The organism is Methanoculleus horonobensis (assembly GCF_001602375.1).
Lineage (GTDB): Archaea > Halobacteriota > Methanomicrobia > Methanomicrobiales > Methanoculleaceae > Methanoculleus > Methanoculleus horonobensis.
In genome coordinates this window covers 54,453-109,413 of the sequence record NZ_BCNY01000011.1, presented here as the reverse complement: position 1 = coordinate 109,413, position 54,961 = coordinate 54,453, and the positions used below count along the sequence as shown (strand labels likewise).

The following is a 54,961-nucleotide window of genomic DNA, read 5'->3' as shown; positions in this document are numbered from 1 at the left end:
TCCCTGCACAAGAGTTACTATCCCGAGCTGCAGAGCCGGCTTGCCGAACTCGAGCGGTTCCGGGCGCTGCTCGACCAGACGTACGACGCGATATTCCTGATCCGTGCGGAGACCGGGAGGCTTACGGACGTCAACGCATCCGTGAGGGCGTATCTCGGCTACTCGAAGAAGGAACTGCTCAAAAAACTGTTCATCGATCTGATCTGCCCCTCAAAACAGGCTCAATTTTCCGAGTTCCTCATGGATTGCAGCAATCTGCCGTCCGAATTCCGGCAGGCCTTCACCGCGCCGCTCGTAGCGCGGGACGGAACGGAGATCCCGATGGAGATCACCGTCCGGTCGGTCACCTTCGGCGCCGAGCAGTATATCGTCGCGATTGCACGGGACATCACTGATCGGATCCACACCGAGAGGGAGCTCAGGATAAAGGAGAGCGCGCTCGAATCCTCGACGAACGGCATCCTCATCGCCGATCTCACCGGAGCGGTCATGTACGCCAACCGGAGTTTTACCGCGATGTTCGGCTACGAGCGGGAGGGGGCGATCGCGGGGAGGAACCTGGAGGCGTTCTTCGCGGACCCTACCGTCGGGGAGAGGGTCACCGCTCACCTCCTCGACAGCCATGCGATCGTGCAGGAGACGATCGGGCTGCGGAACAACGGGTCTCCGTTTCATGTCCAGATCTCGGGCAGCGTCGTGCAGAACGGTGCCGGGCAGCCGCTCTGCATCATGCTGATCGTGATGGACATCACCGAGCGCATCCTCACCGATCAGATGAGGCGGGAGACCTACGCGCAGCTCGGGAAGAATATCGAGCAGTTTGCCATCCTCGGGGACCATATCCGGAATCCCCTGCAGGTGATCGTCGGGTACGCGGAGATGATCGACGACCCGTTTGCAGAGAAGATCCTCGCAGAGTCGCGCCGGATCGACGGCTTCGTCACCGAACTCGACCGGGGATGGATCGAGTCGGCGAACGTCAGGCAGTTCCTGCGACGGCACGGGGACGGCACGGGGTCTCTTAAAGAGGCGCTCTTCCGGTTTTCGAAACGCAATAAGGAAGATCTCTGATACACACTTCCCGCTGTGACCGGTATAAACCGTTCGGAGAGCGATGTGCGTCCAGGACGAGGAATGTATGGACGGTGCAGCATCGGGAGACGGCTGGGAAGAGAGATGCTGACTACTCCGGCAATGGATTAAGCGCCGTCAGGGGATTATACGCGATACGCCTCTCCGTGCTCCTGTAGCGTCGTCAGTGCCGCGTCGGAGTGTTCCGGAGGTTCAATCCCCAGATACTCCCGATATATTCTCTCTTTATACTCTGCCCCAATCTCGTTGATGGCGGAGATGAATGCGGTATATGTTCCGGCCCCCCCGATTGTATCCCAGAACTCATCGCCGATGAGAACAACATCGTCGTGCTTCATGTCGAACCAGCGAGCCGGGAAACTCCAGGAGTAGTTCTCGCGCGAACCGTACGGGTTATACGGCAGCGCAAAATAGGCGTTATCGACCAGGGGAGGCTCCATGCAGTGCAGTTTCAAGATCTTCTCTTTACTTACCTTGGTCTGGTCGCTGTTCGGCAGCGGTGCCTTCAACTCAAATGCATACCGCCTGTTGCTGACCCTATCTTCGACGTAGAGATCGCAGATGACGGAGACCGGAATCAGTTCCCCTTTTCCTGCTGTGATGTATGCCAGTTCGGCCGCCCAGTCCGGCTTGATCCTGTCCTTGCGGTTTGGGGAGTGTTCCAGCCTGTTCAGGATCTCTGCAATTCTGTGAAGACGATCCTCCCGGACGCACCCGTCAATGCGGTGCCCCATCGTGCCGTATCCGAGCCCCTCCGTTGCTGCAACGACCGCCAGTTTCTCCCAGACTTTGCCGAAGGGCGTGACGAATCGTCGCTCAAAATGCGATCCCTTGAATATTTCATCCGGGATGAGTGCTGCGTAGAGAGGCTTTTTCGAGTGGTGTGCTTCCTTTACAAACGGATCTGAGACAAGGACTCTTTCCATGACACCGTCCATGAGTTCCTGAACTACCTGCTGGATGGCTGCTTTCATTCGTTTGGAGTCAGACATACTCTCAACACCGGTGTATCAGAGTTTCCGCCATATAAAGATCGATTCATAGAACTCGGTCGAACGCCTGCCGGTTCTCCGGTTCACGTGGCGCTGGATGATATTCTCAACCTCAACATCCAGTGAGTCCGCAATCTCATCGTAGAGATTTTCCCGGTCGTTTGCAACGACGATCAGACGGCCGTCGGGATGCATCGTCCGGAGAATTCGCTGGAAGACCTCTGCAATGTCCTTCTGATAGGCTTCTTTCGCGTTTTTGCTCTTTCCGTTCGCAGCAGGCCCTATCTCCTTTGCCCGTTTGTCTTCAAGTCCGAGGAGGTGATACGCGTAGGCGTGCTGCTCGTGGTAGTCGATCAACCCGACATAGGGAGGGCTGGTAACGACGCCGTGAGCCGCAGGGAAATCAACGGTGCGGCAGTCTTCGTGATGGACTTCTACACGTGCCCCGGTTCGCACGGCTGAAAACGCGGCGATCCGTTTGATCGTATCGTTGCTGTAGCGTTTGAGGAACTTGAACGCTTCCCGGGTCGGCTGGCAGGTTCTCCTATGCTTATAGCAGTAATACGGTTCAGTCACGGGTTCTCTGGGGAAGTCCAGATCAAAATGCGTCGTTAACCGTGCGGACCGTGCGGATCGGCAGAGGATGATCTGCAAGAGATCTGCGTATTCATACTCGCCGGCCTCGATGTAGTATCGGTAGGTGAGCAGTTCCTCGAGCGCCTGTGGTGCGAACCAACGCTCCAGGTATTCGTTGTTGTCAGCGGAGAGATACGGCCTTTTCGTGCATTCCATCCAGAGCCTCCGCTGCCCCGAGTCGATCTGCGTCGCCGCTTTCACCTTGTTCAGGATGTCCAGGATCTCTCTCTGCACCACGGGAAGATCGTACTCGGCGGTCTTTGCCTGCGAGAGAAGGACGTTGAAGGCAGAGATGTCGTAGCCGATAGCGTTGATGCCGAGCTCGTTGGCCTGAACCAGCGTAGTCCCGGAGCCGCAGAACGGATCGATGACTGTCTGGCCGGGAGAGAAGTATTTTCTCAGGAAGACCTCGACGAGTTGCGGAATATATTTGCCGAGGTACGGGTGAAGGCGGTGGACGTGTTTTGTGCGCTCCCGTTCGGGGAGATCTTTCTCGGTCCAGTTGAGATTGAGTTCGTCCAGCGGGGTGGAAGGCGTCACCTCATGCGATCGTGTTGGGACATTTCCCATCGAGTAAATCCTCACCCGTTCTTCTTCGTTCGTGAGCATGTGCTGTCCTGCAATATGGTTTCGTGGTTTGGTAGTATTGGCGACGACTTCACAAATACATAGTGATCCGGGACAGCGGATGGAGTACGGTGAGTGCCCGCTCAAGTATTGGTGTTCTTCTCCCCGCGACTATTTTCTGGAATCGGACGTCTGTTTATACCCGGAAAAAGCCGTTTTGGAAACAGGGGTTTCACAACTTGAACAAAAACAAGAAACGCCCCGGCCGGGATTCGAACCCGGGTCGAAAGCTCCGGAGGCTTTCAGGATATCCACTACCCTACCGAGACTGCCATATTATGTTGTCGTGTATGGTATAAAAGGCCAGCGGAGAGGAGGGTTTCATGCCCTCCGCGATTCGTAGAGATGCCAGATCTTGCACGCCCCTTCGTGGCTGACCATGCAGGGGCCCACAGGGGTGCGCGGGGTGCAGACCTTCCCGAAGAGCTTGCAGTCGGACGGCCGGGCGATGCCGCGCAGCACTTTGTCGCAGATACAGGCGGAATGCTTGTCCACGTGCCGGATCTCGATATCGAACTTCTTCTGCGCGTCGTAGCCCTCGAACTCCGGCTTCAGTCGGAGGCCGGAGGCCGGGATCACCGGGAATCCGCGCCACTCGACGTCGTACGGCTCGAAGACCTCGTACATCAGGCGTTTCGCCTTGACGTTCCCCTCCCGGGTGACCACGCGCGGGTAGGCGTTCTCGACCCGGTGCGCGCCTTCGCGAACCTGCCTGACCGCCATCAAGAGGGCGAGAAGGATGTCCTCGGGCTCGAACCCCGCGACGACCTGCGGGACGGGGAACCGCTCGTACTCCTCGTAGCCCATCACCGCGCAGACGTGCCCCGGGAGGAGGAACCCGTCGAGCGACGCCTCCCCCTGGCCGAGGAGCCATGCCATCGCGGGCGGGACGAGCCGGTGGCACGAGAGGATAGAGAAGTTCTCCGGCGGGCGGGAGAGGATCGTGGCGGCGACCGTCGGTGCGGTCGTCTCGAACCCGACCGATATGAAGACGACCTCCCGGTCGGGTTCCCTCCGGGCGATCTCCGCCGCCTTGTGGATGCCCTGCACCACCCGGACGTCCCCGCCGCTCGACTCGAGCGATCCCTTCGTCCCGGGAACCCGCAGCAGGTCGCCGTAGGTGGCGATGGTGCAGTCGCGCTCCACCAGGTCGAGCGCAGCGTCGATCTCGCCCTGGGGCGTGATGCAGACCGGGCATCCCGGCCCCATCACGATCTTGAGCCGCTCGGGAAGGACGCTCCTGAGCCCGGCGCGGGCTATTGCCGCCTCGTGGGTGCCGCAGATGTGCATGAGCGTGATATCCCTGTCCACGAGAGCGTGAAGCGTATCCAGGATCTCCTTACCTACCGCCATGAATTATCACACTTATATTCCACTGACAGCACATATTAGTACCGGAATGAACAGCATCATGTACGGAAGCGCGGTCGTCCTCTGCGGAATCATCGCAGCGTTCATCGTTCACGAGGTCTTCCGGTGGCTGCAAAAGCGGGCCGACCTCACGGAATCAAAACTCGACGACATCGTGCTCTATTCGCTCGACAAACCCCTGGCCATTGCCATAATCGCGGGTTCCGTCTGGATCTCCGTAACGTTCATCATCGACCCCGCGGCCCTTCTCGGGGAGTACGCATGGCTCGTTTCGGAGAAATACTTCGCCGCGGCGGCGATACTCATCGCGGCGTGGGTGATCTCTTCGTTCATCTACAACTTCATCAACCTCTACGGCAGGTGGATGGCGTCGCAGACCGAGACCGACCTCGACGACCGGATCATCCGGGTGCTCGAGGTCTCGGCACGCTACATCATCTGGTTCATCGCCATCCTCATGGTGCTCCAGATGCTCGAGGTGAACATCACGCCGCTCGTCGCCGGTGCCGGGCTCGCCGGCCTGGCGGTGGCGCTCGCTGCCCAGGACATCGTCTCCAACTTCTTCGGGGGCGCGGTCATCCTGGTGGACAAGCCGTTCGCGGTCGGCGACCGGATCAAGATCGACGAGTTCCTCGGAGACGTGATCAGCATCGGCCCCGGAGCACCAGGATCAAGACGCTGGACTACCAGATGGTCACCCTTCCGAACTCGAAGGTATCGAGCAGCGTCATCGTCAACTACGCCCTGCCGGACGTCAAGTTGAAGATCAAGATCCCGATCTCGGCTGCCTACGGCAGCGATATCAAGCGCGTGAAAGAGATCCTCATCGATATCGGGTGCGAGGCCGCGGCACGGTCGGAGTACGTCCTCTCCGACCCTGCGCCGTCCGCCTACTTCCTCGAGTTCGGAGCATCGAGCCTGGACTTCATGCTCGTCCTCTGGGCAAAAGCCTTCAACCTGACCTGGGACGTCCAGGACTACGTGAACACGCGCGTCTACGAGCGGTTTGCGGAAGAAGGGATCGAGATACCGTTCCCGCAGATGGACGTTCACCTGCGGGGCTGATCAGGTCGCCCGGTAAAATACCCCTCTTTTTTCCTGCACCGGCTCGATCTGCCCGCCGGACTCGAGAACCCTGAGGTGTTTCGCGACCTCGGCCGGTCTGATGCCGAGGAGTGCCGCGAGATCTGTGGGCGTGCAGGGCCTCCGCCGGATGGTCGCGAGGATCGTCTCTGCGACATCCTCGCTCTCCGGCGGCAGCGCTCTCTCCGTGCAGGCCGCCCCGATCACCTCCCCGCCGAGCATCGCTGCGATCCGCTCGAGCGCCCCGATGGAGGCCGGCCTCACCCGGATATCGGTGCCGGGGCGGTCGAGGGTGTTTATCTGGACGCGGTCGGGACGGATTGCCGCGACGGCTTCCTGGAGGAGCCGGAGTTCTTCCTCGGTGTCGTTGATGTCCGGGACAATGAAGATCTCGAGCCGGATCTCGCCGGAAAACTCCCGGGCGAAGTCGAGCAGCCCCTTAAGCACCCGCTCCGCGGTGATGCCGGGAGAGGGGCGGTTGATCTTTATAAAGACCTCTTCGGAGACGGCGTCGAGCGACGGCACCACGAGGTCGGCCCACATGAGGGCCGCCCGGACATCCGGGTCGGTGAAGAGCGCGCTGTTGGTCAGCACCGCGACCCGGTAGCGGGGATACCGGTCTTTGATGAAGGCGATGATCTCGCCGATGCCCGTGTGAAGCGTCGGCTCTCCCGACCCGGCGAACGTGATGTAGTCGAGGTCGGGCCCCTTCGCGAGGAAGTCGTCGAGCTCCGCGATGACCCGGCCGGTCGGGACGTATTCGCGCCGCTCGCAGGTAAGATCGGTCGTCCGCCCGCACTCGCAGTAGATGCAGTCGAAGGAGCAGGTCTTGTGCGGCACCAGGTCGATCCCGAGCGATATGCCCAGCCGCCGGGAGGGAACCGGGCCGAAGAGGTGACGGTATGCCATGATGTCCTCACTATTATCCGGCACGATCGACTATCAGGCTGCTCATCGCGGCACCCTCAGGCGTCGCCGATCTTGAGCATCTTCTTGCAGAAATGATCGACCGAGGTGAAGACCGCCGCGTTGACGCCCCGCTCGGTCGCGGGGACGTCGGCGGTGACGAACCGGAGCATATCGGAGTAGTAGTTCAACGAAGGGTATTTCCTGCGGAACTCGTCGAGGCAGAGGGACGCCTGCCCCCGCTTCCCCCGGAGGAAGGCGTAGGTGTAGTCGATGAGGCAGAGGACGTGGCCCGGCATCTTCACCTGTTCGGCTGCTTTGCGGAACCTGTTGAACTCTCCCTCCTGGGGGAGGTAAAGGGCTGTCCGGAGGCCGTAGTAGACCGGTTCGGGATCATCGGGGAACCTCTGCAGCAGGTCGCGGATGAGGCCCATGGCATCGGCGAGGTCGCCCTGCTCGAACTTGAGGTGGTAGGCTTCCCGGTAGAAGAACATCTCGTCGGGGAACCGGATGAGGCCGATCTGGAGCATCTTGACCAGGGCTACGTCGTTCTTCTCCTGTTTGCTCTGCGTGATCCCGATCTCCAGGAACCAGCGGTTGTCGGGGATCCATTCGGTCGCAAGGAAGAGCATCACCCAGAACGGCTCGGCAAGCCACCTGTCCTGCTCGAGTTCGCCCCGGACCAGCCGCTGCAGCCCCGGCCGCAACTGCCCGAGTTCCTCCATATACTGGCGCGCGGCCTTCAGGTAGTTCCACCGTTCGACGGCGGAGTAGCCGGGTTCGGCCGACCCCTCTTTATAGAGTACGTAGTAGCAGTAGGCGTACCAGCACCCGACGGCGGCGTCGTGCTTGCGGTAGGGCTGGAGGAAGACGGTCGCCGCAAGCGGCATCCCTATCTTCATCAGTTTGACGGCGGCGGCAAGGTGGACGCCTGCTTTGCGCTCCTTCTTGCGCTTCATCCCGCAGGCGATCTCGCAGGCACGGCTGAGGAACTTCACGTCCCCGGCCCGGTTGCTGACCTCGAAGACCCGGAAGACGATTGCGTCGATGAACTCGTCGTAGATCGCGTCGGTGATGGGGGCACCCGCACGGTCGAGGAGCGTGACGACGTTCCCGAAGAAGACGGGGAAGTTCTCGTCGATGGCTTTGGCATTGGAGTCTATGTAGGAGAAGATCTCGGCCTTTGCTTTTTCAAGCCGGTTCGAGACGACAACCTCCGGGACGAAGCCGTCAGCCATGATTATTCATATGTGGTGTTGATTGTATAAACCATGCGGATTGGTCTTTTTTGACGCCGGAAGGCTGCCCCGTGCCGGGCACGGACGGCGCGGCCGGACGGGGCGATCCGGTTCGATCAGGGGATGAGACGGTGGTCGACGGGAGGTTCCCTGTTCCGAACCTATTTATCGTCCCGGCCGGAACATTCTGTATGTTCGGCGTCTCCACCTACTGCCTTCATCACGAGCCGCTCTCTTGCGCGCTTGAGAAACTCGCTCCCATCACCGATTGCGTGGAGGTGATGGACGACGGGCTGCACTACCTGAAGAGCGCGGAACCGCTCGAGAGTTACTCGTACCGTTACTTCATTCACGCACCGGCCCGGGGGGTCAACATCGCAAGCCTCCTCGAGCCGATCCGGCGGGCAAGCGTCGAGGTTCTGACGCAGACCTTCGCCGTCGCCGCCGAGGCCGGGGCGGGCGTGGTCATCCACCCGGGCTACTATGCGTGGGTCGAGGAGCGGGAGCCGGCGGTGGAGCGGTTCCGCCGGTCGCTCTCGGAACTGACCCGGGCGGCCGATGACCTCTCGGTCACGTTCGTTGTCGAGAACATGGGGAACTGGGAGTACTTCTTCCTGCGCTCCTGCGACGACCTGCCGCTCATCGATGGGATCGGGTTCGCGCTCGATGTCGGCCACGCGAACCTGAACGGGTGCCTGGACTGCTTCCTCGCCCACCCGGCGGCGCACTTCCACCTGCACGACAACGACGGCACCGGAGATACGCATTCGCCGGTCGGGGACGGGACGATCGACTTTTCGGCCGTGATGAAGGCCGTGCGGAGGAGCGGCGCCACCCCCATCGTCGAGGTGGAGACCTTCGAAGGGGTGACCGCCAGCATATCCGCGCTGGAGACGATCGGCGCCGCCGACCAGGGCGAATAAGAGCGGTCCTGCCCGGTTCCTTCCCCGGTTTCGGCCGTAACCTTTTATAGGGTTGACTTCTAACATAATTGGTGCGTCACGCCTCAGTGGCTCAGCCGGTAGAGCGCGTCCTTGGTAAGGACGAGGTCGCGAGTTCGAATCTCGCCTGAGGCTTTTTGTTTTGCAGTACTGCACCTGTGCGATACTGTTAAGTGTAATCCCGGACGGTTACGCTCATAATCGATCTGATCTGTCATGGTGCCGGAGGATACCGGCCGTGTATCGAACGTGAAGCCTGATGCATAGCACTCACATTCTTGAGATGCTGCACGAACGGTGACGTACCTATGCCGGAACTCGTCTCGGAGAAGATGGGTGTTAAAGAAGGAATGAGGGCGTTCTTCCTGGATGCGCCACCGGAGGCGGTGGCGGCAATGAATCTGCCCCCGCTTGTTATAGCCGACACTCTGGAGGGCACGTTCGATTACATACACTACTTCGTAAAAAGCCGGGCGGAACTTGATGCGCACGTTGCGGAACTAAAAGCGCACCTCGCCCCTGGCGGCAGGTTATGGATATCGTGGCCGAGGGGCGGGCAGTTAGGCACAGACCTCAAGATCAAAACGGTGATCGCAATCGGCTACAGCCACGGGCTGGTCGAGAGCGTCAACCTGCGTATCGACGACGTATGGACCGGACTTAAGTTCACCCGGCCTAAGCCCGGCAAGACGTATCATAATCGTTACGGACGGCTGCTCGAATAGCCGAACACTCCGTGCCCGTAGTTATTGAGCGGTGCGTCGCATATCCCGATCCGGGATGGTCTATTGTCTGGTAAGCGTGGCGGAAGAAGGCCATGGGAGGTTCGTCTGCGCGTGAACCTTCCGGGAGCGATGCCCGGGATCCGCTGTATTCCCGATGAGTTAAAACCCCTGCCCGACAAACCGATCAGGCACCTATGGCACCCGCAACAGACGGCGATACCCTCCTCCTGCACTTCACCAGCACCCGCCCCGACGGCGAGGTCTTCGAGGATACCCGCTCGGGCGAACCGGCCCGGGTCACCCTCGGGGCGAACCAGATCAATCCCCTCTTCGAGGAGGCGCTGATCGGGAGAGAGCCGGGCGAGACGGTGACCGTGGTGCTGCCCCCGGAGAAGGCCTACGGGAAGTTCCGGAAGAAACTCGTGGTCACGATAAAGCGCACGAACCTGAGACTCGACCACGAACCGGTTGTCGGTGAGTTCGTCCGCGTCGAGGTGATGGGGAAACCCTGCCTGGTGACCGTCCTCGACGTGGACGAGAAATATATCACCGTCGACGCGAACCACCCGCTCGCCGGGGAGACGATCACCTACACGATCACCGTCGAGAAGATCCTCCCCCGGGACGGCTGAGCGGCCGCCTCGCCGGCACCCGCCGCGCCGGATCGGGTGTGATCCAATCCGGCGACATAACCGCCCTGTTTCTTCGTTCCCACCCGGGTTGGTTCCGGCTGGTATTTATGCCGCCCGGCAAGACCTCTTTTCATGACAGCCGGTTCGCCCACAAGCGCCGGATCGCCCCGGCGGCAGGCGATCATCGGGTTACTGGTTCTTCTCGCCGTCGCTCTCGCCCCCATCGCACTCTCGGGATACTTCTCGCCGGATCCCGAACCGGTGCATGTTCGGATCCTCGCGGTCAACGACTTCCACGGGCAGCTCCCCGGCGGGCAGAACCTCAACGGCGAGCCGGCCGGGAGCGCACCGGTGCTTGCGGCGTACCTCAAATCCGCGATGGCGGATGCCGGCGAGGCGGCTACGTTCATCGCGCTCCCGGGAGACGTCGTCGGGGCGTCGCCGCCCGAGTCCGGGCTGCTGCTGGACGAACCTGCCGTGCTCTTCTTCAACGGTCTCGCGGACGACTGCCAGGGGACGATCGCGACCTTCGGCAACCACGAGTTCGACCGGGGCCCGGACGAGCTGCTGCGGATGGTTCGCGGCGGGAACGGCACGACGGCTCTCACCCGCCCGGTAGACCCCTACCCGGGCGCGGCGGCGGAGTACATCTCCTCGAACGTGGTCTGGAAGACGAACGGCACCCTCCTTGCCGCTCCCTACACCATCCGCGACGCCGGCGGTGTAAAGATAGCGTTCATCGGCGCCACGACCGTCGAGACGCCCTCGATCGTGAAGGCGGCGAGCATCGAGGAGTTCCGCTTCGAAGACGAAGCCGGGTCGATCAACCGCTACGTCCCGGAGATCCAGCAGCAGGGGGTGCACGCTATCGTCGTCCTCCTCCACGAGGGCGGAGAGCAGGAGCCCTACGACGGCCCGACCCGGGAGGGGGAGAACGTCACCGGCAGGGTCGCCGGGATCGTCGCCGGCCTTGATGCGGACGTGGACGTCGTCCTCTCGGGCCACACCCATCTCTTCACCAACGCCTACCTGGAGAACGCCGGCGGCAACCCGGTGCTGGTGACGCAGGCATACGGCTACAGCAGGGCGTTTGCCGACGTCGATATCGTCATCGATCCCCTCACCGGCGAGGTCACCCATACGTCGGCACGGATCGTCCCGGCGTACAAAAACGGCACCAGCCCCGACCCGGAGGCCCAATCGCTGCTCGAGTCCTGCAAAGAGGCGGTCGGGCCGCTGGCCGCCCGGGTCATAACGACCACATCTGCAGAGATCACGCGGGTACAGACCGATGCCGGAGAATCCGCGCTCGGCAACCTCGTCGCCGACGGCCAGCGGGCGGCGATGGGCGCCGATATCGCGTTCGTCACCACCGGCTCGCTCCGGGCGGATATCGCCGGGGGGAACGTCACCTGGGGCGACCTGTATGCGGTGCAGCCGTTCTCCTCGACCGTGCTCTCGATGACCCTGACGGGAGAAGAAGTCCGGGACACGCTGGAACGGCAGTGGGAGGCGCCGCTGCCGCCCCACAACCTCGCCGTATCCGGGCTGGCGTATACCTTCGACGAGAGAGAGCCCGTGGGCCGCAGGATCGTCGAGGTCCGGGTGAACGGCACCCCGCTCGATCCGAACGAGGAGTACACGGCGGCGATGGTCGACTTCCTTGCGGCTGGCGGCGATAAGTACACCGTCTTCAGAGAAGGGACGGGTATCGTCAATGGCCCGTACGACGTCGATGCGCTGGTCGCGTATATGGAGTCCCTTCCGAAACCGGTGGAGATGGAGCCGGAAGGGAGGATCGCGAAGGTCGCGTGAAAGGGTCGCCAGCCTGCCCAATCTATAAATAACGCCTCTTCCCATGACCCCCCCGAGGTCATTCGAGATGCCCGAATTTGCACAACCGTTCTCCGGGAACCGCATGGAGCGCAAACTTGACCGGGGGGAACTCATCAGGACGATCCGGTTCTCGATCGCCGCCGAGTACGAGGCGATCCAGTTCTACAACCAGATCGCCGAATCGACCGACGAACCGCTGGTCCAGAAGGTGATGCGCGATATCGCGGACGAGGAGAAAGAGCACGCGGGAGAGTTTCTGCGGCTTCTCCGGGAGATTGAGCCCGGCGAAGAGGAGTTCTACCGGCACGGCTACGAAGAAGTCGAGGAGATGATCGAGGAGTTGAAGAAAGGCGGTAATTCGTGAGGTGTTGCCGGGGATCGCATCCGGCGCCGGAAACCCCGCCACGACGCCTCCCGTAAATGCATACACTCAAATACGACTTCGTGCGAAACTTCAGCGATGGAACCTCACACCCGGACGATCAGAGAGAGAGTGGCGCAGAAATGCGAGATGCTGGTCGACCGGGTGGAGTTTATCGATCTGAACTTCTCAAAAGAGGTTCTCACCGACAGGATACTCAGGAAGGCGATGTACAAGGAGTTCCAGGAGGCGGTCGAAGCCGCGGCCGACATCTGTGCCCTTGTCCGGCGCAGCCTGGACTCTTCGGCGCAGGACGACTATAGCAACGTCGACTATCTGGTCGATCGGGATATCGTTTCGGCAGATGGCTGGTTCATGAATACGACGGCGTCAACGACCGGATTGCATATGCCTCAATTGCACGGCTCACCAGAGCCCTGCGCGAATTTACCGGGGTGATACTCACGTGGCTCCAGAGGTGACCGGCACAGAGCTCCTTGAACACTTCCGCGAGGTGCTGCCGTCCATCAGGGGTATCCTCATCTACGGGTCGCACGTCAAAGGCTACACGCAGACGGACGCTCGGACGTCGACGTCTGCCTCATCCTGCACGAGGGCGCCGACCGCGCCCCGGTTTATGGGCGCATACTTGCGGCGGGGGAGCGCTACGATATCGTCATCTTCGACGAGATCCCCTGGTATCTCAGGGGCGCGGTGCTTGAGGCGCATACGGTGCTCTATGCCGACGATCCGGACGACCTGGACTACTGGCTGTATCGACAGCGTTCCGTCTGGCGCGACATGAAGCACCGGCAGAAGCCGGTCTCGCCCGGGGATCTGCTCCGCCGCGTCCGGTCATGACCTGCCTGCCGTCTCAACGGTTCCGGATGACGATCGAGGAGTTGAGGAAAGGCGGGAAGTGATCTTCCCGTCCGTCACCTGATCCTGCAGGACTCCTCGTAGGACTTCCTGCAGTCCGGGCAGAGCGTCCGCGCCTTCTCGAGGTCGGGATAGTTCTCTTCGGTGATCTCGTCGCAGGCCGCCCCGCAGATCTCGCACCAGAACTCCTTTGTCTCCTCTTTCTCTTCGCCTTTGATGCTACGTCTGGTCATGCTGTTCTCCCTCCGGGCGGTGCCTTCTTCTTCATCGGGCATATGCTTTCGGGTCGGCCCGCTGCACCGCCCCGGTGAGACTGCTCCCCATCTCCCAGAACCGTTCCTGCGTCCCAACATCGAGGGCGAGGGATGACGGGCGTGTCCACCGGCTCTCCTCGAAGTAACCGCCGTTCACCGCCCCGGCGTCGGGGGAGGTTGCGAGGTATGTCACCACCTCCGCCCCCCTCTCCGGCGGGGCGCCTTCGCCCCCGTTGTGGGTGTAGGCCCGGAGGAGTTTCGTGTTGATCACTCCCGGATGGAGGCAGTTCGCCGTCACTCCCGTCCCCTCGAGCGTCCGGGCGAGCCTGGCGGTGAAGGCGATGACACCTACCTTCGATATGGCGTAGGCATCGTAGGCGTCGTAACTCGGAAAACCCGGGAGGTTTCTCCAGTCGATCGACCCTGCACTCCGGTGAGCTATCGATGCGACGTTGACGATCCGTGCCGGGGCGCTTCCTTTAAGGAGCGGGAGGAGTTCGTGGGTGAGGAGGAACTGTGCGAGAAAGTTCACGGCGAACGTCGTCTCGATCCCGCCGGGAGCGACCTCCCGCTCCGGCATGAAGACCCCGGCGTTGTTGATGAGGACGTCGAGCCGGTCGTACGCCCCGGCGATATCCTCCGCGAGACCCCTGACCTGCTCCTGCACCGAGAGGTCGGCGATGAAGAGAGCGTGCAGGTCGGAGCCGGTAGCCCCCTCCAGTTCGGCGAGAACCGTCCTCCCCTTCTCGGGGTTCCTGCCGTGGAGCAGCACGCGGTGGCCCTGCCGGGAAAGCGCGTGTGCGGTCGCCTTTCCAATACCGTCCGTCGAGCCCGTGACGAGGATGATCTGCTCCGTCATATGCGTCCCGGTGTATGCCCTCTCTATTTGAACGTGGCGGTGCTCGCGTCCGGTGCGCTCCACGGCACATACGCTGTGACAACGCACCGATGGATGGCCTGTTTCCCGGGCGATGGTGCGGGAAGAACCAAAAACGTGATATACTGCACCACAAACCTGTACTGCATGGTGCGATACTCGGTCACGATGGACGACGACCTCGTGAAAGCGATCGACAGGATGCGCGAATACCGGGATATATCCCGGTCGGAATGGCTCAACGAACTCTGCACGAAGTATCTCAACGGTGCGTCCGCAAAAGGCGTGCAGACCGCGGTTCCCGCGGGGGTGCAGCCCGTAAACGACCGGGAGCCGAACATGACCGACTACGAGGCCGCCTGCGCCAACTTCAGGATCGACGTCCCCGAACAGTTCAACTTCGGCTACGATGTGATCGACCGGTGGGCCGAGACCGACCGGAACAAGCTCGCCATGATCTGGGTCGACCAGGACGGAAACGAGAGGAAGTACACCTTCCGCGACCTCAGATACCTCTCCAACGGTGCAGCGAACATCCTCTTAAAATACGGGATCAAGAAGGGCGACCGGGTCATGCTGATGCTCCCGCGTGTCCCCGAATGGTGGATCTTTGTTGTCGCGCTGATCAAACTCGGTGCGGTCTTCTGCCCCTGCCCGACGATGTTGACCCCGAAAGATATCAAATACCGCGTGCAGGCCGGGAAGTTCCGGATGATCATCACGAACTCGGAGAACGCCGAGAAGGTCGACGAGGTCGCCGACGCCTGCTCGCTGCTCGACACCCTCTTCCTCGTGGATGGGGAGCGGGAGGGCTGGGCGAGTTACCCACACGAGCTCGAGTATCCCGCACCGGTATCGCACCACAAGGTCAGCATGCCGGTCGCGAAGAGGACGAGATCGACCGACCCGATGATGATCTACTTCACCTCGGGCACCACCGGCGAGGCCAAGATGGTGCTGCACGACAACTCTTACCCGCTCGGGCACATCATCACCGCCTCGCTCTGGCAGGACGTCACGGAGAACGACCTGCACCTGACGTTCTCCGATACCGGGTGGGCGAAGTGTGCCTGGGGCAAGATATTCGGCCAGTGGATCGCCGGAGCCTGCATCTTCGTCTACGATATCCGGGGGAAGTTCGGCGCGACCGAGCTCCTCCCGCTGATCGAGAAGTACGAGGTGACCACGTTCTGCGCACCGCCGACGGTCTACCGGATGCTGATCCTCGCCGACCTCGACAAGTTCGACTTCCGCGACCTGCGGCACTGCTGCAGCGCCGGGGAACCGCTCAACCCCGAGGTGATCCGCGTCTGGGAGGACGGTACGGGAGAGGCCATCTACGAGGGATACGGCCAGACGGAGACCGTCTGCTGCATCGCGACGTTCCCCTGCATGAAGCATAAGCCCGGCTCGATGGGGAAACCCGCGCCGGGCTGGCATATCGAGCTCCACGACGACGACGGCAGCCCGGTCGGCCCCGGTGACGAAGGGCGGATCGCGGTCAAACTCGATCCCCGGCCGGTCGGGCTCTTCGTGGAGTACCTGGACAACCCCGAGGCGAACCGCGAGTCGTTCCAGAACGGCTACTACTACACCGGCGACAAGGCACGTATGGACGAGGACGGCTACTTCTGGTTCATCGGAAGGAGCGACGACGTCATCAAGTCGTCCGGCTACCGGATCGGGCCGTTCGAGGTCGAGAGCGCCCTCATGGAGCACCCGGCGGTGCAGGAATCGGCGGTCGTCGGGTCGCCCGACCTCATCCGCGGGATGGTCGTCAAGGCCTTCATCGTCTTAAAGTCCGGATATCATCCCTCCGAGTCGCTGGTCAAGGAACTCCAGGCCCATGTCCGGAACACCACCGCCCCGTACAAGTACCCGCGGGCGATCGAGTTCGTCCAGGAACTCCCGAAGACGATATCCGGTAAGATCCAGAGGAACGTCCTGCGGGACCAGGAACTGCAGAAGAGCAACAACGGGAACTGAGCGGGGTTCCCTGTTTTCTTTTTTGGACGACTTCGCCGGGGCGCAATTCGCTATCTGGCGGTGCTTGAATCTCGTTTGGCTACATGTCCGTGTACGGATTTCGTGGGGGTATCGCCGTGAGGGGGGTGGGGACAGGGGAGGGGGGAATACTCCCCCCTCCCCGTCAGCCCCTCCCCCAAACGCGATAGCCCCACTGTCCACTGCATGGGCATGTGCGACTAAACAGAATTCGCACACCGATGGTGCGAGTTGCGGTGGGCCGGAGTTTGAGCACCGAATGTGAGTCTCCAATGCTATCTGATGAGAGGGTTCCCCGCACCGCCCTCACGCCGGCCGGAGTTCCACGAGTTTCAGTGTCCGGCCCCGCTCGCAGACGTCGGGAGCGTTGCCGAGAACCTCGCCGACGACGTACTTCTCCCCCTCGATGATGCCGTCCGGACGGCAGAGGCGGTAACTCCGGCACTCGATTCTCGGGCAGGAGAACTCGTAGCTGACCTTCGAGTTCGCTATCGCCATATCGGCACCGATCAGGGCGACGAGCGGCGCCTCCATGACGTCGATCGCGATCACCGCCTCGTGGTGAACCGGGCAGTCGTGCCGGGTGTTCGTGCGGACTGCTGCGACGCGGTATCTCCTGCCCGGCTGCAGGTTGTGGCAGGCTTTGCGGACCTTGCAGCTCTCGCACTCCGTGCATAAGGTGCCTTCGTAGATGAAATCAAGCCCCGGCTTTGCGAGCGCGGCACCGATCAGCGTCACTTTAGTCTTCCCTTTCACCATCTCTCCTCACTCCCGGTAGAGCATCTTCACCAGATCCCGCGCCGACTCCTCGGTCAACCCCATATCCAGTATGGTGAACCGTTCCGGCCGGATAGTCCTCGCGGCGAGCAGCGCCGCAACAGCCGTCTCGTCGTCGACCCCGATCCCGGCGGGGGTCGTCGGCGCACCGATCTTCTTTAAGGAGTCGCGGATCCCTTCCCAGTTCCCGCCGTGGAGGTACATCGTGATGATTGCTCCGATCCCGCACTTCTCCCCGTGGAGCCCCTTTCCCGGCGCAAGCTGCTCCAGCGCGTGGGAGAACTTGTGCTCGCCGCCGCTCCCGGGACGGGACGACCCCGCGATGCTCATCGCGACACCTGAAGAAACCAGCGCTTTCGTCACGAGCCAGGCGCTCTCCTCGGAGTGGGGTTTGATGAGGTCGGCGTTCTTAAAGAGGATCTCGGCGGTCATCCGGGAGAGCGTCAGCGCGTACTCCGAGAGTTGTTCTCCCCGGAGACGGTGGGAGAGTTCCCAGTCGAGGATTGCGGTGTAGTTCGCGATGATGTCCGCACACCCGGACGCCAGCAGCCGGTGGGGCGCCGACGCGATGACGGCGGTGTCGGCGACGACGGCGATGGGGGGTTCGGCCGCGAGCGAGACGTTCCCCTCGGCGGTCGGGACAGAGGCACGCGACGAGGCGATCCCGTCGTGCGATGCGGCGGTGGGGACGCTGATGAAGTGGCGGTCGGTGTTGTAGGAGGCGATCTTCGCCGTGTCGATGACCCGGCCCCCGCCGACGCCGATGACGAACCCTGCCTCTGCCGCCGCCTTCTCGGCCTTCCTGATCGTCTCGAGAGGATCGCCTTCGCCCACGGCGAACGTCGCGACGTCGTAGGAGCCGGCGAGGAGCGCCTCGACCCGCTTCCCGGCGATATCCCTTGTTTGGCCACCCGATACGATGAGCACAGAGTCGCCGAGGGCAAGGTCTTCGCAGACAGCCGGGATCTGCTCGATGACATCGTGGCCGATGACGACGTCACGGGGGAGCTGCATCCATTTTGACTTGTCGAAGACCTTGGTTCTGAGTAGGTTTATGCGGTCTGCGCTCATTTAGATCAACAATGATTAGGGAGTTCCTCTACAAATACTACATAGATCCCATCCGTTACGGCGAGGCGTATACGCTCGTCGATACGTTGACCTATGCCCTGATCCTCATCGCAGCGGTCTATCTCGTCTATCGGGGCCTCCGGCGGTATGGAATTGCCGTCGACGAAGAGCTGGTGCTTGCAACCCTGCCGTTCGTCGTCCTCGGAGGGCTTCTCCGGGTCGTCGAGGATACCGGGATGATCGTCTCCGACCTCCGTTTTCTCCTGATCACGCCCCTGATCTTCTTTACGATCTTCGCGATCGCAGGTGTCGCTCTCTTTGCCGGGAAACTTGCGGAGAACGCCGGCCTCGTCCCCCGCTACAGCCGTTTCTATGGGGGGGCGGGAGTCGTTACCTGTCTTCTCGCCACAGCGGCGCTCGTCTGGTTCGGCCTAACTGAAGCGACGATCGCGCTCGACGTGCTCGCCGCCATCCTGGCGCTTGCCTCCGTTACCTCGCTCGCCCTCTGGGCATTCTTCGTCTACGTGCTGAAGTGGGACTACGCCTCGAACATCCTCTATAAACTCCTCATCTTCGGCCACATGCTGGACGCGAGCGCCACGAGTTACGGGATCGACATCCACCCCGTCCACTACGTCGAGCAGCATGTCGTGGGTGCGGCCCTGATCGATGCGACCGGAACCGCCTTCTCGATGTTCCTCCTGAAACTCGCGGTGCTCGTCCCCGCCGTCTACGTCCTCGAGATGTACCGGCGCGAAGGAAGCCCCGGCCTCTGGCACCTCATCCTGCTCGCCATGATCGTCGTCGGCATGGCGCCGGGGATCCGCGACCTGGTACGGATGGTGCTCTATGTCTGAGGTGTCGCTGGCCCGGTCCACGATCTTCGCGGCCGTCTTCTTCGCCGCCTCGATCGCCATCGGCGTCTTTGCCGTCTCCCGCGACCCGGAGATCGGTGCACAGGCCGCAACCCTCTTTAACGAGCAGGTGGTGGGCCAGCTCCTCTCCGACTCCCCCGCCGTCCTTGCCGGGAAACTCTTCCTGAACAACCTGACTGCCTGTCTCCTCCTCTTCCTCGGGGGAGCCTCCCTCGGCGTGGTCACGATGCTGATCCTCTCGGTCAACGGCCTTCTGATCGGTGCGTTGACGGAACTCGTCCGGCAGCAGCAGGGGATGCTCTTTATTGCGGCGGCACTCGCCCCGCACGGCATCTTCGAGATCCCTGCCTTCCTCATCGCAGGGGGCCTCGGCCTCCTCCTCGGGAGAGAACTCATCGGCGAATGGCACGGAACCAGCGATGCAGCCGCAGAAGCCCGGCATCTCGGCCGGCTCTTTCTCCGGTTGGTCGTCCCGCTCCTCGCGATTGCCGCGGTCGTAGAGGCATTTATTACGCCGGCAATCCTAAGTATGATCGCTTAACGAGGCAGATCAACAGTTTTTGAGGTACGAGTCGGATGGAAGAAGATACAGGAGCACTTCCCCGGAAAGAGGATTTTTCCGAGTGGTACAATGAGATACTCTGGCGAGCCGAGATCATGGACGTCCGCTACCCGGTCAAGGGGCTGTACGTCTGGTATCCTCACGGGTTCGGCATCCGGAAGCGTGCATACGGGATACTCCGGAACCTGATGGACCGCGACCACGCTGAGACGATGTTTCCGCTCCTCATCCCGAAGACCGAGTTCATGAAGGAGGCCGAGCACATCAAAGGCTTCGAGGACGAGGTCTACTGGGTCACTCACGGCGGCAGGAACGAGCTCGACGTACCGCTCGCTCTCCGGCCGACGAGCGAGACCGCCATCTACCCGATGTACTCCCTCTGGATCCGGTCGCACACGGATCTGCCCCTGAAACTCTACCAGATCGTCAACACATTCCGCTACGAGACGAAGCATACCCGCCCGCTCATCCGTCTCCGGGAGATCACGTCGTTTAAGGAGGCGCATACCGTCCACGCGACGTGGGAGGAGGCGGCGGCCCAGGTCGAGGTCGCGCTCGGCCTCTACCGGGAGTTCTACGACAGTCTCCGTGTCCCGGTGATCCTCTCGCGCCGCCCGGCCTGGGACAAGTTCCCCGGCGCCGACTACACCATCGCGGTCGACACCGTCATGCCCGACGGCAAGACGCTCCAGATCGGGACGGTACACATGCTCGGCGACCACTTCTCCCGCACCTACGCCATCACCTACGAGGACGCGAACGGCGAGCAGCAGTACGCATACCAGACCTGCTACGGCATCTCCGAGCGGTCGATTGCGGCTGTCGTCAGTGTCCACGGCGACGATAAGGGACTCGTGCTGCCGCCCGAGGTCGCCCCGATCGAGGTCGTCATCGTGCCGATCATCGTCGGGAAACGGCGCGACGAGGTGCTCGCGGCGGCGGGTGCTCTTGAAGCGGAACTCCGCGATGCCGGATTCGCCGTGAAACTCGATGCGCGGGATATGCGTCCGGGCGCGAAGTACTACCACTGGGAGATGCGCGGCGTCCCGCTCCGGATCGAGGTCGGGCCGCGGGACATCGACGCGAACACGGTCGTCGCCGTCACTCGCACGGGCAAAAAGACCACGCTCGACCGCCGGGGCGTCGCCGAAGGGATCAACTCCGTCCTCAGAGCGTTCGGGGAGGATCTCTCGCAGGCGGCGCGAGAGATGATGGCCGCACGGATAACCGCTGCCGCGACGATCGAGGAGACCGCCGAGGCGGTGAAGGGCGGAGTTGCGGTCGTTCACTGGTGCGGGTCGCAGGAATGCGCAGAAAAGATCGAGGCGGCGGTGGATGCGAGCATCATCGGCTCCGAGATCCGCTCGGACCTGATCGCCGTCTCGGACGGCCCGTGCATCGCCTGTGGAGGCGAAGGCACGTCCGCCCTGGTTGCCCGGACCTACTGATCAGCAGGACGGGCAGGTATACGTTTTTACGTGTTCGGGGGCCGCGAGGTCTCCCGAGATCACGGCTTTTCCGCCAAGGAAGAATATTCTCCCGCACTTTTCACATCTCTTCGGGAGCAGCCGTTCCCAGCGGCTCATCGGAACTTCCAGAGTGAACTGCATCTTCTCCGCGTCGGCGGGATTGCACTGGGTGAGCTCCTCGTACCTGGAGAGGATCTGCATGACCTGGAGGGGGTTTGCTCCCTCACTGCAGAATCGCTTGAAGACATAAAATTGGAAGATCATCCACCCGAGGTCGGAGCGCTCTATGGTCTCCTCATATTCGCTGCACGTTCCGTCGTCTTCATCGAGGGAATACCCGCAGAGGGGGCAGCGCCCACCCACGAGTTCGTCCAGGTAGACCTCTTCATGGCAGCTGGGGCAGGTGGTGTGGGGGGTATGCATTCTGGAAGTCATGTTTATACTGGCCTCATACCTCTTACTCTTCCAGAGACACCGGGCGCGGGGCTTCGTGCCTTCCGGAAGCATTCCACGCGAGATGCGCGATCTCTACGATTTTCGTGAGGTTTACTACGTATTGCGCTCGGGGTGCTCTTATACGTGTCGAATGAGGTGCGCGGATCCGCTCGCTCACGGTGCCGGAACCTGACGGGATCCCCGTCTCCTGCAAAGACGAATGACAACAAATCAACCGTGTTATCTCGATCCGGGTCACAGACGTAGAATATTTATAGGTTGTCATGGCACTCTGCGCGCATGGCATCCCCTGCGGCATCAGAAGTCTACGTCATCGATGCATCCGATCGCTCCCATGCCGTCGAGGCGCTCTGGCGGGAGATCGGTCTTCCCTCCCTCGATGGAAAGACCGTTGCGGTCAAGGCGAACTTCAACAGCGACGACCCGTTCCCCGCGACGACCCATCCCGATATGCTGGAAGCGATCCTTTCGCGGGTCCGCGGCGACGGTGCCCGGTCGATCGTGCTCGGGGAACGGAGCGGGATGGGAGAGACCGCTCAGGTGCTGAAGCACCGGGGCGCCACCGATCTCGCAGCCCGGGCGGGTGCGGAGGTGACGGTGCTTGATTCGCTTTCATTGGAGGGGTGGGAGGCGATCCCGCCGGACGATCTTCACTGGGAGCGCGGGTTCCTGGTCGCCCGGCTCTTCCGGGGTTCCGATGCGGTGGTTCAGACCTGCTGCCTGAAGACGCACCGGTTCGGCGGCCACGTCTCTCTCTCCCTGAAGAACGCGGTCGGAGCGGTGGCGGCGAAGAATCCGGGGGACGGCTACGACTACATGGCGGAGTTGCACTCGTCGCCGCACCAGAGGAGGATGGTCGCCGAGATCAACCGGTTCTTCCCCTGCGACGTCGCCGTCATGGACGCGACGGAGGGGTTCTCGACCGGGGGACCGGAGCGGGGCAACCGCATCGTTCCGAACGTCATCCTCGCGAGCACCGACCGGGTCGCCCTCGACGCCGCCGGTATCGCGCTTCTCCGGCACTACGGTTCGACGCCGGAGGTGATGCGGGGCCGGATATTTGCAATGGATACCATTGCCCGGGCCGCGGAACTCGGGGTCGGCGTCAAATCGGCACAGGATCTCCGGCTCGTCGCGCTCGACTCCGAGAGCAAAAACCTCGTCCTCGATATGCGCCGGATCTTGGACGAGACCGCCTGAGGTTCAGTTGAAGAGGTGTTCGAACAGGATCCGCAGCCCGATCGCGACGAGGATCACCCCGCCGACGATGCCGGCCTTCCGCCCCATGATATGGCCGAACGCGCTCCCGAGGAGGACGCCGGCGGCGGAGAAGGCGAAGGTGACGATCCCGATCGTGATTGCGGGCAGAGCGATAGGGGTATCGAGAACGGCAAACGAGACGCCGACGGCAAGGGCGTCGATGCTCGTCGCGACGGCGAGCAGGAGGAGGACGGCCGCGCCGTTCTCGAACCGGATGCTCTCGCCGTCCCCACGCACCGCCTCGGCGATCATCTTCCCGCCGATCAGGACGAGCAGCAGGAAGGCGATCCAGGGGCCGTACGTCCCGACGAGCGAGGCGAGCCCCACTCCCCCGAGCCACCCGAGCACCGGCATTCCCGCCTGAAACCCGCCGAAGAGCACTCCGGCAATGACGGCCCACCGGAGCCGCCCCTCCCGCAGGGTGGCGCCTCCGCTGATCGAGACCGCGAACGCATCCATCGCAAGCCCGATGGCGATGAGGAGGATCGTCGCAAACTCCATTGCTTCCGGAAAGGTTCGGCACGGTGCGGGATAACGCTGTGGGTGCGGCGTATGCTATAAAACGCTGGAGTGCCCTACGGATACGGAGAGATGATGGAGATGAGCACACAGAAGATCGGCCTCATCCAGACGGCGGTGAGCGAGGATGCCGACCGCAACCTGGAGCGCACCCTTGAAGCGGCGAGAACGGCGATCGCGAAGGGTGCGCGGATCCTCTGCCTGCAGGAACTCTACCGCGTCCCCTACTTCCCGCAGTACGAGGATACGGACGCTTCCCGCTACGCTGAGACGATCCCGGGGCCGTCGACCGAAGCCTTCGCGGCGCTTGCCCGGGAGCACGGCGTGGTGATCGTCGTGCCGGTCTACGAGCGTGCCGCCTCAGGAGAGCACTACAACACTGCCGTGGTGATCGACGCCGACGGCAGGCTCCTCCCCGCCTACCGGAAGGTGCATGTCCCCTACGACCCGCTCTTTTACGAGAAGACCTACTTCCTGCCCGGCGACCGCTATCGGGTCTACGATACCCGTTACGGCCGGATTGCCGTGCTCATCTGTTACGATCAGTGGTTCCCGGAGGCCGCGAGGGCGGTTGCGCTCATGGGCGCGGAGATCGTCTTCTACCCGACCGCCATCGGCCGGATTGCCGGGGAAGAGCCGCCCGAAGGCGACTGGCGCGAGGCGTGGGAGACGGTGCAGCGCGGTCACGCGATCGCAAACAGCGTCCACGTCGCCGCCGTCAACCGGGTGGGGAGCGAGGGCGATATCCGGTTCTTCGGGAGCTCGTTCGTCGCCGACGCGTTCGGGAACGTCCTCGCCCGGGCGAGCGAGACCGGTGAGGAGGTACTCGTCGTGGAGATCGACCTCGCGGAGAACGAGGCCGTCCGGGAAGGCTGGGGATTCTTCCGGAACCGGCGGCCGGAGACCTACGGTCTGCTCGCCCGGAAACTCCCGCCGGGCATGACCCCTGCGGCTTCCGGCTACCGGATGCCTGCGGAGTGGGAGCCGCACGACGCGGTCTGGCTCTCCTGGCCCCATGACCGCGAGACGTTCCCCGACCTTGCCGCGGTGGAGGGGATCTATGTCGAGATCATCGCGGCGCTCCGCGGCTCGGAGACCGTCGACCTCCTCGTCACGGGCGAAGCGATGCGCACCCGGATCGAGGCGATGCTGGAGGAGGAAGGCGTCGATACGGGCGGCATCAGGTTCCACCTCGCCAATTACGCCGATGTCTGGTTCCGGGACTACGGGCCGACGTTCCTCGTGAACAGGAAGACCGGGAACCTCGCGATGGTGAACTGGACGTTCAACGCCTGGGGGAATAAGTACGCGGAACTCATGGAGGATTCGCGGATCCCGCTTGCCATGAACCGCGAGATGGAACTCCCCCTCTTCACCCCCGGGATCGTCCTCGAGGGAGGGTCGATCGAGGTGAACGGGTGCGGCACGGTGATCACGACGGAGGCCTGCCTCTTAAACCCCAACCGGAACCCGCACCTCGCCCGGGAGGAGGTCGAGGCCTACCTGGAGGCGTACCTCGGCGCCGGCCACGTCATCTGGTTAAAGCAGGGGATTGCTGGGGACGACACCGACGGCCACGTCGACGATATCGCCCGGTTCGTGAATCCGACGACGGTCTTCTGTGCGCTCGAGGAGAACGAGGACGATGAGAACTACGCCGTTCTCCAGGAGAACTACGAGATCCTCCTCTCCTCGACCGACCAGGACGGCAACCTCTTAACGGTCATCCCCCTTCCCATGCCGGGGAGGGTCGGCGGCGCGGAGAGGCTGCCGGCGAGTTACGCGAACTTCTACATAGGAAACACCGTCGTGCTGGTGCCGGTTTTTAAGCACCCGAACGACAGGATTGCCGTAGCCCGGATCCAGCAGGTCTTCCCCGACCGGGAGGTCGTCGGGATCGACTGCACGGCGATGGTCGCGGGTTTCGGCGCGGTTCACTGCATCAGCCAGCAGCAACCGTCCGCTGCGCCCCGGATCACCTGCCCTGGGGAAGGAAGCGCATCACGAGTGGAATGATTGCGTAGGTCGCCGTGCTCCAGTCCCAGCCGGCGAGAGCGAGCAGGATTGCGATGACGGAGATGGCCGGCACCACCATCACCCGCTGGTTCCCGCGGCGGATCTCGGTGCCGGGCCGGACGAGCCGGCGGTCATGCGCGGCATACCACCACTGGGCGGCAAAGAGCAGGCCGATGAAGAGGAGGTTCGCCTCGAAGATGACTGCCGCGAAGGTCTCACCCGGATAGTCGCTGATGAGGGAGACGGAGAACGGTACCAGCACTACGAACATCAGCGCCCCGATGTTGATCCAGAGGAAGGTGCGGTCGATATGCCGGAGCCGGTCGATCTGGGCGTGGTGCGCTATCCAGAAAGAAGCGAGGATGAAGAACGCGAGGAAGTAGTGGAAGAGGGCGGGAACCTGGCCGGCAAGCATCGCGGCGACGGCGGCATCGGAGGGGTCGCGCAAGCCTTCCGGGATGTCGAGGCTGATTACCAGGAGGGTCATGGCGAAGGCAAATATGCCGTCGGTGAGCGCCTCCGCCCTGTTCTTCGGATAACCCAGGGATGCTTCCGACTCTCTCCCGGTGCCGTCTCCCTGCTTCATTGTTCGCAATCTCTGCTGGGAGCGCCGGCCTGATAAAGAATGAGCATTTGCATCCACGAGATCGAAACGGGGTCATCAACCGTTACGGCGAACCCTGCCCTTGCGGTAGCTCTTCTCGGGCGAGGCCGGGCGGCCGATATACTTCCTTGACGCTCTGCCGGGTCAGGATTGCTTCGAGGGCGTCCATTGTGCCCCCTCCGGGCCGCTCATGGCTTCAAACATTCGCGAGAACCCTTTCGCGTTCTTCGCGGCTTCGCACCTCCGCACCTCCGCACCTCCGCACCTCCGCACCTCCGCACCTCCGCACCTCCGCACCTCCGGTGCTCTAACTCCGTTCCCAGGTGGAACGTCGTTCTCCGGTGCTCTAACTCCGTTCCCAGGTGGAACGTCGTTCTCCGGTGCTCTAACTCCGTTCCCAGGTGGAACGTCGTTCTCCGGTGCTTTAACTCCTGTCCTTCGCACCTGTGGTTCTCAATCTCCGGTTCATGATGGTATCGGGGCACGCTCCGTTTACCGTTTCTTCTTCTCGCGGCGGTTCCCGGCAGACGAGAAGGGGAACTTCACGAAGTCCCGGAGTCCCCCTGCCGGGGAGAAGTTGCGCATATCCCGCCTGACCCCGGCGATGAGTTCGTCGACGACCTCCTGCTCCTTTGCCTCCCCCTCCTCCTGCACCACCGCCAGGCGGTGGAGGGAGTAGAGCCCGAGGATGAAGGCGAAGAGGAAGAAGAACTCCCACTGCTGGATGTCGAGCGTGACGAAGACGAGTTCCTGCACCGGGTCCTTCCAGATAAGAGTCCAGATCAGTTCCCGCTCGGCGAAGAAGTCCACGAAGAGCCCGCCGAGGATCGGGGCGACGCCGGCGGCGACGGAGTTCGCGAAGGTGCTTGCCGCGAGATAACTGGTCGCCTGGCCCTGCGGGGCCATCTTCAGGCTGATGTTGCCCGAGGCGAGCGAGACTCCGGCAAGGGAGATCCCCATCAGGATGTGGATGAGGACGAGCAGCGGGTAGGTCAGGATGTAGACGTTCGGGAGCGTGACGAACATCCACGCGAAGATCGCGAGCATGAAAAGCGGCCCGCTCACGGCAAGAACCGACTTGTTGGAGTAGCGGTCGGAGACCCGCCCCCACGAACGGTAGAAGATGATGTTCATGACCTGGCTGAGGACACTGAGGGCGACGACGATCGAGATATCGAGACCGATCCTCTGCAGCATGTAGACCGTGAAGAACGGCGCCGCGAGATTGACGGCGAAGTTCCATGATCCAAGGAAGATGATGAGGTTTTTGAAGTTCAGGTCGGCGAACGGCTTTTTGATTGCGGCGAGCAGGCCGTCCTTCCCGTCTTCGAGAGCCATCCGGGGCTCGGGAGTGCGGGCGAGGAACGTGATCCCGATGAGCCCGGCGATGAGCCCGAGAAGGAAGAGGATGGAGTAGCCGTAGGCAGCAAGGTCGGGGAAGGTGATCTCCCACGAGTCGATGAAGAACCCGGCGACGAGGCTGATGACGAGCGCGATCCCCGTGGAGAAGGTCAGCCGGCGGGAGAAGAACTCCCCGAGCCGGTCCTGTGGTATCAGGTCGCGCATCCAGGAGTTCCAGCCGCAGTGGGAGACCGCCGAGAACGATGCGTAGAGGGTAATCGAGGCGATGAGCGCGATTATTCCCTGCCCCGGCGAGAGGAAGAAGGGTATCAGGATGATGGGTATCCAGCAGAGGCGCGCCGCGAACGATGCCATGACGACGACCAGCCTGCGGTTCTTGATGCGGTCGATGATGTAGATGGAGGGTATCTGCAGGAGTTCTGCGAGCGGGGGGATTGCGGCGAGCAGGCCGATGACGGTGTTGGATGCCCCGAGTTGCAGGGCGAAGGCTACCAGGAAGATGCCGCCGGTCAGCGTCACCATTGCCTGGGTGCTAAGGCCGTCGCGGATGACGAGTCTCAGGCCGTGGTCGACCTCTTCGGCCGTCAGGCTCTCCTTTGCCTCGAAGATCGTGCGCCGTCTGCGTCCTCTCGTTATGCTCACGGAGCCGGTCACCTCGATGGATTGCCCGCCGTAACAGATCCTGTGGGGGGCGATTCTTCGAGCCGGATCATATAAAAATGGAATTATATTAATCTGTTTGAATGAATCACGTGGCTCTCCGGCGGCGGCGTGGGAGCGGCCGCGATCTCCGGGTGGGTATGCTCATTACGGGGTTTCATCGCCCGTCAACTTCCCGACGACCACGGTGTCCTGAAGTCGGGGTAGAGCGTCAGCCCGCCGTCGACGTAGATCGTCTGCCCGGTGATGTAAGCAGCCTCGTCCGAGGCAAGGAAGGCAAAGACCGCGGCGATCTCCCCGGGCTCTCCGGCGCGCCCCATCGGGATGTGCCCCTCGACAGCCGCCTTCTTCTCGGGATCGTCCACCCATTCCCGGTTGATCGGCGTCGCGATCGCTCCGGGGGCGACCGCATTGACCCGGATGCCCTGCCCGGCATACTCGAGTGCGAGCGTCCTCGTAAGGGCCCCGATTCCCGCCTTGCTCGCGGCGTAGGGGGCGTATTGCGGTTTCGGAATCGTCTCGTGAACCGAGGTGTTGTTGAGGATGACGCCCCCTCCCCCACGATCGAGGAAGTGCCGCACCGCCTCGCGGGAGCAGAGGAACGCGCCCCGGAGGTTCACCGCGAGAACCCGGTCGTAGGCGTCCAGAGTCATCTCGTGGGTCGGGCTCGCGGTCTGGATGCCTGCGTTGTTGATCAGGACGTCAAGCCTCCCCCACGCCCCAAGAACCTCCCGGAATATACGCTCAACGTCCTCTTCGCTCGCGACATCCCCCTGTACCAGCATCTCCCGGCATCCTCTCTCACGGATGATGCTGCAGGCATCCTGCACGTCTTCAAGCGTCGTCTCCGCCTCCGTCTCGCTCGAGTGATAGTTTATGGCGACGTTTGCCCCCTCGTCCGCGAACCGGATCGCCGTTTCCCGGCCGATTCCGGTCGAGCCGCCGGTGACGAGGACGTTCTTTCCCTCCAGCCGTTTCATCTTGCCTCACCTTCCGGGTGATCCGGGCACCCTGTGGAGCGGGTGGGTTATGAAGGTCCCGGGTGGGTGGTGCAGACGCCGGCGAAGAACCGAAAAACGGTTAATATCCTGCACGATATCACTACAACGGAAAACCCTCTGTTCGTGCACCGGAACTGTCATTGGTGGTGGGACAGGGGGCAGGAGATGTACGGGATATGACCGGAGCCGGTGATGGAGATACGCGGACACCTGTCGTCGAGGACGGCGGCATCATCGCGTTCGAGATAGCGACCCGGCTTGAGGAACCCGGTTGCGGGGATCTTTCGGTGGCGGCGACGGGGGCGGATGCATGCACCGCCTGACCGGCATGGCGGAGGATCGCACCGTCCTCCTTGCGGAACCCGACCGTGACGCCGCCGGAAAGGTCTCCTGCTGGCTGCAGGGCGAGGGGTATACAGTTGTGAGCGTGGTCGGGCGTGGCGATGACGCCCTCGCGGCCGCAGCGGCATCCCGGCCGGGTTTTGTCGTCCTTGACGCTTCCCTCCCCTGCCCGAAAAGCCCTCTCGCGACGGCTCTTACGATCCGTGACCGGCTGAAGATCCCCGTCGTCTTCACGACGGCAGACCCGATGAACGCGCTGCCTCCGGGCGGGCCGGAAGGGCTCTCGCGAGAGGAGATCCTGGAGAAACCCTTCGGGCCGAACGACCTTGCCGCCGCGATGGCAGCCGCGGCCGCACGCCACCGCTCCGGGTGCCTGCGCCGGGCATGGGACGAGGCATTCAGGCGCGCTGCCGATTCTATCTCGTATTTTGTCATGACCCTGGACGCCAACCGCCGCATCCGGTTCATCAACCTCCCGGGAGCGATCCTTGCCGGACGCTCCCGCACGGCACTCGCCGGGCGAGATGCCGTCGGGACTGTTCTGCCGAAGTCCGATCGGGACGGCAATTATCTCCGGAAGCGGTTCGAAGAGGGGCGGGAGATTGAGTTTGTCGTTGATTACATGCCCGCCGGTGGGGGGCGGGTGCCCGTCCGGTGGACCTGCCACCCGGCACTGGATCCCGGGGAGTGTTGTGGCGGTTGGATCTGTTTCGGCACTGAAGATGAGGACGTCCTTCTCCCGGACTTCGATTCCCGGGAGAGGGTGCTCCGGCAGATCGAGGAGAATGTCGAGCAACTCATGACCCTCAACGACCGGATCCGCAATCCCCTTCAGGTGATCGCCGCACTGGCCGGATTCATGGATGGTGACGCTCGCGACAAGATCCTGCTCCAGGTGGAGATGATCGACGATACCGTCCGGCAACTCGACCTGAGGTTCCTCGAATCGTCGTCGATCCGGGAGTATCTCCGCAAGCACCACCAGATTGAGGCCCCGTGAAGATCCTGCTATCCTCCGTTCACCGCCACTCCTCGATCACCTTCCGGACAAGCGGCCGCCTCTCCGGCCCGCCGGCCATGAGCGCCTGGAACTTCTCCTCGTAGATCGGCTTCTCGACCGAGTAGAACGTCCCGAGCGGGATCGGCGCCTCCCGGTCGTAATCCCACTCCCGGATCTTTCCGAGAGCGCTCTCGAATCTCCCGGCATCCACCTCGCCCACCTTCATCTCGTAGGCGTGCTCGTTGTAGTAGTCGGTCAGGTTGAAGTAGGTCGCGCAGATCTGGAGCACGTCGACGAACGAGAACCCCCGGTGCATGATCGCCTCCTTGAAGAGGTTTTTTAGGTGCCGGATCTTCTTCGTATAGCCCCGTGCTATGTGCGTGGCCCCGGCGGCGAGCATGACTTCGAGCGGGTTTAAGGGGTGCTCCGTGATGCCGCCCGGGGTCGAGCGGCCCTTAAAACCGGCGGGCGATGTCGGGGTGTACTGCCCCGTCGTCAGCCCGTAGACCCGGTTGTCGTGGACGACGACCGTGATGTCGCTGTTCCGTTTTGCTGCAAAGATGAGATGATCAAGTCCCTCGGCGTAGATGTCCCCGTCCCCGACATGGCAGATAACCTTCAGATCCGGATTTCCGAGGCGTATCCCGGTCGCCGCCGGAACCGAACGGCCGTGGATACCGTAGAAACTGTTGACGTTCAGGTAATCGACCAGTTTCCCGTGGCACCCGATCCCGCCGAGGAGGACGAAGTTCTCAATGGGTATCCCCTCCTCCTCCGAGAGTTCGGCGACGGCCGACTTCATCATATGCTCTATCGAGAAGTTGCCGCAGCCGGGGCACCAGGTGTTCTCCGCAGGGCTGATGAGGTCGCCGGCCGGTCTCGAAGATCGATCGGGGGTCATGTGAAGACCTCCGTAAGCCGTGCCTCCAGTTCGTCGACCGCGAACGGCCGTCCGTCGTACTTCAGGACAGATCGACCCGGATCGAACCCCTGCTGGCGGAGGAGGCGGGCGAACTGTCCGGTGGCGTTGTTCTCGACGCAGGCAACCTTCCCCGCCCCGATCATCGCCTCCTTCCAGGCGCGGGTGGGGAACGGCGAGAGGACGAGCGGGTGGACGACCCGTGCTCCGAGCCGCTCGGCAGCCTCGATGCAGACCCACTTCTGCGACCCCCAGCAGACGATCGTCGTCCCGGCGTCCCGTGCGCCGTAGGTCTTCACCGTCGGGTAGGTGGCAAGTTCCGCCTTCAGGCTCTCCTCCTTCCTGAGCATCTTCTCCTGCACCTCCCTCGTCTCGGTCGGCTCTTCCGTCGTGAACCCGACCTCGTCGTGGGCGTAACTGCTTGCCTTGATGGTTGCCCCCGCTCTTCCGGGGAAGGCGAGCGGCGATACCCCGTCCTCTGTCCGGGCGTACCGGCGATACTCGCCTGCACCGTCCCAGAGCACCGGCTGGCGGTCGGGAAGCGGGGTGATCGCCCCGAGATCGAATGAGTAAGCGCCTTCCCCAAGTGTCTTATCGGTCAGGACGATCGCGGGAACCTGGTACTTCCAGGAGAGCATCAGGGCGGCCGCCGACCAGACGTAGGTCTCCTCGAGGTCGCCCGGAGCGACGACGAGCCGGGGGAACTCGCCCTGGCCTGCGTTCAGGACGAAATGGAGATCGCCCTGTGCGGTGTAGGTCGGTATGCCGGTGCTCGGGCCGGGCCGCTGCCCCATCACGATCGTCACGGGAATCTCCGACATCCCGGCAAGCGAGAGCCCCTCGGTCATCAGGCAGAACCCGCCGCCCGAGGTGCCGACCGCCGTCTTCTTCCCGGCGTAGCCGAGCCCGAGTGCCATCAGGATGACGCTGATCTCGTTTTCGGGGTGGATGACCCCGATCGAGAGATCTTCGGCGCGGTTCGCGAGGAAGTGGAGGATGCTCGATGTCGGTGTCATCGGGTAGGCGACGTAGGACTCCAGCCCGCCGTGGACGAGCCCGAGTCCTGCGACTTCGTTGCCGGTCAGAACCGGAAGCGCCGGGGCATCGACCGGCTCGACGGTGAAGACGCCCTCCACGGCGTCGTAGCCCCGGCCGGCGACCCTGAGGTTCGCCTCCAGGTGCTTTGCCGGAACGCTTCCGCGAAGGACATCCTCGAGCACCTCCCGCCCGATCCCCGCCACCCGGGCAAGCGCCCCGAGCATCGCGGAGTTTTTGGTGATCGGGGGCGCTTTCTCCTCTTTGACGATATCGTCGAGCGGGAGGCCGTAGCCCTCGCCCCGCACCACCGCTGATGCGTCGTGGACGACCGTCGTGCCGTCGTGAATGCTTTCGCGGTGGTTGTCGATGCTGTTCTGGTCGAAGGCGAGGAGGACGTCGACCGGGGTGCGGTGCGCCCCGATCGCTCTATCCGCGGCCCGGATGATCGCGAAGTTGTGCCCGCCCCGGATGAGCGAGGGATAATCGAAGTACATGTAGGTGCGGTAGCCGAGGCGGGAGAAGAGACCGGCGATGGAGAGGCCCGCCGTGTTGATCCCCTCCCCCGCCTTCCCGCCGATCAGTACGGAGTATTCGGCCATGGTGATCAGGCGTGCCGTAGCCCGCCTGCGGGTATATAGGTTGTGCTCCGGGGAGGACGCTGTCTCGCGGGAGGCGACGGCAGGTGCATCTCCCGCAACCCCTCCGGTCTCTTATCGCACTATCGGCGACGCTGTCTCATCGAAGGGATTGCTCCGCATCGCAAGCGAGAAGAGGTACGGATAGTTCCTCTGGAGGTACTCCATGTAGGCGAGCCATTCTCCGATGAGCCGGCCGTAGACCCGCTCGACGTCCCCCGCGAGGTGCTCGACGTCGCTTGCCGGGAGCCCGGCGAAGTCGCCCCGCCGTTCGAGTTCTTCGGTCAGGTGAAAGACCGCCCGCAAAAGGTCGGTGAACGACTCGTGCTCCATGAGGACGGGGTTCTCGAGCAGGCGGAGGAGGAACCCCCGCTGCTCTTTGAGGTACCGGCAGAGGTCCTGCAGGTCGGCGGCACCGACGGTGACCCGGCAGGTGTGGTGCCGGAGACGGCTGCGCACCCCGGAGAACTTCTCCGGCGTCCAGGCGTTCGTCACGACGAGGTCGTGCCGGATCTCCGGGAGGTTCGGGTCGCGGTCCGAGAGGATGGTGAGGAGCTCGGTGCCGACCTCCGAGAAGAAGGTGCCGATGACCATGTTCAGTTTGTCCAACCGGTCGCGCTTTGCCCGGACGCTCAGGAGCTGGTTTAAGATGAGGGTCACCAGGAGGACGTTTATCGGAAGGAATCCGAGAGCGTTGAAGATATACTGGTAGGTGTTCTCGGCGTCGCCGAGCAGGAGGTGTTTCACGCCGTAGATGACGACCGATGAAGCGACGAGGATGATCCCGAGCCTTACTTCCCAGGTCCGGAGGCTGATGCGCATGATATCATCACGTACCTCCGGCGGGGAAATAAAGGTTGGGTACCGGGTCCCCCTCAGACCCGCAGGCGCGAGGATCCCGGTGTCTTGATGGTTGCAGGAACCTTCCGCCGCTCTGCGATCCCGGCCTCGACCCAGGCGACCAGGTCGAGCAGGCCGGCCTCGAGGGGAACCTCCGGCTCGTAGCCGAGAACCTCCCGTGCACGGCTGATGTCTGCAAAGCAGTGGCGGATATCTCCGATCCGGCTGATCCGCATGATCTCCGGGGAGAGATCCTGCCGCCCGGTCATCGTTGCAAGAAGGTCGGCGGCTGTTCTAAATGTACAGGGGCGGCCGCTTGCGATGTTGAACGTCCCGCCGGCGGCACGGGGAGACTCGAGGGCCAGGCGGAAGGCGCGTGCCGCGTCGTAGACGCTCACGAAGTCGCGCTGCTGGTAGCCGTCCTCGAAGAGGCGTATGGGAAAGCCCTGGAGCAGGCGGGACGCGTACTCGGTCAGCACGCCGGAGTACGGGTTTGCATACCCCTGGTGAGGCCCGTAAACGGGAAAAAGCCGGAGAATGGTCGTCGGAATTCCGTAGGACTCCCCGATCAGCCGGCACATCTCTTCCTGGTCGTGCTTTGAGATGGCGTAGACCGAGAGCGGCGACGTCTCCTTCGTCTCCGGGGTCGGGAGGGGGTAGATCACCTCCCCGTCCGGGCTCCGCGGTTCCCACCCGCCCCGTGCCGTCTCTCCCGGGGAACGGCGGATCTTCGGGTAGACGGTGCCGTTGTATGAGCAGTAGAGCCCCTCCCCGTAGACGGCGCTGCTCGAGGCGACGATGAGCCGCTTGACCGGATGGTCGAGCAGCGCCTCGAGGAGAGTGGCGGTTCCGGCGGTGTTGACGCTCATGTACTTCTCGATCTGGTACATGCTCGACCGGTCTCCGACGACCGCCGCAAGGTGAATGACGGCGTCGGCTCCGTCGAGAGCCTCCTTGAACTGGTGCGAATCGCGGATATCCCCGACGAGAACCTTCGCTCGCCGGTCGAGGTGCTCGGGCAGGCGCCGCTCCGCCCCGTGCACCTGCGGCATCAGGTTGTCGAGGATACGGACCTGGTAACCGTGCTGCAGCAGTTCAGTCGCGAGGTGCGACCCGATGAATCCCGCTCCCCCGGTGATGAGAACGGTCTGACTGGTATCCGTATGCATGGTGTATCAGGCATTCCTGATGCACTCTTTGCATTAAATATTATCGCGAACACAAAATATTAATAAAAAATGGTTATTCGGGGTATTTGTATCCCCCGAGGTTGTTTAACCTCCCCCGGTCCAACGTCAGGGACATGGTGTGCGGCCAGCGGGGAAGGTTGTTCGTCAATCGATACGCTCCGTCTTACGAGTCGAGGATCGCCTCGGCAGCGTCGCGGTAAGCCCGCATCACGTACGGGATGCCGGAGACCGCTTCCGCCTCCTCGGTCAGGGCCATCAGGTCGTTCCGGCCGACCGTCTTGAGGCTGAAGTTCCGACTTCCGGCCATGATCTGCTGGAGCCCGGTTCTGAACTTCTGGACGTAGGTGTAGATCCCGATTGCTCCGAGCGGGATCTCTCCTATCCGGCCGGGGAATCTCTCCTTGAGCTCTTCGTAGCAGACGAAGATCTCCTCGGCGCTGCTGCCGTACTTCGAGACGGTCTTCGGGATCTCCCCGGTCTCAAGCCACTTTGCGATGTTCTTCCCGACCATGCCGGGGATCATCAGAGCGCGGCCCATACAGACCGCCTTGACGTAAGGACTCCCCATGGCAATCCCCTTGAAGACGTTGGCCTCGTCCGCGAACCCGCCGGCGATGGCGATGTCCGGGACCCGGATGCCCCGCTCCCGGAGCCTCTCGGCGAACTGGTAGGCAAGCGACTCGATGTAGAATGTCGGAATGCCCCACTCGTTCATCATCGGCCAGGGGCTCATCCCCGTACCGCCGGGAGCGCCGTCGATGGTGAGGAGATCGATCTTCGCTTCGGCCCCGTAGCGGATTGCCATCGCGAGTTCGACGGCCGAGTAGGCGCCGGTCTTGAGGGTGACGCGCTTGAACCCGATCTCGCGGAGCCGGTCGACCTCATCGAGGAAGTCTTCCCGGGTGACGAAGCCGAGGCGGGAGTGCCGCTCGAACTCTTTTATGGCGCCGTCGTTGAAGGCCGCCTGCACCTCGTGAATCCCCGGGTCGGGGAGGACGATGTATCCGCGATCCTTGAGCTGGTTCGCCCGGTCGAGGTTGCCGACCTTGATCTCGCCGCCGATGCACTTTGCCCCCTGGCCCCACTTCAGTTCGATCGTCTCCAGGTTGTGCTTCGAGGAGACGTACTCGGCGGTTCCGAGCCTTGTGTCCTCCACGTTCAGCTGCACCAGGAGCTCGCCGTAGCGGTCTTTGAACTCCCTGTAGGACTCGATCCGGCGATCCATCTCGGGCGATCGGGCGACCTTGCCGTCGTGATCGAGCGCCAGTTCCGGGTCGACGCCGCAGACGTTCTCTCCGCAGACGAGTGTAATGCCGGATATTGCCGCTCCGATGGCGAAGTGCTCCCAGTTCGCCCGGGCAATCTCGGTCGACCCGAGTGCCCCGGTGAAGATCGGAACCCGCATCGGCACTTTGATCTCCCAGCCGTATTCCGTCCGGGTATCGACGTCCTGAAAGACGGCGGTGTCGGGATTGGCATCGACGCCTTCCGGCAGCCCTTTTGCGCCCCGGGCGTAGCCCTGGATGTTCAGGTGTGAGTAGTCGATCGGGTAGTCTTTATCCGCGCCGGCCGTGATCTCGCCGAACGGGCCGGGGTAGAGCACTTCTCTGCCCCGGAACGAGGAGAGCCAGATCTCGCAGGATCCTTTGCACCCGTCGACGCACCGGCTGCAGATGCCGGACATCGGAACGACATCACGGGAGCGGTTGGCCGTACCCGTTGCATCGTTAGCGTTTGGTCTTCGCAGATTCATCAGTTGCACCTTCACAAATGTGGATAGAAGGTTCCTTCCTGCACATATAAATGTTTCGTACCGGTTGACCGGCTCTTCCAGAACCGCGTCGAAATCCCGTCGTCGTAACTTCGGTTTCACTTCCGACCCGGTGGAATCCCCCGGGTCGCGCTGCCTGACCGGCAGGCACCCTGGGCTATTTATCTCCTTGTATCCACGGCGTGCCGGGAGCGTGACGAAAAAGTAAAATACATTGATGAGCATGATTGCTTTATGAACTTCAGGTTGCTATCAGCTCTGATTGTGCTCCTGCTTGCATTTTCGCTCTCTGCCGCCTGCACCGGCACAGGCGAGCCTGCCGACCCCACAACCCCGAGGGTGACGACGACGATCGCGGAGACCCCCGCGGCCACGACGGCGCCGGCCTCGCTTACGCCCGGCCCGACGCAGACGGCGCCGCCGGGAAAGGAGGTTGACTTCCAGCTTACGGGCGGATACCCCTCACGGGTAACGAACGACCTGTACATCGCATTCAGCGGCGGGAAGGGCCAGGACTTCGTGACGAAGATCGACGTGCGCGTGACCAAATCGACCGGGGAAGTCATCACCGACACCCTGCAGCCCATCCGCGGCGACGATATCGTCATCCAGCATGCGAAGGGAGAGAACCGGGTTGAGATAACGGTATCCTTCGTCACCGGAGGCACTTTCAAGGTCAAAGACCAGATCGTGGAAGTACCCTGATCCGAACAACCTTTTTTTCGATCGACCAGTCTTTTTTGAAAAAGTTATCGAACGAGTTTTTCCCGCCTTACGCTCTCTTCACTTCCCACCGTATGAGCAGGCCGTCGTCGAGCCGGACGGCCTCGATGATCTGCAGCCGGGGAAAGTCTTCCTCGTGGAGAAAACCGGCGCCGTCAGCGGGTGTGGGGGCATCCTTTCCGCCGATGACGACGTTGCCGACGAACGTCTGGAATTCATCGACGAGCCCCTGCTCGAAGAGTGTCCAGATCAGCGTCCCTCCTCCTTCGACCATCAGGCGCCGGACACCCTGCCGGTGCAGTTCCTCGAGCAGGCCGCGGAGGTCGACGGTCTCTTCGCCGCCGACGATGACGGCGGCATGCTGCCGGAGAGCCTCCACAGCGTTTGTGGGCGCTTTTTTTGAAACCGCGACGATACGCTTTCCGCTTCCCTTGTGGAGAATGTCCGCATCCAGAGGCGTCCTTCCTCTGCCGTCCACTACGATGCGGATGGGGTTCTCATCCTTTCCGGCTGCCTTCCGGCGCTCCCGGAGTTCCGGGGATTTCACAGTGAGCGAAGGGTCATCGGCGAGCACCGTGCCGATGCCGACCATGATGGCGTCACTCTCCGCTTTGATCCGATCGACCCGCAGGTAATCCTCGTTACCCGAGATCCTCACCTGCCGCCGCTCTCTCGTTGAGATCTTCCCGTCAGCGCTCATGGCGATGTTACCGAAGACAAACGGGCGCATAAATTAGGGTTACACGCCGTTCTTCATATATGCTCCCTTTTCTTGCAATACTGCGCCGGCAGAACCTCCTGCCGCCGCCCTCTCATGAATTGAAGAATATTCGAGATATGTTCTGAAAATTCAAAGAAATGCACTTGTTTCCCTGAAACATTACTTTTTATCGGCCAATCGATTCCGAATCGCTTATATACATCTCCTTAAATAACCACTGTATTACCTATGGCCTTGAACCGGAGCCTCTTGAGCGGTTTTCAACAGGATCTTTTTACCGGGACGGATATCGTCAGAATGATCGTGGTGGTTTCGTTATCGGCGGTGTCGCTCATGCTCACGGCGGCTACACCGATGAACGCCCAGCTCTTCTGTCCCCTGACATTCTGCATCCCGATACTCTTTGCTGCTCTCTGGTTTCCGAGGCAGGCATTCAAGGCGACAGCGTTCCTTGTTGCCGGGTTTGTAATCATCCGGGTGTACCTATCGACGCTCGGCTTCGCCGTCGACCCTGTGATGACGGGGCTGCACACGATGATCTTCCTCTGGGTCTTCGGGGCCGCGACGCTCTTTTCTCAGGAATCTCATCTGGCTGCCTCCCGGTGCAGGCGGATCATCGAGGATACCCGAAATGCAAGGTTCCTCTGCGATCCCGAGACCCTCCGCGTTGTCTGTGCCAGCAGAAAGTGTGCCGATATGCTCGGTTACGCGCCCCGGGAACTCGTCGGCATCCCGGCAGAGGCGTTCTGGGCGGACGAGGCCGGCAAGGCATGGTTCATCGCGGAGATGGAGCGGGAAGGCTACGTCGGAAATGCGGAGATGACATTTTACGCGCAGAACGGCGATGCGAGGAGAGTTCTTCTCTCCTGCAGGGTGCTTTCCATCGAGAACCTCTTCGAATGCACGGTCGTCGACACCGGAAGGCTCCTCACCCAGAACGACGCGCTCATCCGGTCGAATGGGCGGCTGATGGATCTCATCCGGCAGACAAACGATATCTTCTTCATTCAGGATGCCGCGGGCTGCATCCTGCACTTCTCCTGGGTTCGTGCGCTCGAGTACGGGATCTCTCCCGAAGAGATCGTCGGGAAGTGTGTGGACACTCTCCTGCCTGGCGACCTTGCCGCGCAGAACATGGAAGAGATCCGGAAGGTGATCGAAGAACAGAAGGGCGCCTGTTATGACCTCGATCTGGAGATCGGAGGCGCCCGGCACAACTTCTCCGTTGCGATCGCCCCGTATAACGGAGTGGACGGTGCGTTCACCGGCGTCGTGGGGTCGGCACGGGATACCACCGAGGTGCGGCGGCAGAGCCTTGCGTGCAGGCAGCTCTCCTGGGAGGTCGAACAGTGGAAAGGGCTCGTCACCAAGCTCGCCCATGAGTTACGCACCCCGCTGCAGCCGCTCGTCGGCTATCTCCGGATGCTCGTCGAAGATCCCGATTATTACGGCCTCACGAAGGATACGGAGAAGATCCTCAAGACCTGCCTTGCGTGCGCCGACAAGGAGATGGCGGTGGTGGAGAGGGCGGTCGAGCTCAGTCTGCTCACGATGGACTACGTCGATCTGACCGTTCAGGAGGTGCCGCTCCACGAACTGGTCGATGCTGTCGTATCGGACGGCGAATACGAACAAAGTGCCCGGATTTGTAATGAAATCCCTGATAACGTCCGTATTATGGGAGACCCCGATCGGCTTTCGATGGTGGTTGCGGGACTGGTATCGAATGCCGTTAAGTATAATGAACCGCCAGAGAAAGTATGGATCCGGTATACGAGATCAAATGAAAACCATTATATTATGGTGTGTGATAATGGCATCGGTATCCCCGAAGATGTTATCAAATCGATCTTTGAGCCGTTCTACATAGGAGACGCCGAGCAGGCCTGCAAAGGCGGCAGCGCCGGCCTTGGGCTCTCGATCGCGAACAAGTATGTCCAGTTGCATGGCGGGGATATAACGGTGACGAGTAAGGTGGGCGAAGGGAGCACCTTCACCATCAGGATACCAAGGGAGGTATGAACTTTGGGAAACAAGATCATGGTCGTCGACGACGACCTGCCGACGCTGGAAGTAATGGAGCTGCTGCTCAAGAAGATCAACCGCGAACCGCTCCTTGTTCATAACGGATGGGATGCGCTGCGGGCAATCAAGAAGGAGAAACCCGCACTCATCATTCTCGACGTGATGATGTCTCCTATAGACGGATGGCAGTTCCTGGAAGAACTGAAACGGAATGACGAGTACAGGGATATCCCGGTCTTGCTCTTCACCGCAAAACATGTCTGGCCGGAAGAGTATTCGAGATACGCGAACGATATCGTCGGTGTCCTGGAAAAGCCCATCTCTCTTGCCGAGTTGAAGGCCGCCCTGGAGAGGGCCCTTCCCCGGGACGCCTCTTCTCGCACGGACCCCGAGACCCGCCGCACTCTCGAGATCAAAAGTGAGTGACCCTGTTTAGCACGCATGCCCGCGGCAGTCTCCCGGGGCTGTCTCTCTCCCACCGAAAGGCATTTTATCGGTTGGGTGTGTATTGCCGGGTAGTGTTCCTCTTATGATCGTTACAGATCTCCCCGGGTATCCTTCCCTCAGGGAATATCAGCGAATCGCGGGCACAAAGCAGTTTTCGGTGATCGAGGAACTTGCCGGGCGTCTCTCCGGTGTCAAGATCCAGGAGATCAACTCGACCCGCTACGGGGGCGGCGTCTCGGAGATCCTGATCTCCTACGTTCCGTTCCTCAACGCGCTCGGCCTCGAGACGACCTGGAGCGTCATGGAAGCCGACCCGGCATTTTTCGACGTGACAAAGACGCTCCATAACTTCCTCCAGGGTCGGGGGGGCGGGTTCTCGCCGGCAATGGTCGAGACCTACTGGGAGGCCCAGCGGCAGAACGAAGGGTTGATAGAGGACGATTCCGACGTCGTGACCATCCACGACCCTCAGCCGCTCGGCCTCGTCGAGTTCCTGACGAACCGGGAACGCGAGCGAAAGAGGCTGCTCTGGCGGTGCCACGTCCAGCTGGAGACGGTACCTACCACGACCGTCGGGGAGATCGGCAACATCCTGCGAAGGCTGGTCGAGAAGTATCACGCCGGCATATTCTCCAGTTTCCAGTATCTTCCTCTCTGGAACGTGCCGAGTTTCATCATTCCGCCGTTCATCGATCCTTTATCCGAGAAGAACCGCGATCTCGCCCCGTCCGAGATCGATGCAACCCTCGCGAAGTACGGTATCGACCCGGAGAAGCCGATCGTCACCCAGGTATCCCGGTACGATGCCTTCAAAGACCCGGTCGGCGTCATCCAGGCGTTCAAGAACGTCCGCCGGAAGATGCCCTGCCAGCTCGTCCTCGTCGGCGGGCGGGCGTGCGACGACCCGGAGTGTTTCATCGTCCTGCGTGAAGTCCGCGAGACAGCCGAGGACGATCCCGATATCCATATCCTCGACCTCCCGCCGGACAGCCATCGCGAGATCAACGCGCTCCAGCGGGCGTCCGACGTGATCGTGCAGAAGTCCATCAAGGAGGGGTTCGGGCTGACGGTGACCGAAGGGCTCTGGAAGGAGAAGCCGGTCGTCGCCGGGAGTGTCGGCGGCATACCGCTCCAGATCCGCGACGGCTGGAACGGCTACCTGGTCTCGACGATCCAGGAGACCGCCGACCGGATCCTCCATCTCCTCCGGAACCCGGAGCTGGCCCACGAGATGGGCGCACGAGGGAAGGAGTTCGTGCGGGAGTACTATCTCCTCACCCGGGGCGTGCAGGATCACCTCACTGCCATCGACCAGGTGAAGAACGGCAGGATCACCGCCCGGGACAGCGTCATCTGCTACCACCCGCAGGTGGTGACGACCCGGATGGCCGGGTGCGCGGCCCGGCACTGATGCCTGCCCCCTCCGTCCCCGTCACTCGATGGGGATCTTTTTGCCGTTGGTTCCGGACCGTGTCCTCATCTTCTTCAGGCGTACTTCGAGGACGCCGTTCTTGAATCCGGCCCCGGCGCCATCTTCTATCACGCTCGCGGGCAGGCGTACCATCCGGGTCAGGATCTCGTCTCCGCGTTCGTGGATGTAGTAAGTCCCCGGCTCCTCCTCGGCCGGCCCGGTGCGCCTCGCCGTTATTCGCAGGGTCTGGGGGTTTGGCAGGTTGATCCGGATCTCGTCTTTGTCCGCGCCGGGCAGTTCCGCAACGACGATCACCTCGTCGTCGTGATCGAGGATGTCGATCCGGAAGTCTGCGGTGAGGCCGGGGAAGTCGCGACTGCCGCCGCGCGAGACCGGCGGCAACCCGCCTTTCTCCCCGGCCTCCGGGTTGTCCGCTCTCTGATCCCTATCCTGCCGCCGCCCGGGGCCGGAGGGGTCGTCTTCTCTCCCTGTCATGATCCTTGCCTCCTGCGGTCTGGTTGCCGTCGGGTGGCCGGTCACCATCCGCCGCCCCCACATGAGCCTGCATGCATAACAATTTTACCCGGGTAACCTGCATCGGGTGGTCTCCTCCCGCAGCCGGGCCTCCGGTGATGTATACGTTGCGGTCTTCCCGGCGGCCCGCGGCGGTGCCGCGCCGGATAATCCCCTGGACGTCGTTGGGCGGCTGTCGATACGCTCTCGGAGAGCGTTTTTTCTGCCTGCTTGTCCCGGCCGTTAGGTTTTTGTGGCGTGACCGGCATGGGGAGCAACCCCCGGTCTTCCGGGGTGCGGGGGAACCGCAGGGTTCACCGCCCGTGCCGCCGTTATGCCGGAGATGCCCGTGCCGATGGATATGCGGGGGTTATGGAGGAAGATGAGATGGCGCAATTCAGACCATTCGAGATGGAAGGGATGCCTATCGAAGAGCAGCCCATGAACTGGAAGGATATGGTTCCGGCCCCGTATGACAAAAAGGCGGTCGACGCCTACACCCGGACCCGGATCATCCTCATGAACGGGATCGAGAACAACGCTGTCCTGATGTCGCACGCGATCGAGCGGATGCATCCCGATCCCGAGGTGAAGAAGGCGATGGCCCTGATGCGGCGGATCGACTCCCAGCAGCAGGAGACGATCAACTGGCTCAACCCGGCGGACCAGTCGGTCGTCGAGACTACCCTCGGCTACGAGCAGGTGGCGGTCGACCTCACCGCGAACCTGGCGCAGAACGAGCCGGATCCTTACGTGAAGCAGACGCTGGACTTTGCCCTGCTCGAGGACTTCGATCACCTCTACCGATACAGCTGCCTCTACGACTACATCGAGGGCGGCGACCCCGACTCGATCGTCCAGGGCAAGACCGAGGTGAAACCCGGCAGGCCGACGAGCATCGAGCACCGCCACCCCTTCGACTCGATGCGCAAGCACTACGACAAGGAGACGGCCGACATCAAGACGAAGATGAACTACATCACGATCACCGCCGGAGAGCAGCAGACGATGCTCTACTACCGGGCGCACGGGTTCATGTATCCCGATGAGATTGCACGGCAACTGTATGCCGAGATCGCGGAGATCGAGGAGCAGCACGTCACCCAGTACGGGCTGCTCGGCGACCCGAACGAGACGATGCTCGAGAAGATGGCGATGATTGAGCTCAACGAGGCCTACCTCTACTACTCGTGCGCACAGACCGAGAGCGACCCGAGGATCAAGGGGATCTGGGAGAAGTTCATGAAGATGGAGGTCACGCACTTCAACGAGTGCGCACGGCTCATCAAGCAGTATGAGGGCCGCGATATCCAGGACCTCGTGAAGGCCGACGTCATCGAGCCCCTGGTCGTCTTCGAGGAGAACAAGGACTACGTCAACAGCGTCATCGACGCCCAGCTCGATCTCGCGCCGAACAACATGGAGTATGTGCGGTTGCGCGACCTCCCGGACAGCTGGGCGAGTTTCGGCTACCTGCGCGTCATGAACGCAAAGGGCGTCCCGAGCGAGGAGGTCGTCTCCAAGGCGGGCCCGACCCTTGCCGAGCGCGACCAGGCGGCGAATATCAGGCAGGTCAAGCAGGAAGTGGCCCGCCGGGTTGAGAAGGGTATGGCAGCGGTGCCGGCCCGGTAATACTCTTTTTCGTGCGTGAGATGGGGTGCCGGAATTCTTCGCTCGCGGGCTCACCTGACAAGCAGGAGACCGTAGAGGGGCGCACACGAGAACGGTCTACTCTGTCTCTTCCCCGGATTCGCCGCCCTCAGCCTCCCTGAGCGTGAGCCGGAATGCCGCCCCACACCCGGGATGCCCCGGCACCCGGTCTTCGACCCAGATTCTGCCGCCGTAGCGGACAACAAGCATCCGGCAGATCGAGAGGCCGAGGCCCTGGCCGCTCTCCCGGGCCTTCCCCTGCTCGAACCGGGAAAAGATAACTTCCTTCGCCTCGTCCGGAACCCCCGGGCCGGTGTCGGCGACGGTGACGAGGACGAGCCCGCCATCTTCAGCGTCTTCGACGACGATCTCTATCTCGACGCCCGGCCCGCCATGCTTCTCGGCGTTGCCGATGAGGTTCGTGAAGATCTCGGGGAGGAGGTCGTCTGCGAGGACTATCACCCGCAGCCCCTCGTAGGTGATGCGAGCGTCTGGATGGTGAGCGATCTCCTCGCGGATCACCCCGTCCAGGTCGACCGGGTGGAGCGCCGCCCGGCTCTCGCGGATCTTGCGGATCGTGGTGACGTTTGCCGTGATATCGATGCTCTTTCTGATACCGGCGCGGAGTCTCTTCAGGTATTCCCGCTCCTTCCCGGAGAGTGCTTCGTCGAGCAGTTCGGCGTAGATGTTCGTGACGTTGTCGGCGTTTTTGATGTCGTGGGTGAGGATGTCGAGGTAGAGGTTCGCCTCCCGGTTCGCCTCCTCGAGCCGTGAGTAGAGCATCCCCCGCAGAACCCCGCTCCCGACCTCACGGCCGACCGCCTCGAGGATCAGCCGCGTCTCCTCCGGTATCTCCCGGGCGGCGGTGCTCCCGAGCACGAGCGCCCCGATGACGGAGGATTCGGCGGTGAGTGGAATGAAGGCCAGGGAGGCGGCGCCGAAGTCCGCGAGGACGTCCAGGTTCCGGCCGGACGCATCTTCCCCTCCCTCGACGAACCACGGCTGCCCCGCGACGAAGACCCGGTTGTAGGGCCAGTGCCGGACGTTGAGTCTCCCGTTATGCATCAGGGCGAACTCGGAGACTCCCCGGTGGCACCGGATGATGGCGTGCATCCGCTCTCCCTCCTCCAGCATGTAGATCGACCCGAGATCGAATCCGAGGTTGTCGAGGACGGCGTCAAGCGTATTGTCGAGGAGTTCGTCCAGGGTGAATGCGGATGCCGACGCGGTGATGACCGCGTTTAAGACGGCGAGCCTCTTGTTCCTGATAAGGATCTCTTCCCCGGCGCGTACCCGCTCCGTGACGTCGGCAAGCGAGAAGACCAGCCCCTGGACGCCTCCCCGTGCGTCCTTCACCGGCACGAGGCTCCAGTCCCAGTAGGTTGTCCCTCGTTCCGGCTGGTTCTCGTAGGTGAACGGTTTTGCGTATATCCTAAACGGCTCGCCGGTATCCCGCACCCGCTCAAAGACCGCCTGGTTTTCCGGGTTCGGGAAGAGGTCGAAATGGTTGCGGCCGAGAAGTTCCTCTTTTTTGTAGCCCGAACCTTCTGCGTAGGCGGTGTTCACGCGGACGAACCGGAAGTGGGGATCGAGGTACGCGAGGTGGACGTCGGTGTACTCCATGACCGTCCGGAGGATGTCGCGTTCTGCCGCGAGGTCGGCCGCGAGCGACTGGTTCTCAGCGAGCAGCCGCTCCCGTTCCGCATCCGTCCTTTTCCTCCGGGTGATGTCCCGGGCGAGCCACAGGATCTCCGTGAGGCTGCCGCGGCCGTCCCGGACGGCCGTGGCGGAGAGGGAGACGGGGACGGGCGCTCCGGTCGCCGGCTGTATCGTGACCTCGATCCCCCGCAGGGGGCCCGGGGCTCCGGCCTCGAACTGTGCGACGAGGTCACGGCAGGCCTTCCCGTCCTCGGGGGCGATGTAATCGGTGCTGAGCGTCCCGATCAGGTTCCGGCGGTCTCTCGCGAGGAGGACGGCTCCCGCCAGGTTCACGTCGAGGATCGTTCCCTCCGGGTCGCAGACGAAGTAGCCGTCGGGGGCGAGGTCGAAGGTCTCCCGGTAGTACCTGTGCTCCTGCCCGAGACGGTGGCCCTTCTCCTCGCTCTCCTTCCTTGCGGCGATGTCGCTGACGAGGAGGAGTACCGCGCCGTCGCCTGGAACCCTGACCGAGCACGCCATCCATCGGTCGGGAGCGATCCGGCATTCCAGCCCGGAGAGCGGTTCCCTGTCCCGGAGCGCCGCGAGCAGCCGCCCGGCCGTTCCGGCATCGTCGATGAGCGGTGCGAGATGGGTGCGGACGAGCGCCATTCCGTCCGCCCCGGTGAGGTCCCTGGTGTCCGGCAGCGATAGAAGGCTTTGAAAGGCCCGGTTGACCCGTATCACTCTTCTCTCGGCGTCGAGCAGGAGCACGCCGTCCTCGAGTTCGTCGATGGGGGCATGTGGCATGAGCCGCTCACTGGATACGGGTGTGGAAGACATGGTACGTTCGACCGTTCTGCGTATCCGGGGTGGAACTTAATCGGCAGTAAACTTTGGCATGCGATGATCCGGCAGGAGCCGGTTCTGTACAGGCCGATATCGCCGGTTGTGCATGAAGATGTTATGGTCTGGTTCTGGTGTGGGCACACACGGTGATGGGATAGATTTATAGTATTTAGCGCATATGAGTAATATGTTACAAACGAGGTGAAGAGAAATGCCAGGATTCGATGCTACCGGGCCCCGCGGTATGGGGCCGATGACCGGGCGGCGCATGGGCCGGTGCGCCCTGCCGCCGCAACAGCCGGCAGAGGGCAACCCTGCCGGAGAGACGAACGAGACCGCCCGGGAGGCACCGGCTGAGCAGCAGCCGGTTTATGGCCTCGGAAGAGGCGGAATCCCATATGGGTGCGGTCGTGGGCGCGGCTTCGGCGGCGGACGCGGGCGCGGGCGCCGTTGGTGAAGAGAAAAACTTTTTTCGGGCAGGCCGCCTGCCCGGGCAACTCTCCTGCCGGGTGCAGGACGACGGCTGAATGGGAGGACTCTATCTGTCCGGCTCCCCGGGCAGAGCGTTTCGTGCTTCGCGGGCAAAAGCAAGCGTCCTTTCCCTGTTACGGACGCCGTCTTTCTTGACGCCGGTATGCACGTCGACCCCGTAGGGGCGGACTTTCCGTATCGCAGTGCCGACGTTCTCCGGCGTAAGCCCTCCTGCAAGAATGACGGGGATCGCCGAGTGTGCGACGATCGTTGCGCTGACGTTCCAGTCGTGGGTGAGCCCCGTCCCCCCGAGTTTCTCCGGTGTCCTAGTGTCGAGGAGGAGCGCGTCGGCGTAGGGCTCGTAGCGTTTTGCCGTCTCGACGGCCGATACGTCCATCACGTGAACGGCCTTCACGATCCTGACATACGGGAGAGCATCGCGGACGGCGTCCAGTTCGGTCGGTTCGACGATGTTCTGAACCTGCAGCGTCGTGCAGTGCGACTCTTTTACTAACTCGATGAGGTCTTTTGTCTCCTGCAGGTGGGTGACCGCGACCGGTTCGATGAACGGCGGGAGACGGCGTATCATTCTCGCGGCTTCTGCCGGAGTTACGAAGTCGCTGCTCTTGTGGGTCACGCCCATGATGAACCCCACGGCGTCGCAGCCCGCATCGACTGCGCACTCCATATCCGCAAGGCTGGCCGTTCCGCAGAATTTGACACGCATCGGGATATCTCTGTCTTAATAGTAAATAGGCTACCTGCATACCCGAAAGGTCGCGACTACACAGGGGAGCATACGTGAACCCGGATATGCTTATGGATCATCGGGAAGGCTTCGCTGGTGTATTGGGCGGGCTCAATTGCTCTCTGGGTTACCCATGCGAGCGCCGGGCTATTGCCTCTTGTGGAGCAGGTACGGTCATGGGTGCTGAAATTAACCTGAAACCGGTGCGGTCACCTTGGAACGGACTCGTCCTAGCATCATTATAAAAACGCTTTACTACACCACAGCTGAAAGTTAACTTTATGGAGCCAGTAGATAGGGAGTTTTGGATCGATTGTGGTAATGACGATCTTCAGACAATTTTCCGTAAACTCCTGTCTCGTGGGTACTCCAGAGAAGAGGCCATAGATTTACTGGCAAACGGAGAATTATTCGATGCTCTTCTTGAGGATAAAGACCTTGAAATTGCAAGACAGAAATATGAGGAATCCAAAGCGAACTTTATCAAATACCATCGCCTCAAATGTGACGCGGATGCCCAATTTCTTCGCGCGAATATAGAGATATGGGGCGATTGCTTCGTTGCATGCGATGCCCTTCACGTACACGCAGTTCTTCTCAATAACGAGTACCAAAATGACCTTAGAACTACCCTTTCTGATGAAGTGAAAAAGGAAACTAGTTTTCTCCACTATTCGTTAATGGCTAACTACGCAAGGGCATGCCAGATATATGCTGAAATATTTTGTCTTCTTAAAAATGGATTTGCTAATGGAGCATTTGCTCGCTGGCGTTCGCTTTTTGAACTATTGGTTGTGTCCGAATTTCTCATGAAATATGGAGAGGAAACAGCAAAGGCCTACTTATATTCATGTAACAGCGCTAGGGAGAAATATGAATGGGCAACAACCGCAGGCTGCTTCAAAAAACGGGAAAAGGTTCAATTCTCACATATCCTGGAAAAGGTTGAAATTGCACATGACTTTGTAACATACGAGGAGCATTTATTATCACATAAAATAGTCCACGTATCTCCCTATGGTCTATTCAACGGTGTAGGCATCAGAGAAAACGATGATGAACTCTACGACGGTCCGAGTCATTGGGGTCTGGTGGATCCTGCTATTTTAACTGTTAGGGTTTTTGCGGTATTGTCGAGCCTGTATTTTATGCAGTATGATATCCCCAAGTGGAGAGCAATAGGAGAGAGTTTCATCTACTGGGTAGGGGACATTGCTGATAGTTTTACCAAACAGGCTGAAGTCAATGGAGATATGGATATTGTAGGGCATGTTGATGATTTTACGGCTACACATTAGCAGAGTTATACACAATCGGGTGTTGGTGTGTAACAGTGGTCATCTTCGTCGAAGGCGCAACGGCAAACATGAAAGGGTATCTCTTTTGCGTAGGGCCATATTGAGGTCATCGCAAAAGCCTCTGCCGGGAGGGGGACACCCCCTCCCGATCCCTCCCCCAAGGGGCGATAGCCCATGGGAAGCCGGATCTGCGTTCTGGAAGGACATTATCTAATTATCTGCGAGCGCATAAGAGCATTCCGGGAAATGCGGTTCTGTAATCCCGGAATCTTCTTGGGCTGACTTCACCCCATTTTTGAACAAAGACGTCAGAAAAGTTGCTCGAAATGCCCCCGCCCGGATTTGAACCGGGGACAACCAGATCTTCAGTCTGGCGCTCTCCCAGTCTGAGCTACAGGGGCTTCTGCCTTACAATGTTGTCGGTCGTTCCTAATAAATACTGTGTTTGCCGGGACACAAACCCGCCGGCACCGGGACAACGGGGCGGGAGCGGACCCAAACCGCCTGTTTATCACGTCGTACGCCGATATAAAGAACAATGGGCGGAAGCGATCGAAAGCCTGATACCAGGAGCGGAAACCTCATGCAGGCGCTCTCCGGGAGGACGGAGCACGTCGTGCACCTCACGCACAATGACCTCGACGCCGTCGGGAGCGATGCCATTCACCGGAGAACCTACGGTGAGGTCTTCACCGTCTGGGCTTCGGTCGGCAAATTCCTCTCCCTTTTCGACGCCGTCGCCGGCTCTCCGGGCCGGGGCGACCTCCTCAGCATATCGGATATCGGCTACCAGCAGGGTGTCGAGCAGCGGCTGGCGAAGGCCCGGTCAAACGGGTGGCGGATCGAGTGGCGAGACCATCACCGCTGGAAAGACGAGGAGATCCGCGCCGTCGAGAAGAAGACCGGCCTCCTTCACGTCGACGTTTCCACCTGCGCGACCGGGATCGTCGCCCGCGATCTCGCCCCCGGCGACGCGGTGGTCGAAGAGATCGCCCGGGTCGTCTGCGACTACGACCTCTGGAAGCACCAGGACCCCCGGTCGAAGATGCTCGGGCAGGTGGTGATGCGGAAGGGCTGCCGGGAGTACGTCCGCGACAACCTTGTCCGGGGAACGATCGTCGACGCGAGGATCGAGAGTGAGTACAACGAGATCGTCCGCGAGATGGAGCGGGACATCAAAAAGAGCATCCGGCACACCACCATCATCGAGGACGGTCGCTACCGGATCGCGTTCGCGCCCCTCTACGGCTACCCGAGCGAGACCGCTCACGCCATCCGCGACGAGCTCAAGACCGAGATCGAGGTGATCGTCTCCAGAAACGGCCGGATCTCCATCCGCTCCGTCCCCCCCGTCAGCCACATCATCGCCCGGGAGTTCTCCGGCGGCGGGCATCCCCACGCGGCCGGGGGAACCTTCCCCTTCACTCTCCTCGACCGGCTCCTCTTCTGGCTCATCAAGAGGAACCGCCACTACCGCCGCCTGGCGGAGAAGGCGGAGTCTATCGAGGAATGAACGCCCGGTCGACGAGACCCTTCCAGTAGTCCGGACAGGACTCCTCGCAGTAGCCGCCCGCCTCGAGCATATCCGGGTCGACAAGTTCGGCAGCGGCCGCTGCGAGATCCTCTCCCCCCGCATCGAGCAGGACGAGTTTCCGGACGCGGAACCTGTCCATCAGGTCCGGTGCCCGGTCGAGCGCGGCCGCCGGGAGGACGAGAGTTCCCTGGTACTCGAGCAGGAGTTCCAGGTCGAAGGTCTTCGGGTTTCTCGGGAAAAAGAGGACTTTTCTCCCGGCAAGCACCTCGAGTTCGATCGCATCCGCCTCATCTGCGACCAGAACGTGGCCCTGTACGCCTGCATCCCGCATCTCCCGCGCAAGGCGGGCGTAGAGGTCCGCTATCGTCTCGGAGAACTCTTCCTCGTCTCCGATGGAGGCATCGCGAAACCCGAGCATGTGGGGGGCGGGGAGGGCGACCCACGCATCTTTGCGTCTTGCCCTGACGAACCGGGCATCGTCGGCCACGGCTGCCGGGTCGATCCCCGGCTCGCCGACGAGCACCCCGTCCTCCATGCCGAGGAATGCCCCGCTCAACCGCTCGCCGTAGAAGACGCCGCCGGCAGCGGGAACCGCCACCCCTTCCTGTGCGTCGAGCGACTGCTCGAGCCGGTAGGTGGTGAGATCCGCGTCCACCCCTCTCTTCCCCTTCAGCCACCCCGCAAGTTCCGTAACGGCGGGCGTCCCGACCTCGGAACCGAATGACCTCACCGGGATTTTAATCAGTCGTGCCATGCGCTGGTATCTTTATTAGCATCGCAACCAGATTAAATAAGGATGAGTGGTAAGCCGTTGCTGGTAACGTGCGGGCTCCCGTACACGAACGGTCCCTGCCATATCGGGCACCTGCGGACCTACGTACCGGCGGATTTTTACGTCCGGTATATGCGCCGGTCCGGGGAAGAGGTCGTCTTTGTATGCGGTTCCGATAACCACGGGACGCCGATCGTGATCAGTGCCGAGCAGGAGGGCTCGACACCCCGCGCCCTCTCGGAGCGGTATCACGAGCACTTCTACGAGACGTTCCGGCGGATGGAGGTCGTCTTCGACCGGTTCGGGATGACCGACGATGCCATGAACCACGAGACCACCCGCTCGATCGTCGAGCGGCTCATCGAGAACGGCTACGTCTACGCAGAGACCGTCAGCCAGAGTTACTGTCCGCAGTGCGAGCGGTTCCTCCCCGACCGCTACGTGGAGGGGATCTGCCCGCATTGCGGGGCGGTTGCCCGGGGCGACGAGTGCGACCAGGGATGCGGGCAGCATCTCGAGCCCGGCGAGATCAAGGACGCGGTCTGCAAGGTCTGCGGCGGGAAGGCTGAGTACCGCGAGCAGGAGCACTACTTCTTCAGACTCTCGGCGTTCCGCGAGTTCCTCCTCGAGTACCTCCCCGACCTCCGGGGCACCTCGACCGCCCGGAACTACGCCCTCGGGTGGGTGAAGGAACTCCTGCACGACTGGTGCATCACCCGGACACTCGACTGGGGCGTCAAGTTCCCCGGGCGCGACGACCTCGTCGTCTACGTCTGGGTCGACGCGCCCATCGGCTACATCTCGTTCACGAAGGAGTGGGCACAGAAGGCCGGCGCCGACTGGAAGGATTACTGGTGCGGCGACGAGACAGGGGTCACGCACTTCATCGGCGGCGACATCATCTACCACCACTGCATCTTCTGGCCGGCGCTCCTCAAGGGGGCGGGCTACGGCCTCCCACACGCGGTGGTCGCGAGCGGCATGGTCACGATCGAGGGGAGGAAGTTCTCGAAGTCCCGCGGCTACGTCGTCTGGACGAACGACGACTATCTGGACCAGGGCCTCCCGGCGGACTACCTCCGCTACTACCTCCTCTCCTACACGAACCACACGAAGGAGCTCGACTTCTCCTGGAAGGTCTACGCCGAGCGGGTGAACAACGAGATCGTCGGGACGCTCGGGAACTTCATCTACCGGGCGATGTACTTCGCCGAGAAGGAGTTTGGCGGCGTGCCCGACCTCGCTCCGCGGCCGGAGGTGATCGAGGAGATCGAGCGGTCGCTTGCCGCCGTCGACGCCCAGATGCGGGACTACGACTTCAAGAACGCCGTCGATACGATGATGGCGCTCGCGTCGTACGGGAACGGCTACATCCAGAACAATGCCCCCTGGAAGGTGATCAAGGAAGACCGGGCGGCGGCAGAACAGGTGATCGCCGACTGTCTCCAGATCGTCAAAGCTCTCGTCCTCGTCTTCGAGCCGCTGATGCCTGAGGCGATGCAGCGGGCCTGGATGATGCTCGGCTACGAGGACAATCTCGCGGATCACCCGATCGCCGAGGCCACTGCGCCGGTGGGAGCTCGCACACTCGAAAAACCCACCACGCTCTTTACGAAGGTCGAGAAGGAGCAGGTCGCCGCCCTCGAGGCGACCCTCAATATGCGGGTGGAGCAGGCGAAGGAGGCGGCCGCACCGAAGATGCCCACCGTCTCGATCGAAGAGTTCGGCAACCTCGATATCAGGATAGCAAAGGTCGTCTCGGCCGAACCGATCAAGGGCTCGAAGAAACTCTACAAACTCGTCGTCGACCTTGGAAGCGAGAAGCGCCAGGTGGTCAGCGGGATCGCACAGTTCTACGCCCCCGACGAGCTGGTGGGGAAAGACGTGGCACTGATCGCAAACCTCGCCCCGGCCAAGATCTTCGGCGTCGAGAGCCGTGGGATGATCCTCGCCGCCGGCGACGAGGCCTCTCTTCTGGTCCCCCTCCGCCCGGTCAAGCCGGGGACGAAGGTGCGTTGACCGGGGGGAGACCCGGTCGACCCTGTTTTTTCCTGACGTCCTAGAGACAGTCGAGCGCTTCTCTCCCCGTCATCCCGACGACGACCCCGCGCTCGGATGCATGCCGGTTCGCCCCCTTGATCTTGCCGCGGAGGAGGTCATCGACGGTCTCGATCGAGGATGCGCCTCCTGCGGGTTTGACCCGCGCCGCGGGGTAGCCGAACTTTTCGAGCGCATCGATGTCGAACGCGCCGCAACCGACCATCCCCGCATCCGTCACCACCGCCACGAGGTTCACCGGGCCGAGGGGTATGGCGTACCCGTCGGCGTCTTTTCCGGCCAGTCTGACCGTTTCGTGCTTCATGGGATCTAATGGGCCATCCGCCGTCATCAATCCCGCGGTTTGGGGTGGGGGAGTGCGCCAGGAGGAGTCTCTTGCAACCCGACGGCCGGGGACGCGTTATCTTCCCAGCACTACGATCTCTTCCTCTCTTCAGGCTCCGCGAGATCGCCGATATCCTGAGATCCCTCGCCGGAAGAGATTGCCGGCATGATGAACCGGAAGAACTCGTCGGCAAACCGGTCGTAACTGAACCCCTCCGCCTCGATCACCAGCGTCCATCTGTGTTCCATGGAGAGGATGCCCATGAAGGATGTCATGAGATACATCGAGGTCAGGAAGGGATCGAGATCGGCCCGGATTGTACCGTCGTCGATGCCCTCCCTGACCGCGTCCGCGAGCATCCGGCGGCAGGTGCCGTATCCCTTTCCAATCTCTGCGGTGTACGGGTTCTCCCGGGAAAACCGCTCGGAGCCGTAGAAGTGGATCAGCCGGAGGTACTCCGGGTGCTCCTGCGAGAACCGGTAGTAGGCCCGGCCCATCAGGGTCACCTTGGCGATGCCGGGAACCTCCTTCTCCATGCACTCCCGGTATTTTGCCTCGAGAATCCCGATGCCCCGCAGAACGATGGTGGCGAAGAGCGCCTCCTTATTCTTGAAATAGAGATAGATGGTAGCCTTGTTCAGCTCGACCTCGCGGGCGATATCCTCCATCGAGACGTCTTCATAACTCCGGGAGAAGAAGAGGCGCTCGGCTGCATCGGCGATCTCGGTCTTTCGCTGTTCCTTCTCCCGCTGTCTTCTCTCGGCGATTCCCATCTCAATGCTCCGGTTATACTACGAAATTCTTAGATCTCCCGCCGGCGCCAGGCCTCGATCAGCGCCCGCGAGATGCTCGCTCCCGTTGGGACAGCAGGCAGGGCGTCGCGGGCAAACCAGCCGGCGGCTTCGATCTCCTGGTTGTCGACCCGGATCTCCCCTCCGGCGTGCTCCGCGACGAAGCCGA

The 54,961-nt window shown here is 62.0% G+C and carries 54 protein-coding genes and 3 tRNA genes (2 of these 57 only partly in view); 27 read left to right on the top strand and 30 right to left on the bottom strand.

The features are described 5' to 3' along the window. A protein-coding gene (locus tag MCUHO_RS02645) for a PAS domain S-box protein (protein WP_067073047.1) crosses the window boundary here: on the top strand, positions 1-1,071 show its 3' portion. 66 nt of this gene lie to the left of the window's left edge; the window shows 1,071 of its 1,137 coding nt (coding positions 67-1,137); the start codon falls outside the window, past its left edge; the stop codon is at positions 1,069-1,071. A 146-nt stretch (positions 1,072-1,217) separates the two neighbouring features. On the opposite strand, the gene MCUHO_RS02640 is transcribed toward MCUHO_RS02645, so the two are convergent. From MCUHO_RS02640 to hypD, 4 genes are all read right to left on the bottom strand, one after another. After that, on the bottom strand, positions 1,218-2,084 hold the full coding sequence (locus tag MCUHO_RS02640; protein ID WP_067073044.1) for a TdeIII family type II restriction endonuclease: 867 nt from the start codon (positions 2,082-2,084) through the stop codon (positions 1,218-1,220). Positions 2,085-2,102: 18 nt separating this feature from the next. Continuing rightward, the gene (locus MCUHO_RS02635; protein WP_067073042.1) at positions 2,103-3,329 is read right to left on the bottom strand and encodes a DNA methyltransferase; all 1,227 of its coding nucleotides are present in this window, start codon (positions 3,327-3,329) and stop codon (positions 2,103-2,105) included. A gap of 215 nt (positions 3,330-3,544) precedes the next feature. Then, positions 3,545-3,616, bottom strand: a tRNA-Arg gene (locus MCUHO_RS02630). Positions 3,617-3,668: 52 nt separating this feature from the next. Next, positions 3,669-4,700, bottom strand: a complete 1,032-nt coding sequence (gene hypD / locus MCUHO_RS02625) for a hydrogenase formation protein HypD (protein WP_067073040.1) — start codon at positions 4,698-4,700, stop codon at positions 3,669-3,671. 46 nt (positions 4,701-4,746) lie between these two features. On the opposite strand from hypD, the gene MCUHO_RS13040 reads away from it, so the two are divergent. Next, positions 4,747-5,481 (top strand): mechanosensitive ion channel domain-containing protein, encoded by a 735-nt coding sequence (locus MCUHO_RS13040; RefSeq protein WP_268872784.1) that lies wholly within the window; start codon positions 4,747-4,749, stop codon positions 5,479-5,481. Next, complete coding sequence (locus MCUHO_RS13035; RefSeq protein ID WP_268872783.1) at positions 5,409-5,783, top strand: mechanosensitive ion channel family protein; 375 nt, start codon at positions 5,409-5,411, stop codon at positions 5,781-5,783. The genes MCUHO_RS13040 and MCUHO_RS13035 overlap by 73 nt, the downstream gene beginning before the upstream one ends. On the opposite strand, the gene MCUHO_RS02615 is transcribed toward MCUHO_RS13035, so the two are convergent. Together MCUHO_RS02615 and MCUHO_RS02610 are read right to left on the bottom strand one after the other, a co-directional pair. Next, positions 5,784-6,710, bottom strand: coding sequence for a radical SAM protein (locus MCUHO_RS02615; RefSeq protein ID WP_067073038.1), 927 nt, complete (start codon positions 6,708-6,710; stop codon positions 5,784-5,786). It abuts the gene before it with no gap. 56 nt (positions 6,711-6,766) lie between these two features. After that, on the bottom strand, positions 6,767-7,945 hold the full coding sequence (locus MCUHO_RS02610) for a hypothetical protein (protein ID WP_067073036.1): 1,179 nt from the start codon (positions 7,943-7,945) through the stop codon (positions 6,767-6,769). Positions 7,946-8,136: 191 nt separating this feature from the next. On the opposite strand from MCUHO_RS02610, the gene MCUHO_RS02605 reads away from it, so the two are divergent. From MCUHO_RS02605 to MCUHO_RS02575, 7 genes are all read left to right on the top strand, one after another. After that, positions 8,137-8,868 carry a sugar phosphate isomerase/epimerase family protein gene (locus MCUHO_RS02605; protein WP_067073034.1) on the top strand — a complete coding sequence of 244 codons (732 nt, stop codon included), beginning with the start codon at positions 8,137-8,139 and terminating at the stop codon, positions 8,866-8,868. A gap of 80 nt (positions 8,869-8,948) precedes the next feature. Next, a tRNA-Thr gene (locus tag MCUHO_RS02600) sits at positions 8,949-9,021 on the top strand. Positions 9,022-9,194: 173 nt separating this feature from the next. Then, positions 9,195-9,611 carry a class I SAM-dependent methyltransferase gene (locus tag MCUHO_RS02595; RefSeq protein WP_067073032.1) on the top strand — a complete coding sequence of 139 codons (417 nt, stop codon included), beginning with the start codon at positions 9,195-9,197 and terminating at the stop codon, positions 9,609-9,611. 194 nt (positions 9,612-9,805) lie between these two features. Next, the gene (locus MCUHO_RS02590; protein ID WP_067073030.1) at positions 9,806-10,243 is read left to right on the top strand and encodes an FKBP-type peptidyl-prolyl cis-trans isomerase; all 438 of its coding nucleotides are present in this window, start codon (positions 9,806-9,808) and stop codon (positions 10,241-10,243) included. 132 nt (positions 10,244-10,375) lie between these two features. Further along, on the top strand, positions 10,376-12,058 hold the full coding sequence (locus MCUHO_RS02585; RefSeq protein ID WP_067073028.1) for a bifunctional metallophosphatase/5'-nucleotidase: 1,683 nt from the start codon (positions 10,376-10,378) through the stop codon (positions 12,056-12,058). A gap of 67 nt (positions 12,059-12,125) precedes the next feature. Further along, positions 12,126-12,443: a ferritin family protein gene (locus MCUHO_RS02580; RefSeq protein WP_067073026.1), complete on the top strand. Its 318-nt coding sequence runs from the start codon at positions 12,126-12,128 to the stop codon at positions 12,441-12,443. Between the two features lie 129 nt (positions 12,444-12,572). Next, entirely contained in the window at positions 12,573-12,899 is a 327-nt protein-coding gene (locus MCUHO_RS02575) for a HepT-like ribonuclease domain-containing protein (RefSeq protein WP_161485871.1), read from the top strand. A gap of 105 nt (positions 12,900-13,004) precedes the next feature. Here MCUHO_RS02575 and MCUHO_RS12735 read toward each other — a convergent pair whose 3' ends face one another. Continuing rightward, a complete protein-coding gene (locus tag MCUHO_RS12735) occupies positions 13,005-13,169 on the bottom strand; it encodes a hypothetical protein (protein ID WP_161485870.1) in 165 nt (54 codons plus the stop codon). On the opposite strand from MCUHO_RS12735, the gene MCUHO_RS12730 reads away from it, so the two are divergent. Then, positions 13,155-13,301 carry a hypothetical protein gene (locus tag MCUHO_RS12730; protein WP_161485869.1) on the top strand — a complete coding sequence of 49 codons (147 nt, stop codon included), beginning with the start codon at positions 13,155-13,157 and terminating at the stop codon, positions 13,299-13,301. The genes MCUHO_RS12735 and MCUHO_RS12730 overlap by 15 nt on opposite strands. A 74-nt stretch (positions 13,302-13,375) precedes the next feature. Here the strand turns inward: MCUHO_RS12730 and MCUHO_RS12810 are convergent, their stop codons facing one another. Together MCUHO_RS12810 and MCUHO_RS02565 are read right to left on the bottom strand one after the other, a co-directional pair. After that, complete coding sequence (locus MCUHO_RS12810) at positions 13,376-13,552, bottom strand: hypothetical protein (protein ID WP_162839706.1); 177 nt, start codon at positions 13,550-13,552, stop codon at positions 13,376-13,378. A gap of 31 nt (positions 13,553-13,583) precedes the next feature. Continuing rightward, the gene (locus MCUHO_RS02565; protein ID WP_067073020.1) at positions 13,584-14,432 is read right to left on the bottom strand and encodes an SDR family NAD(P)-dependent oxidoreductase; all 849 of its coding nucleotides are present in this window, start codon (positions 14,430-14,432) and stop codon (positions 13,584-13,586) included. Between the two features lie 165 nt (positions 14,433-14,597). On the opposite strand from MCUHO_RS02565, the gene MCUHO_RS02560 reads away from it, so the two are divergent. After that, the gene (locus tag MCUHO_RS02560) at positions 14,598-16,436 is read left to right on the top strand and encodes an AMP-binding protein (RefSeq protein WP_235808136.1); all 1,839 of its coding nucleotides are present in this window, start codon (positions 14,598-14,600) and stop codon (positions 16,434-16,436) included. 324 nt (positions 16,437-16,760) lie between these two features. On the opposite strand, the gene MCUHO_RS02555 is transcribed toward MCUHO_RS02560, so the two are convergent. Together MCUHO_RS02555 and MCUHO_RS02550 are read right to left on the bottom strand one after the other, a co-directional pair. Then, the gene (locus MCUHO_RS02555; protein WP_067073018.1) at positions 16,761-17,213 is read right to left on the bottom strand and encodes a UPF0179 family protein; all 453 of its coding nucleotides are present in this window, start codon (positions 17,211-17,213) and stop codon (positions 16,761-16,763) included. 6 nt (positions 17,214-17,219) lie between these two features. Beyond that, entirely contained in the window at positions 17,220-18,302 is a 1,083-nt protein-coding gene (locus MCUHO_RS02550; RefSeq protein WP_067073016.1) for an NAD(P)-dependent glycerol-1-phosphate dehydrogenase, read from the bottom strand. A gap of 11 nt (positions 18,303-18,313) precedes the next feature. Here MCUHO_RS02550 and MCUHO_RS02545 point away from each other — a divergent pair, with 11 nt between their 5' ends. Genes MCUHO_RS02545 through proS form a run of 3 tightly spaced genes read left to right on the top strand, consistent with a single transcriptional unit; the run spans position 18,314 to position 21,187 of the window. Beyond that, entirely contained in the window at positions 18,314-19,159 is an 846-nt protein-coding gene (locus tag MCUHO_RS02545) for a DUF63 family protein (RefSeq protein ID WP_067073014.1), read from the top strand. Beyond that, positions 19,152-19,718: a stage II sporulation protein M gene (locus tag MCUHO_RS02540; RefSeq protein ID WP_067073012.1), complete on the top strand. Its 567-nt coding sequence runs from the start codon at positions 19,152-19,154 to the stop codon at positions 19,716-19,718. The genes MCUHO_RS02545 and MCUHO_RS02540 overlap by 8 nt, the downstream gene beginning before the upstream one ends. A gap of 35 nt (positions 19,719-19,753) precedes the next feature. Further along, positions 19,754-21,187, top strand: a complete 1,434-nt coding sequence (proS, locus tag MCUHO_RS02535) for a proline--tRNA ligase (protein ID WP_067073010.1) — start codon at positions 19,754-19,756, stop codon at positions 21,185-21,187. Here proS and MCUHO_RS02530 read toward each other — a convergent pair whose 3' ends face one another. After that, the gene (locus tag MCUHO_RS02530) at positions 21,188-21,715 is read right to left on the bottom strand and encodes a hypothetical protein (protein WP_328585620.1); all 528 of its coding nucleotides are present in this window, start codon (positions 21,713-21,715) and stop codon (positions 21,188-21,190) included. It abuts the gene before it with no gap. A gap of 228 nt (positions 21,716-21,943) precedes the next feature. Here MCUHO_RS02530 and MCUHO_RS02525 point away from each other — a divergent pair, with 228 nt between their 5' ends. Further along, entirely contained in the window at positions 21,944-22,864 is a 921-nt protein-coding gene (locus tag MCUHO_RS02525) for a DUF362 domain-containing protein (protein WP_067073008.1), read from the top strand. Positions 22,865-22,867: 3 nt separating this feature from the next. On the opposite strand, the gene MCUHO_RS02520 is transcribed toward MCUHO_RS02525, so the two are convergent. Further along, entirely contained in the window at positions 22,868-23,425 is a 558-nt protein-coding gene (locus MCUHO_RS02520; RefSeq protein WP_067073006.1) for a manganese efflux pump MntP, read from the bottom strand. A 93-nt stretch (positions 23,426-23,518) separates the two neighbouring features. Here MCUHO_RS02520 and MCUHO_RS12235 point away from each other — a divergent pair, with 93 nt between their 5' ends. Further along, positions 23,519-25,459 carry an agmatine deiminase family protein gene (locus MCUHO_RS12235; RefSeq protein ID WP_084385891.1) on the top strand — a complete coding sequence of 647 codons (1,941 nt, stop codon included), beginning with the start codon at positions 23,519-23,521 and terminating at the stop codon, positions 25,457-25,459. On the opposite strand, the gene MCUHO_RS02510 is transcribed toward MCUHO_RS12235, so the two are convergent. From MCUHO_RS02510 to MCUHO_RS02500, 3 genes are all read right to left on the bottom strand, one after another. Continuing rightward, positions 25,419-26,045 (bottom strand): TMEM175 family protein, encoded by a 627-nt coding sequence (locus MCUHO_RS02510; protein WP_067073004.1) that lies wholly within the window; start codon positions 26,043-26,045, stop codon positions 25,419-25,421. The two genes, MCUHO_RS12235 and MCUHO_RS02510, sit on opposite strands and share 41 nt — an antisense overlap. A 510-nt stretch (positions 26,046-26,555) precedes the next feature. Further along, positions 26,556-28,067 (bottom strand): MFS transporter, encoded by a 1,512-nt coding sequence (locus MCUHO_RS02505; protein ID WP_067073213.1) that lies wholly within the window; start codon positions 28,065-28,067, stop codon positions 26,556-26,558. 185 nt (positions 28,068-28,252) lie between these two features. Further along, entirely contained in the window at positions 28,253-29,065 is an 813-nt protein-coding gene (locus tag MCUHO_RS02500) for a glucose 1-dehydrogenase (protein WP_067073002.1), read from the bottom strand. 197 nt (positions 29,066-29,262) lie between these two features. Here MCUHO_RS02500 and MCUHO_RS12725 point away from each other — a divergent pair, with 197 nt between their 5' ends. After that, positions 29,263-29,409, top strand: a complete 147-nt coding sequence (locus MCUHO_RS12725) for a hypothetical protein (protein WP_161485868.1) — start codon at positions 29,263-29,265, stop codon at positions 29,407-29,409. Continuing rightward, a complete protein-coding gene (locus tag MCUHO_RS02495) occupies positions 29,397-30,428 on the top strand; it encodes a PAS domain-containing protein (RefSeq protein WP_067073001.1) in 1,032 nt (343 codons plus the stop codon). Before MCUHO_RS12725 ends, MCUHO_RS02495 begins: the two co-directional genes overlap by 13 nt. A 19-nt stretch (positions 30,429-30,447) precedes the next feature. Here the strand turns inward: MCUHO_RS02495 and MCUHO_RS02490 are convergent, their stop codons facing one another. The 5 genes from MCUHO_RS02490 to MCUHO_RS02470 form a co-directional block, all read right to left on the bottom strand. Then, positions 30,448-31,329, bottom strand: a complete 882-nt coding sequence (locus MCUHO_RS02490; RefSeq protein ID WP_067072999.1) for a thiamine pyrophosphate-dependent enzyme — start codon at positions 31,327-31,329, stop codon at positions 30,448-30,450. Continuing rightward, positions 31,326-32,984 carry a 2-oxoacid:acceptor oxidoreductase subunit alpha gene (locus MCUHO_RS02485; RefSeq protein ID WP_067072997.1) on the bottom strand — a complete coding sequence of 553 codons (1,659 nt, stop codon included), beginning with the start codon at positions 32,982-32,984 and terminating at the stop codon, positions 31,326-31,328. Before MCUHO_RS02485 ends, MCUHO_RS02490 begins: the two co-directional genes overlap by 4 nt. 111 nt (positions 32,985-33,095) lie before the next feature. After that, entirely contained in the window at positions 33,096-33,842 is a 747-nt protein-coding gene (locus MCUHO_RS02480; RefSeq protein ID WP_084385884.1) for a hypothetical protein, read from the bottom strand. A 53-nt stretch (positions 33,843-33,895) separates the two neighbouring features. Next, positions 33,896-35,029 carry an NAD-dependent epimerase/dehydratase family protein gene (locus tag MCUHO_RS02475; protein WP_067072995.1) on the bottom strand — a complete coding sequence of 378 codons (1,134 nt, stop codon included), beginning with the start codon at positions 35,027-35,029 and terminating at the stop codon, positions 33,896-33,898. A 184-nt stretch (positions 35,030-35,213) separates the two neighbouring features. Continuing rightward, entirely contained in the window at positions 35,214-36,803 is a 1,590-nt protein-coding gene (locus MCUHO_RS02470) for an FMN-binding glutamate synthase family protein (RefSeq protein ID WP_067072993.1), read from the bottom strand. Positions 36,804-37,055: 252 nt separating this feature from the next. Between MCUHO_RS02470 and MCUHO_RS02465 the strand changes: the two genes are divergently transcribed. Further along, the gene (locus tag MCUHO_RS02465) at positions 37,056-37,526 is read left to right on the top strand and encodes a hypothetical protein (RefSeq protein ID WP_067072991.1); all 471 of its coding nucleotides are present in this window, start codon (positions 37,056-37,058) and stop codon (positions 37,524-37,526) included. A gap of 67 nt (positions 37,527-37,593) precedes the next feature. Here MCUHO_RS02465 and MCUHO_RS02460 read toward each other — a convergent pair whose 3' ends face one another. Further along, positions 37,594-38,274 carry a 2,5-diamino-6-(ribosylamino)-4(3H)-pyrimidinone 5'-phosphate reductase gene (locus MCUHO_RS02460; RefSeq protein WP_067072989.1) on the bottom strand — a complete coding sequence of 227 codons (681 nt, stop codon included), beginning with the start codon at positions 38,272-38,274 and terminating at the stop codon, positions 37,594-37,596. A 324-nt stretch (positions 38,275-38,598) separates the two neighbouring features. Between MCUHO_RS02460 and MCUHO_RS02455 the strand changes: the two genes are divergently transcribed. From MCUHO_RS02455 to MCUHO_RS02445, 3 genes are all read left to right on the top strand, one after another. After that, positions 38,599-40,287: a sensor histidine kinase gene (locus MCUHO_RS02455; protein WP_235808134.1), complete on the top strand. Its 1,689-nt coding sequence runs from the start codon at positions 38,599-38,601 to the stop codon at positions 40,285-40,287. A gap of 18 nt (positions 40,288-40,305) precedes the next feature. Then, positions 40,306-40,716 carry a response regulator gene (locus MCUHO_RS02450; RefSeq protein WP_067073209.1) on the top strand — a complete coding sequence of 137 codons (411 nt, stop codon included), beginning with the start codon at positions 40,306-40,308 and terminating at the stop codon, positions 40,714-40,716. Between the two features lie 103 nt (positions 40,717-40,819). After that, complete coding sequence (locus tag MCUHO_RS02445; RefSeq protein WP_067072985.1) at positions 40,820-42,148, top strand: glycosyltransferase; 1,329 nt, start codon at positions 40,820-40,822, stop codon at positions 42,146-42,148. Between the two features lie 21 nt (positions 42,149-42,169). Here MCUHO_RS02445 and MCUHO_RS02440 read toward each other — a convergent pair whose 3' ends face one another. Then, complete coding sequence (locus MCUHO_RS02440) at positions 42,170-42,643, bottom strand: Hsp20/alpha crystallin family protein (RefSeq protein WP_067073207.1); 474 nt, start codon at positions 42,641-42,643, stop codon at positions 42,170-42,172. A gap of 405 nt (positions 42,644-43,048) precedes the next feature. Here MCUHO_RS02440 and MCUHO_RS02435 point away from each other — a divergent pair, with 405 nt between their 5' ends. Continuing rightward, positions 43,049-44,293, top strand: coding sequence for a hypothetical protein (locus MCUHO_RS02435; protein WP_067073205.1), 1,245 nt, complete (start codon positions 43,049-43,051; stop codon positions 44,291-44,293). 96 nt (positions 44,294-44,389) lie between these two features. On the opposite strand, the gene MCUHO_RS02430 is transcribed toward MCUHO_RS02435, so the two are convergent. Then, the gene (locus MCUHO_RS02430; RefSeq protein WP_067072983.1) at positions 44,390-46,756 is read right to left on the bottom strand and encodes a sensor histidine kinase; all 2,367 of its coding nucleotides are present in this window, start codon (positions 46,754-46,756) and stop codon (positions 44,390-44,392) included. A 577-nt stretch (positions 46,757-47,333) separates the two neighbouring features. After that, complete coding sequence (locus tag MCUHO_RS02425) at positions 47,334-47,993, bottom strand: phosphoribosylanthranilate isomerase (RefSeq protein WP_067072981.1); 660 nt, start codon at positions 47,991-47,993, stop codon at positions 47,334-47,336. Positions 47,994-48,295: 302 nt separating this feature from the next. On the opposite strand from MCUHO_RS02425, the gene MCUHO_RS12540 reads away from it, so the two are divergent. Continuing rightward, positions 48,296-49,312 carry a DUF5677 domain-containing protein gene (locus tag MCUHO_RS12540; protein ID WP_153019982.1) on the top strand — a complete coding sequence of 339 codons (1,017 nt, stop codon included), beginning with the start codon at positions 48,296-48,298 and terminating at the stop codon, positions 49,310-49,312. A 327-nt stretch (positions 49,313-49,639) separates the two neighbouring features. Here the strand turns inward: MCUHO_RS12540 and MCUHO_RS02410 are convergent. After that, a tRNA-Phe gene (locus tag MCUHO_RS02410) sits at positions 49,640-49,713 on the bottom strand. Positions 49,714-49,850: 137 nt separating this feature from the next. Here MCUHO_RS02410 and MCUHO_RS02405 point away from each other — a divergent pair. Further along, on the top strand, positions 49,851-50,825 hold the full coding sequence (locus MCUHO_RS02405) for a DHH family phosphoesterase (RefSeq protein WP_067072975.1): 975 nt from the start codon (positions 49,851-49,853) through the stop codon (positions 50,823-50,825). On the opposite strand, the gene MCUHO_RS02400 is transcribed toward MCUHO_RS02405, so the two are convergent. Continuing rightward, positions 50,812-51,600, bottom strand: a complete 789-nt coding sequence (locus MCUHO_RS02400; protein ID WP_067072974.1) for a hypothetical protein — start codon at positions 51,598-51,600, stop codon at positions 50,812-50,814. The two genes, MCUHO_RS02405 and MCUHO_RS02400, sit on opposite strands and share 14 nt — an antisense overlap. A 42-nt stretch (positions 51,601-51,642) precedes the next feature. On the opposite strand from MCUHO_RS02400, the gene metG reads away from it, so the two are divergent. Continuing rightward, positions 51,643-53,637 (top strand): methionine--tRNA ligase, encoded by a 1,995-nt coding sequence (gene metG / locus MCUHO_RS02395; protein WP_067072971.1) that lies wholly within the window; start codon positions 51,643-51,645, stop codon positions 53,635-53,637. Between the two features lie 40 nt (positions 53,638-53,677). Here the strand turns inward: metG and MCUHO_RS02390 are convergent, their stop codons facing one another. From MCUHO_RS02390 to nudC, 3 genes are all read right to left on the bottom strand, one after another. After that, positions 53,678-53,980, bottom strand: a complete 303-nt coding sequence (locus MCUHO_RS02390; protein WP_067072969.1) for a YunC family protein — start codon at positions 53,978-53,980, stop codon at positions 53,678-53,680. A gap of 110 nt (positions 53,981-54,090) precedes the next feature. Beyond that, a complete protein-coding gene (locus tag MCUHO_RS02385) occupies positions 54,091-54,774 on the bottom strand; it encodes a TetR/AcrR family transcriptional regulator (RefSeq protein ID WP_067072968.1) in 684 nt (227 codons plus the stop codon). A 29-nt stretch (positions 54,775-54,803) separates the two neighbouring features. Next, on the bottom strand, positions 54,804-54,961 hold the final stretch of the coding sequence (gene nudC / locus MCUHO_RS02380) for an NAD(+) diphosphatase (RefSeq protein ID WP_067072966.1). The gene runs 685 nt beyond the window's last position; only the last 158 of its 843 coding nucleotides appear in the window; its start codon lies beyond the right edge, outside the window; the stop codon is at positions 54,804-54,806.

Coding starts and splice junctions, on each gene's coding strand:
- MCUHO_RS12735 (WP_161485870.1), bottom strand. CDS start 13,169: ATGCGCCTCAAGCACCGCGCCCCTGAGATACCAGGGGATCTCGTCGAA.
- MCUHO_RS02560 (WP_235808136.1), top strand. CDS start 14,598: ATGGTGCGATACTCGGTCACGATGGACGACGACCTCGTGAAAGCGATC.
- MCUHO_RS02490 (WP_067072999.1), bottom strand. CDS start 31,329: ATGACCCCCGATCGATCTTCGAGACCGGCCGGCGACCTCATCAGCCCT.
- MCUHO_RS02400 (WP_067072974.1), bottom strand. CDS start 51,600: ATGGCACGACTGATTAAAATCCCGGTGAGGTCATTCGGTTCCGAGGTC.
- MCUHO_RS02470 (WP_067072993.1), bottom strand. CDS start 36,803: ATGAATCTGCGAAGACCAAACGCTAACGATGCAACGGGTACGGCCAAC.
- MCUHO_RS02480 (WP_084385884.1), bottom strand. CDS start 33,842: ATGCGCATCAGCCTCCGGACCTGGGAAGTAAGGCTCGGGATCATCCTC.
- MCUHO_RS02500 (WP_067073002.1), bottom strand. CDS start 29,065: ATGAAACGGCTGGAGGGAAAGAACGTCCTCGTCACCGGCGGCTCGACC.
- MCUHO_RS02450 (WP_067073209.1), top strand. CDS start 40,306: ATGGTCGTCGACGACGACCTGCCGACGCTGGAAGTAATGGAGCTGCTG.
- MCUHO_RS02595 (WP_067073032.1), top strand. CDS start 9,195: ATGCCGGAACTCGTCTCGGAGAAGATGGGTGTTAAAGAAGGAATGAGG.
- MCUHO_RS02435 (WP_067073205.1), top strand. CDS start 43,049: ATGGCGCAATTCAGACCATTCGAGATGGAAGGGATGCCTATCGAAGAG.
- MCUHO_RS02425 (WP_067072981.1), bottom strand. CDS start 47,993: ATGCGTGTCAAATTCTGCGGAACGGCCAGCCTTGCGGATATGGAGTGC.
- MCUHO_RS02615 (WP_067073038.1), bottom strand. CDS start 6,710: ATGGCATACCGTCACCTCTTCGGCCCGGTTCCCTCCCGGCGGCTGGGC.
- MCUHO_RS02440 (WP_067073207.1), bottom strand. CDS start 42,643: ATGACAGGGAGAGAAGACGACCCCTCCGGCCCCGGGCGGCGGCAGGAT.
- MCUHO_RS12725 (WP_161485868.1), top strand. CDS start 29,263: ATGACCGGAGCCGGTGATGGAGATACGCGGACACCTGTCGTCGAGGAC.
- MCUHO_RS02565 (WP_067073020.1), bottom strand. CDS start 14,432: ATGACGGAGCAGATCATCCTCGTCACGGGCTCGACGGACGGTATTGGA.
- MCUHO_RS02585 (WP_067073028.1), top strand. CDS start 10,376: ATGACAGCCGGTTCGCCCACAAGCGCCGGATCGCCCCGGCGGCAGGCG.
- MCUHO_RS02465 (WP_067072991.1), top strand. CDS start 37,056: ATGAACTTCAGGTTGCTATCAGCTCTGATTGTGCTCCTGCTTGCATTT.
- MCUHO_RS02610 (WP_067073036.1), bottom strand. CDS start 7,945: ATGGCTGACGGCTTCGTCCCGGAGGTTGTCGTCTCGAACCGGCTTGAA.
- MCUHO_RS02495 (WP_067073001.1), top strand. CDS start 29,397: ATGCACCGCCTGACCGGCATGGCGGAGGATCGCACCGTCCTCCTTGCG.
- MCUHO_RS02550 (WP_067073016.1), bottom strand. CDS start 18,302: ATGAGCGCAGACCGCATAAACCTACTCAGAACCAAGGTCTTCGACAAG.
- MCUHO_RS12810 (WP_162839706.1), bottom strand. CDS start 13,552: ATGACCAGACGTAGCATCAAAGGCGAAGAGAAAGAGGAGACAAAGGAG.
- proS (WP_067073010.1), top strand. CDS start 19,754: ATGGAAGAAGATACAGGAGCACTTCCCCGGAAAGAGGATTTTTCCGAG.
- MCUHO_RS12540 (WP_153019982.1), top strand. CDS start 48,296: ATGGAGCCAGTAGATAGGGAGTTTTGGATCGATTGTGGTAATGACGAT.
- MCUHO_RS02455 (WP_235808134.1), top strand. CDS start 38,599: ATGCTCACGGCGGCTACACCGATGAACGCCCAGCTCTTCTGTCCCCTG.
- MCUHO_RS02390 (WP_067072969.1), bottom strand. CDS start 53,980: ATGAAGCACGAAACGGTCAGACTGGCCGGAAAAGACGCCGACGGGTAC.
- MCUHO_RS02475 (WP_067072995.1), bottom strand. CDS start 35,029: ATGCATACGGATACCAGTCAGACCGTTCTCATCACCGGGGGAGCGGGA.
- MCUHO_RS13040 (WP_268872784.1), top strand. CDS start 4,747: ATGAACAGCATCATGTACGGAAGCGCGGTCGTCCTCTGCGGAATCATC.
- hypD (WP_067073040.1), bottom strand. CDS start 4,700: ATGGCGGTAGGTAAGGAGATCCTGGATACGCTTCACGCTCTCGTGGAC.
- MCUHO_RS02460 (WP_067072989.1), bottom strand. CDS start 38,274: ATGCGCCCGTTTGTCTTCGGTAACATCGCCATGAGCGCTGACGGGAAG.
- MCUHO_RS02545 (WP_067073014.1), top strand. CDS start 18,314: ATGATTAGGGAGTTCCTCTACAAATACTACATAGATCCCATCCGTTAC.
- MCUHO_RS02555 (WP_067073018.1), bottom strand. CDS start 17,213: ATGGTGAAAGGGAAGACTAAAGTGACGCTGATCGGTGCCGCGCTCGCA.
- MCUHO_RS13035 (WP_268872783.1), top strand. CDS start 5,409: ATGGTCACCCTTCCGAACTCGAAGGTATCGAGCAGCGTCATCGTCAAC.
- MCUHO_RS02430 (WP_067072983.1), bottom strand. CDS start 46,756: ATGCCACATGCCCCCATCGACGAACTCGAGGACGGCGTGCTCCTGCTC.
- MCUHO_RS02445 (WP_067072985.1), top strand. CDS start 40,820: ATGATCGTTACAGATCTCCCCGGGTATCCTTCCCTCAGGGAATATCAG.
- MCUHO_RS02640 (WP_067073044.1), bottom strand. CDS start 2,084: ATGTCTGACTCCAAACGAATGAAAGCAGCCATCCAGCAGGTAGTTCAG.
- MCUHO_RS02635 (WP_067073042.1), bottom strand. CDS start 3,329: ATGCTCACGAACGAAGAAGAACGGGTGAGGATTTACTCGATGGGAAAT.
- MCUHO_RS02605 (WP_067073034.1), top strand. CDS start 8,137: ATGTTCGGCGTCTCCACCTACTGCCTTCATCACGAGCCGCTCTCTTGC.
- MCUHO_RS02485 (WP_067072997.1), bottom strand. CDS start 32,984: ATGGCCGAATACTCCGTACTGATCGGCGGGAAGGCGGGGGAGGGGATC.
- MCUHO_RS02525 (WP_067073008.1), top strand. CDS start 21,944: ATGGCATCCCCTGCGGCATCAGAAGTCTACGTCATCGATGCATCCGAT.
- MCUHO_RS02530 (WP_328585620.1), bottom strand. CDS start 21,715: ATGCTTCCGGAAGGCACGAAGCCCCGCGCCCGGTGTCTCTGGAAGAGT.
- MCUHO_RS02520 (WP_067073006.1), bottom strand. CDS start 23,425: ATGGAGTTTGCGACGATCCTCCTCATCGCCATCGGGCTTGCGATGGAT.
- MCUHO_RS02405 (WP_067072975.1), top strand. CDS start 49,851: ATGGGCGGAAGCGATCGAAAGCCTGATACCAGGAGCGGAAACCTCATG.
- MCUHO_RS02590 (WP_067073030.1), top strand. CDS start 9,806: ATGGCACCCGCAACAGACGGCGATACCCTCCTCCTGCACTTCACCAGC.
- MCUHO_RS12235 (WP_084385891.1), top strand. CDS start 23,519: ATGGAGATGAGCACACAGAAGATCGGCCTCATCCAGACGGCGGTGAGC.
- metG (WP_067072971.1), top strand. CDS start 51,643: ATGAGTGGTAAGCCGTTGCTGGTAACGTGCGGGCTCCCGTACACGAAC.
- MCUHO_RS02540 (WP_067073012.1), top strand. CDS start 19,152: ATGTCTGAGGTGTCGCTGGCCCGGTCCACGATCTTCGCGGCCGTCTTC.
- MCUHO_RS02385 (WP_067072968.1), bottom strand. CDS start 54,774: ATGGGAATCGCCGAGAGAAGACAGCGGGAGAAGGAACAGCGAAAGACC.
- MCUHO_RS02580 (WP_067073026.1), top strand. CDS start 12,126: ATGCCCGAATTTGCACAACCGTTCTCCGGGAACCGCATGGAGCGCAAA.
- MCUHO_RS02510 (WP_067073004.1), bottom strand. CDS start 26,045: ATGAAGCAGGGAGACGGCACCGGGAGAGAGTCGGAAGCATCCCTGGGT.